Genomic DNA, 48,373 nt, shown 5'->3' on the forward strand with positions numbered 1-48,373 from the left:
GATGCAGGAATGGTCCTGGATCTGACAGACCTGATCGAGGAACATGCGCCGAACATGAAGAAGCTGTTCAGCGAAAACATGAACCGTCTGAAATACAGCAACGAAGACCAGGCTATCTACTCCATTCCAACCAATGCCGGTGTAAATCAACAGAGCTTTGACGCTACCGGTGGTTTTGAACTCCAGCACCGCGTATTGAAAGAGCTGGGCTATCCGGAAATCCGCACCACAGCTGATTTCGAAAAGGCGCTTAAGGATTATGTTGCTCTGCATCCTGAGACCGACGGTCAGCCGACCATTCCGCTGACGCTGAATGCAGATGACTGGAAGATTATGATTACGGTTACTAACCCAGCGTTTATTTCAACCGGCCTGCCGGACGACGGTGAATACTACATCAATCCGGAAAACTATGAAGCTCAGCTGCACTACAAACGTCCGGAAGAAAAAGAATATTTCCGTTGGCTGAACGGTCTGTATGCCCAAGGCCTCCTGGACAAAGACACCTTCGTACAGAAGGATGACCAATACAAAGCCAAGATTGCAAGCGGCCGCGTACTGGGCCTGATTTCTCAGGAATGGGAATACCAGGATGCTGAGAATGCTCTGAAATCCGCCGGCAAGCATGACTACACTTATGCTCATTTCCCGGTAACCATGTCTGAGGAATATCAAGATCATTCCTTCCAGCAAACAGGTATCGACGGCTATGGTCTGGCTATCTCGGCTGAAGCCAAAGATCCGGTCCGCATCATCAAATTCCTGGACTGGATGGCTTCCGAAGAAGGTCAAGTGCTCAGAAACTGGGGTATTGAAGGCAAGCATTACACCGTAAACGCTGATGGCGTCCGTGAAGTGCCGGCCGAAATCAAAGACAGAAAAGTAAATGATGTCAACAACTTCACCAAAGAATCCGGTATCGGCCTGTACGGCGTATTCGGCGCTAAATATGGCGACGGCGTGAAGGATTCCACCGGCAACTACTATACTACAAGCTTCCCGGAAGAAATCGTAGCTTCCTACTCTGATGTTGAGAAAGAGTCGCTTGCTGCTTATAAAGCAACTACCTGGAAGGATCTGTTCCCGGCTGAAGATGCGTTCCCAACCAAGGAATGGGGCGCTCTGTACAACATGCCGACTCCTACTGACGGCCAATATCAAGTAATCTACCAGAAGACACAGGATATTATCCGCAAACGTATTCCAGAAGCAATCCTGTCTGCACCGGCAGATTTCGACAAAGTGTATGATGCGTTCCTGGCTGAGCTGGACAAAGCCGGCGCTAAGGACATGGAAGCCGAGTACACTGGACTCGTGAAGCAGAGAGTTGAACTCTGGACTGGAAAAGACCTGTAAGGGTTGATTCGGAGCGGTTCTAATGAATGAAAGAAATGCAAAGGCCCGACCTCGGTCAGGGCCTTTGCTGTATTCACAAGACACTCTTCAGGGAGGACAGAAAGATGAGCGGAGAGACTTCAGGCTACAGCTGGAAATTAAAATACAATCAGCCGGCGGTGGAATGGGAAGAGGCACTGCCCCTGGGCAACGGGCATATGGGAGCCATGGTGTTTGGCGGAGTGGAGCGGGAACGGCTGCAGCTCAATGAAGACACACTGTGGTCCGGATTTCCGCGCGACACCAATAATTATGAAGCGCTGCGCTATCTGGGCAGAGTGCGCTCCATGCTGGCCGAGGGACGCTACGCGGAAGCTGAAGAATTAGTTAACGCCAAGATGCTTGGCGTCAATTGTCAGGCATACATGCCGCTGGGGGACCTGTTCATCGAGCATCTGGAGGCCACTGCCGTCAGCGGATATACGAGGGAGCTTGACCTCGACAGCGGAATCGCCAAAGTGGCATACCGGAGCGGGGCGGACGGGTTTACCCGCGAAGCTTTTATCAGCGTACCCGATGATGTTGCTGTAGTTAAGCTTGCCAGCGAGGTCAAAGGCGGTCTGCAGGCGGCACTGTCACTCAGCAGCGAATTGAAGGCTTCGGCTGAATTTGATGGAGAATATTTGGTGCTGAAAGGCTGCGCACCGACACATATCGCCGATAATTATCACCGGGACCATCCGGGGGCAATATTGTACGAAGATGGTTTGGGTATGCGTTTTGAGCTTCACTTGCAAGTGTTAGCCAACGGCGGAAGCGTTGAGTACGCTGACGGCAGGCTGGTAATCTCCGGTGCGGACGAAGCGCTGCTGCTGCTTGCCTCTGGAACCAATTACAAGGAAATGAAGCAGCGGGCAAGCCATCTGGCGGAGGTCCCGGCGGGCGGAACTGCTGACATTGCCGCTGACTGCCGGCAGCGGCTGGCAGCGGCTGCAGCCCGTCCTTACGCAGAGCTCCGCGAGCGGCATATGGCCGATCACCGGGAGCTGTTCCGCCGCGTTGCGCTTGATCTCGGCGGACAGGACAAGGCTGAGCTGCCGACGGACGAGCGGCTGACTGCTTACCAGGCTGGAGCGGAGGACCCGCAGCTGGAGGCGCTGCTGTTCCAGTATGGACGTTATCTGCTGATCGCCAGCTCCCGCCCGGGGACCCAGGCAGCCAATCTGCAGGGCATCTGGAATCAGCATGTCACCCCTCCATGGAACAGCAACTATACGACCAATATCAATACCCAAATGAACTATTGGCTGGCCGAGGTCGCCAATCTGCATGAATGCCACGAACCGCTCATGGATTTCATCCGCGAGGCCAGTGAGACGGGAGCCCGCACGGCCAGGGTGCATTACGGTGCCCGTGGCTGGGTAGCCCACCACAATGTGGACCTGTGGCGCAGCACGGTGCCGTCGGGCGGAGATGCCAGCTGGGCGTTCTGGCCGATGGGCGGCGTGTGGCTGAGCCGCCATCTCTGGGAGCATTATTTGTATGCGCCGGACCGGGCCTTCCTCGAAGAGAGGGCTTATCCGCTGATGAAAGGCGCGGCCTTGTTTGCCCTCGACTGGCTGGTAGAGGACGCAGACGGTCTGCTCGTAACCAGCCCGTCGACCTCGCCGGAGAACCGCTTCCTGGATGCGGAAGGCAGACCTTGCAGTGTATCCACGGGCACAGCGATGGATATGACCTTAATCCGCGAGCTGTTCGGTCATTGTATCGAAGCGGCTGCGCTGCTGGATGCCGATGCGGAGTTCCGGCAGCTGCTGGAGGAGGCGCTCCCGCGTCTGGCACCGCTGCAGGTCGGTGCAGACGGGCGTCTGCTGGAGTGGAGTGAGCCATTCGCAGAGTCCGAGCCCGGTCACCGCCATGTCTCCCATCTGTATGGCTTATACCCGGGGACACTGATCAATGAGCTGGAAACGCCGGAGCTGCTCGAAGCGAGCCGGCGTTCACTGGCGCACCGCATTGCTTCTGGAGGCGGGCATACCGGCTGGAGCTGCGCCTGGCTGATCAATCTCTATGCGCGGCTGAAGGACGGAGAAGCCGCCTACGGCTTTGTCCGTACGCTGCTTACCCGCTCGATCTACCCGAACCTGTTCGATGCCCATCCGCCGTTCCAGATCGACGGCAATTTCGGGGCAGCGGCGGGGATCGCCGAGATGCTGCTGCAGAGCCATCTGGACGTGCTTTGCTTACTTCCGGCGCTTCCTGCAGGCTGGAAGAACGGCAAGGTCACAGGGCTCAAGGCCCGCGGCGGCCTTACGGTCGATATCGAGTGGCAGGGAAGCCGGCTGGTCACCGCGCGGATTGCCGCCGCGCATGACGGAGTATGCCGCCTGAATTATGCCCTTGGACTGAAGGTGCTGCTGGCGGACGGCAGCGTAGTGCCAGGAGAACAACCGCTTGAGCTTCAGGCGGGAGAGGTGTACATCGTAACGGTAAACGCATAAAGCTGAAGATGCAGTACAGGCCAGCCGGGCATAACCGGCTGGCCTGTTTGCCGTGCTGATCCGCTGCAAGTGATCGGCAAGTAGAAAGAAATATCCTTATTACACGGGGGATTAAAGTGTAAGGAATCTTTTGCCGAGCCGATAATAAGGTATAGATGATTGCTTCGTTCTGCGCTGACGCCTGCATTGTTGCGGGATAAAGGTTGTACGGAGAGACTTAGCGGCATCTACTATAACAGGCACTATCTGCTTACGGGCGATTATTGATGCAGGGGGCACGAAGGAATTATGGGAAAAAGAAAGAGATCGCTGCTCAAGGCGGTTCTTGGAAGTATGCTGGTGTTCGGGGCGTTGCCGCCCGTGCTCTACTGGGGCTGGGATCAGGCCTATGCTGCCGATGCTGTAAAGCTTCGTTCGGTGAGTGAAATGGCCCAGAAGCTGACCGCTGCCATGGGGAACCGCCGGGAGACGATTGATTTTGTGTACGAAGGCAAGACGGCGGGCTTGAAGGCTCAGGTACAGAGCGCTATTGATAAAGCTATGGGAAGTGACCCTTACCTGTACTATACGGTAGACAATTATGCTTATTCATATCGGGGGAATTCCCGGTCGGCGAATGTAACGGTGAAGGTGAAGTACCGGGAAACGCAGCAGCAGACCGCTTACGTCAACCAGCGCGTAAAGCAGATTCTGCAGCAGATTATTACGCCCGGCATGAACAATCATCAGAAGATTAAGGCTATCCACGACTGGGTGGTGCTTCATTTGGAATATGACAATACGTACCGCAAGTATACGGCTTATGAAGGGCTTTCCAGCGGCAGCGCCGTATGCCAGGGCTATTCCTTGCTGACCTACAAGCTGTTGCTCGGCGCAGGCATTCCGAACAAGATTGTGGAAGGAACGGCCCGGGCGGAAGGGAAGGCCGCACAGACCCACGCGTGGAACCTGGTGCAGCTGGAAGGTGCATGGTACCATCTCGATACTACCTGGGATGATCCTGTTAACGGTGCTGAAGGAGAGATAAGCACAGCCTACTATATGCGGACAGATGCCCAGATGCGCCGCGACCACAGCTGGAGCAAGCCTTATCCGGCGGCCGGTACGCTGTACGCCAAGACGCTGGCAGATCTGGTAAGCCGGGGCGGGGCGGGCGCCGCCGCATATCAGCAGCTTCAGACGGAGCTCGACTACAGGCTGTACGAAGAAGAGCAGGTCGTTACTTCCGCCGCCGGCCTCAAACAGCTGGTCCAGCAATCAATGTCCGCCGGTGAGCAATCGCTGCTCTTCCGCTACCGGGGCGGCGAGAGTACGCTGAAGAGCGCGCTGCAGGAGCTGTACAGCCTTGGGCTGGAGCAGCTTTCCTACAGCAGCAGCCCGTTTGACAATACCGGCGATCTGAAGGTTTATATTACTTGGCAATAGGAGAGAAGCCGAGGCCAGGTTCGTCTTGTGAATAGGACAATTAAGGGAATGAGTGATTCATCCTAGGACAACAACGGCTGATCAAGACTTGGGAATAAGTCTTAGACTGCCGCTGTTGTCCTTCAACTTATTATGAAGTATCTTGGCTCAGCCGCTTGGTAGCTCCGTTACAATAGTTGAGCTATTTGCTGAGCATGGTGCAGCAGGCTTTCGTCCTGTCCGAAATCGGCAATGCACTGGAAGCCAAGCGGCAATCCTTCTGCATGCCCTCCAGGGAGGCTGATTGTCGGCAATCCGGCGTATGTCCAGATCGCGGTCATGCCCGTAAAGCCGGTACGCCCGCCATGAAGCGGAGCCACATCTCCTTGGGCCGGAGAAATCCAGAGATCAATTCCTTGTGCGCGCCTTGCTTCAGACAGATCATCTCGCAAGCTGAGCTGTCCTCTGCGATAGCGATCCAGCTCTTCGGCAATGATGGTTCTTCCCTGCAGAATGGCTTGCCGGACCGCCTCGCCATAACGCTCCCTGTGTTCTGCGAACCATGGCTCATGTACCTGGGCCATCTCACCCTGAACGAAACACAGCATGGCATCCCCATAAATGAACTCGTCCTCCCATGGCATTTCGACTGTGCGAACCGTATACCCTGCTTGAATGAGCGCAGCTACCTGCTTCTCGAAGGCTAACCGAACCCCGTCACTCATAAGCTTCATATAGATACCGCTGGGGATACCGAGCACCGGCTTGCGACCCGGTTCAATCGGGTTTCTTCCTTGCCGGGGTGACACCCAGCCGGAAATGACATGAGGCGCAACCGAAGCCAATGAAGCGGCATCCGCAGTGAAGATTCCCACGGTATCGAACGACGGTGCCAGTAAAATCACGCCGTCCAGCGGGATACGGCCATAGCTGGGCTTGAAGCCTGTAACTCCGCAGAAGGAGGCAGGCGCTGTCACCGATCGCAGTGTTTGGGTACCGACCGCTATAGGGCACATGCCGGATGCGACGCATGCGGCCGAGCCCGCACTTGAACCGCCCGGCGTACGATCCGGTGCAGTGGGATTCCGGGTTGGAATCGGTCCCGCGTACGCGAACTCCTCTGTTACGGTCTTGCCGGCGATCCATGCCCCTTGTTCACGAAGTCTCTGAATCAAACTGCCTTCGCGGGCTGTCAATGCAGATGAAGGTAGTCCGGAGCCCGCACCTGTAGGTAAGCCATCGGTATGGAACAAATCCTTGATGCCAATCGGCAGGCCGTAAAGTGGCGGTTTCGCTGCGCTTATGAACCGGTTCCGGACCCTTTCCAGCTCTCGCCGGATGCGCTCTTCCCGGTCTCTTTCCTCGACAAATGCGCGGACGGTAGGCTCCGCTAGGCGATACCGCTCCGAGTATCTGTTGAAGGCTGCGTCAAGAATGGTCTCCGGAGCCTGACTGAAATCCTCTGTCAGCTTCCAGTCTGCAGCAAGGACATCCATTATAATCCGTCTCCTTGTCCTCTGTTAGATACAGTTCCGCTGATTGTACCCGTATAGAGCAGCTTACCGGGCTCCGTGTGATCGAGGTCCCCGGCCAAAATGGACCGGACATCCGCGAGCAGTGATTCTAGCGGAACAATCAAGCCGGGTCTGCCCGTATAAGAGGCGGCAACGAAGAAAGGCTGCGTCAAGTACGCCTCGAGCCGCTCCCCCCTGCGATACAGCAGGAGCTCTGATTCCGGCAATCTTTCCGCACCTTGCGCCGCCGCTATCGGACGCAGCTCCCGATAGCGGCGCAGCAATCGCTTCGCGGCCTGCTGCAGCTGGATGTGCAGGGGCTCAAGCTGGGCTCCTTCAAGCAATACGGACGTCGAACTGACCGGATCAATAGCGGGATACATGTCGCGGGACGACAGCTCGGTATCAAACTTCAGATAGGTATCCAGCGGACCATACGGAATATCCTCGTCAGCGGCATTTCCTCTGGCATCGACCAGTAATATTGTGACAGACTTTGCTCCAGTCGACTTTACACGTTCTTGAAGCTCGAATAACTCGCCCGAAATCGACGTTTCACGGTCCGCACCAAGGACAACGTCTTGCTTGGGAGCCAGCCTTTCAAGGCACCGGATTACGTCATCACTGCTCCCGCAAACATCCATAGCCGCTTGCTCAACGTCGGTGATCCCGGGAACGTCCATCGCAGGCTTCCAGAACACCGTATGCGCACCATTCCGGCGAAGCCGGATCATCAGCTCCGCCAGCATAACCATTTGTCCCGTCATCGGTCTGGCCACAACGCCGGCGATGCCCCCGCGAACAATTGGTGCGAGCAAATCCAATACTTTGATGCCGGTCTCCAGCAGCTCCAGCCTGGGGCCGCGAATGACCAGCTCGTCCATGGTGCAGCCGGCCAGCATGGCCAGGGCAGCCAGCGTCCGGACTTCAGCACGGCCCAGCGGAATCTTGCCTGTACAAAGGTTAGATACGGTCGCCGGACGCAGCCCGACGGCTTTCGCCGCAGCTGTTAGATTCGGCACGCGGCTGCGCAGCAGCTTGGCGTTAAGATGAAGCTCCTCCATGGCAATACACCACCTAATGTTTTCTTTTAATAGTAAAATAATTACTCTGAAAAGTAAATGATATTATGGACTAAGACTTGTAAACCCTATGCAATGTGGATTTATTCAAGTTTGTGAGCTTGACTCTCCGGAATTGATTGTGCAACAGACCGTACAAGACGGAAGTATGGACAAGGAATGAACAAGGGCAAAGGGGCAAGGACGGAGGCAGAAGTAAGGCAAGGCTGGACCCAGGCGAAAACAGAACGGAAGTAAGGACAAGACAGGGAAGGTATGCCCCGTATTTCACCGTCCGCAACGACAAAAAAGGAGCTGTCCCATAGCCACTTTCATGGCTTTGGGGGCAGCCCCTTATTGTCTCTAAATACGGTTGCCTGTGGACAATGGTTAACCTTCCGTCGTGCTCAGATCGCACTGATCGAGAGGCACCACCTTGGTCTTCTTAACCCAGCGGTAGCCGAACCAGATCAGCAGGAACAGCGGCAGACTAACGTAGGATACGAGTACGCCATACCAGTCGATGGAACCGCCGCTGAACGCGCCCATGTTCTGGCCGAGGACGGCAATCAGGCACAGCACAAAGGCGAAGATAGGCCCAAACGGGAACCATCTGGCCCGGTAAGGCAGCTCATCCAGTGAATGGCCCTGCTTCAGGAACGCGCGGCGGAACCGGTAATGGCAGACGGCGATGCCGAGCCAATTAATGAAGCCGCACATGCCGGAGGCGTTGAGCAGCCAGTTGTAGACGGCGCCGTCGCCGAAGAAGGAGGCCAGGAAGGCGAGCATGCCGACGGCAGTAGTGACCAGCAGAGCCCCGACCGGGACGCCCCGGCTGTTCAGCTTGCCGAGCGCGCGCGGAGCCATGCCGTCCTTGGCCATCGCGTAGAGCACGCGGGTAGCGGCGTACATGCCCGAGTTGCCTGCAGACAGCACGGAGCTGAGGATGACGGCATTCATGACCGAGGCGGCGAAGGCAAGCCCGGCCTTATTAAAGATGATGGTGAACGGGCTAACTCCGATATCGTCGATGCCGCCCCGCAGCAGGTCCGGGTTGGTATACGGAATCAGCATGCCAATGACAATGATCGCGAAAATGTAGAAGATCAGGATGCGCCAGAACACCTGGCGGATCGCCCGCGGTACGTTGCGGCGCGGATTCTCGCTCTCGCCCGCCGCTACGCCGACCAGCTCGGTGCCCTGGAAGGAGAAGCCGGCAGCCATAAATACGCCGACGAAGGCGAAGAAGCCGCCATGGAAGGAGCTTCCGCCAAGCTGGAAGTTGCTGAGACCGACAGCCTCGCCGCCCATAATGCCGAAGATCATCAGCACGCCGACCACGAGAAAAATAATCACCGTGACGATCTTGATGATCGCGAACCAGTATTCCGACTCCCCGTAACCGCGGGAAGACAGGACGTTCAGTCCGAACATCAGCAGCAGGAAGAGGAGACTCCAGAGCGCGGAATTGCTGTCCGGGAACCAGTATTTAATGATTACGGTAGCAGCGGCCAGCTCGGCGGCAATCGTTACCGCCCAGTTGTACCAGAAGTTCCAGCCGATGGCGAAGCCAAAGGCCGGGCTGACAAAGCGGGTACCGTAGGTGCTGAAAGAACCGGAATCAGGCATATAGGTCGCCATTTCACCCAGGCTGGTCATGAGGAAATACACCATAATTCCGACGGCCAGATAGGCCAGCAGCGCGCCGCCCGGACCGGAAGAGGCAATGGCCCCGCCGCTGGCGAGGAACAGCCCGGTGCCGATGGAGCCGCCTAGGGCGATCATCGTCAGATGGCGGGCCTTAAAGGTTTTGCGCAGCGTGGGTCCGCCGCCGTTGCCGCCGGAGCTTAGCGCACCGTTGTCTTGCTGTGCTTGCATGATTAAAGACACTCCTTTGTGTAGGTTGTCATGGATTTGTTCATGAGCGGGAGTGCCTGCGCGTAGAAAGCCGGTGAACGCAAAAAAACCGCAGACGGCTGCTGCGGTTCCTGAATATACGGCTGCCGCATCATACTCCCTGTCAAGATAGCGCAACACGGTGGCGGGTCCCTGGCAGCCTTACGGCCTCCGGACTTCGCTCCCGTGACAGTTCCGTCCCTTTCGGCAACGGCCCCAGTCCGTGCGGCTTGAGTAGGAGCAGCGGCACGGGCTTCGGCGAATATGCCTTTCCACACGGATCATCGACGGCTCTTTGACGTCTCCCCGCGCGTACTTATCATATTCGCGACCTCTACCTCATCTTTGGTATGATGAGGCTATCTTTATACAATTATGAACATAGACAGGGATTAGTATAATGCATACGCACCGGGCCAAGCAATAACAAAATACGGCAGATCGGTGTCAGGTCCGCCGGCGTTCGGACATTTGCTGCCAGACGGTTCCGGCCGCTTCTTCGCCGGCGGCGATCCGCTCCAAGGCCATGCGGGCCTGCAGGCCGACCTCGAATTCCGGATCGTCGGCGGCAGCTCGGAGCGCCTCTTCGGCTTCGGCGGTTCCGACCTCGTACAGGAAGCGGGCCGCCCGCCAGCGGACGAGCTTGCTGGCATCGCCCAGCGCGCGCGTCATCACCGGCGTTGCTGCCGGATCGCCGATGTCTGACAGCGTATCCCCGGCCGTGCGCCGCACGGCCGGAGCGCTGTCAGACATCGCCTCATAGAGCAGCTCCATCGCTTCCGGCGTGCGCAGGTCGCCCAGGTACACGACCGCAAGCCTGCGGATCTGCAGCTTGGGGTCGTGCAGCGCCGCCCGCAGCTGCGGCAGCAGCTCCGGCTCGGCGCCAAGGTTCTCCAGCGCGGCGTAGCGCACGCGCCAATCCTCGCTGCTCAGGTCCTGCAGCAGCTCGGAGCGCTCCTTCTTGTGGCGCTGCTCGACGAACTCGCCGCTGGTGCCGTGCGCGATGGCCTGCTGCACGAGGGAGTCGAGGCGCTCCTGCGGATACGCCGCTTCCAGCTCCTGCTCGACCTCGCGCGCGATCTCGGCCGGCTCGCCATAGCGCACGCCGTAATCGGTGAGTTTGCGCTCCTTGATCAGCACGGCGCTGGCCACATCCGTCACCGCCTGCGTGAAGCGGGCGGCGAGGGCAATGCGCTCTTCGGCGCCCCCGGTCTTCACGCGGATCTGCATCGGGATGCCGCGGAACATCTGCACGAAGACCTGGGATTCGCCGAAGTGGGCGTAGGTCTCGTCTCCGCCAGCCTGTACTTCGGCGCTCAGGCCTTCCGCACCGAACCGGGCCTGCACCTCGCGGAGAATGGCTGCCCAGTCCGCGCTGCCCTTGCGCTCCAGAGCGGCAAAGTCCGCCGCATGGTAGATGCTGGTCACGCCGGGAATGCCCAGCATATCCCGCGCCCAGGCCGGTGCGCTGCGCAGGCTTTCCGGTGTGTAGGTCCGGCGGATGCCGGGCTCCAGGCTTTCGTCCAGATGAAGCTTCATCGTATTTGGACTTGGCGTCGGTTCAATAAAAGTAATCTTCATACGTTTCGCTTCCCCCTTTGTCAACGACTCTTATCACAATGATTGTATATCCGCATTTTACATCATTTACGGCAGAGAACACAAAGCGGCGGTAGCGTCGGTCCGCTTAAGGCTGAAGAGAATAGGGTAAAATTTGTATTATATAAATGGAGCTTGTGATTGTTCGGCAGTTTTTGTTCCAGTTTATATAGCATATTCAAGGAGAGGTGCCGGAAATGGCCAGATTACGTTACAACAATATCGACAACGTCAGCACCGACAAGACGCTCAAGGACCTTCGCCAGTGGCGCGAGGAACGCCGCCGCAAGAAGAAGGATTATACCTATAGAGTGCCGAACCATCCGCCGCAGCTGGAATACTTGGGCGGGAACCGGCTGGAGACGACGATTACCTGGATCGGCCACTCCACCTTTTTCATACAATATGAAGGGCTCAACATTATAACGGACCCGATCTGGGCGCGGCGGCTAGGCTTCGAGAAGCGCATCAGCGAGCCGGGCATTCCGATCCGCGAGGTGCCGCCGATTGACCTGATCCTCATCTCCCATTCCCACTATGACCATCTGCATCTGAATTCGGTCCGCAAGCTGTACCGGACAGGAACGACTCTTGTTGTTCCGGCCGGACTGAAGCGGAAGATGCAGCGCAAGGGCTTCGGCAACTGCCTGGAGATGAAGTGGTGGGAGGAGCTGACGGTCGGACCGGTGAAGCTGTCCTTTGTGCCGACCCAGCATTGGACGCGGCGGACACCGTTCGATACGAACACCTCCCATTGGGGCGGCTTTGTGCTGGAGCCCGCTGATCCGGACAAGCATCCGCCCGGAGAAGACGGCAGGCGGAAGCTGCCGCCGAATCTTTATTTTGCCGGGGACAGCGGATTCTTTCCGGGCTTTAAGGAAATCGGCAGCCGCTATAAGGTCCACATCGCGCTGATGCCGATCGGAGCCTATGAACCCGAATGGTTCATGAGCTCACAGCATGTCAATCCCGAAGAGGCGGTGCAGGCGTTCGTGGATGTCGGCGCCGAGCTGATGATACCGATGCATTTCGGCACCTTCCGGCTGGCCGATGATACAGCGCGGGAGGCGCTGGACCGGATGGAGCTGGCCCGTGTGGCGGCGGGAATCGCCGAAGAGCGGATACGGGCGCTGGGCTACGGGGAGACGCTGATTGTCCACCCTGAAGAGCGTTATGCGGAGAAGTGAGTGCAATTTAATGAAAGCTTCGCGTAAGCAGGCGGTAATGAATGGTTTTAGCAGCCAAATGTCGCCCGATTTATGCTATAATGAGCCGGAACCCTATGTGAAAAGGATGGTAATGCTTAATGATTAGTACAAGCGGCGTAACACTCCGCTACGGAAAGCGCGCACTTTTTGAGGACGTAAACATAAAATTCACACCCGGCAACTGCTATGGACTGATCGGAGCCAACGGCGCCGGCAAGTCGACCTTCCTGAAGATCCTGTCCGGAGAGATTGAAGCCAACACGGGCGACGTGCATATGACCCCGGGCGAACGTATGGCGGTCCTGAAGCAGAACCATTTCGAATACGATGAGCATCAGGTGCTGGAGACTGTAATCATGGGTCACACCCGGCTCTATGAAATTATGAAAGAGAAGGACGCCCTGTATGCCAAGAGCGACTTCTCCGAAGCAGACGGCCTGCGTGCCGGCGAGCTGGAAGGCGAATTCGCCGAGCTGAACGGCTGGGACGCGGAGCCGGATGCAGCTGCACTCTTGATCGGCCTTGGAATTATGCGTGAACTGCATGACAAGAAGATGGCTGAGCTGAGCGGCAATGAGAAGGTACGTGTGCTCCTGGCTCAGGCGCTGTTCGGCCGCCCGAACAACCTGCTGCTTGACGAACCTACCAACCACTTGGATCTGGAATCCATCGGCTGGCTGGAGAACTTCCTGATGGATTATGAAGGTACTGTTATTGTGGTATCCCATGACCGTCACTTCCTGAACAAAGTATGTACCCATATCGCAGACATCGACTTCGGCAAAATCCAGATGTACGTCGGCAACTACGACTTCTGGTATGAGTCCAGCCAGCTCGCGCAGGCACTGCAGCGCGATGCCAACAAGAAGAAGGAAGACAAGATCAAGGAGCTGCAAGCATTCATTCAGCGTTTCTCGGCGAATGCTTCCAAGTCGAAGCAGGCTACCTCGCGTAAGAAGCAACTGGACAAAATTACGCTGGATGACATCCGTCCTTCCAACCGTAAATATCCGTTCCTGAACTTCAAGCCGGAGCGTGAAGCCGGCAAACAGCTCTTGACCATTTCGGGCCTGAGCAAGTCGGTAGACGGGGATAAGCTGCTGGACGAATTCAGCCTGGTCGTGAACAAGGGAGACAAGATTGCTTTCGTAGGACCTTATTCCCAGCCGAAATCGATGCTCTTTGAGATCATTATGGGCGAACAGGAAGCCGATGCCGGTGAATATACATGGGGCGTTACAACGACCCAGGCCTATTTCCCTAAGGATAACTCCAGTTATTTCGACGGGGTGGATATGAATCTGGTGGAATGGCTGCGCCAATACTCCAAGGATCAGGACGAAACGTTCCTGCGCGGCTTCCTGGGCCGTATGCTGTTCTCCGGGGAAGAAGCGCTCAAGAAGGCAAGCGTGCTGTCCGGGGGCGAGAAGGTCCGCTGTATGCTGGCCAAAATGATGCTCAACGGCGCCAACGTGCTGGTCTTCGATGAGCCGACAAACCATCTGGATCTGGAGTCCATTACCGCGCTGAACAACGGGCTGATTGATTTCGACGGCACGATCCTGTTCACCTCGCATGACCATCAGTTCATCCAGACCATTGCCAACCGCATTGTGGAGATTACTCCGGCAGGTGTCATTGACCGCAGCATGAGCTACGACGAATACCTGGATAATCCGGAGATTAAAGAAATGCGCCAGCGCATGTATCCTGTGGAAGCGTAAAACAACCCCACAAAGTGGGGCCTTGACCTGGAGTAGACTCAGGTACTTTGCGGGGACCCCTAAGATATTACCCCCCCCACAAAGTGGGGCACTTTACCTGGAGTAGACTCAGGTACTTTGCGGGGACCCCTAAGATATTTTCACCCCCCACAAAGTGGGGCCTTGGTCTGGAGCGATTCCCCCGAAAATATATAAAAACGGCTGCATCATCCCATGGGAATGATGCAGCCGTTTATCGTTCCAGGCCGGGCAGCAGTGCCCTGCCGCAGGTCCTAAGACCCGCCGGTACGGCGGCGCTGATTATTGGGCTTCTTGTTGTTTTGGCTCTTCAGCGGCTTGGCGGAGCCTGCCTGGAAATTCGCACCCGGCTTCGCCGAGGAGTTCTGCTTTTTCTGCTCCAGCTTCTGGCGGATAGCGTCTGCCAGGTTGACCTTTGGCCGTTCATTGTTTTCGCTCATTGTGTTAACCTCCTTAAGAAGCAAGTCCTATAGAATTCATTCTAATGGTTTTTAAATGCCGCTACAAGGGCAAGAATAGTTCAAGGAATGGTTGCCCATGCCGGGAACATAAACATAGGGATCATTAAGGGAGGCTGGTGCCAATGGGCGATATTTATGAGGATATACGCAAGGGAGAGCGGGGAGCCGTTATCAGCATCGCCGCTTATCTGGTGCTCTCTGCCTTTAAGCTGATTAGCGGTACGCTGTTTGCCTCCAGTGCGCTGATTGCCGACGGCTTCAATAATCTGACCGACATTGTCGCCTCAACCGCAGTGCTGATCGGGCTGCGGATTTCGCGCAAGCCGCCTGATGCCGATCATCCGTACGGGCATTTCCGGGCCGAGACGGTGGCGGCGCTGCTGGCCTCATTCATTATGGCGACGGTTGGCATCCAGGTGATTGTGGAGGCGGTGCGCTCCTTATTCGAGGGAGGCAAGGCGGTGCCGGATATCCGGTCTGCCGCTGTAGCGCTGGTATGTGCGGTTGCCATGCTCGGCGTTTATGTATATAACAAAAGGCTGGCCCAGCGGATTAATAACGCAGCGTTAATGGCGGCTGCCAAGGATAACTTCTCGGATGCGCTCGTCAGCATTGGAGCCACAGTCGGCATTGTCGGCGCGCAGTTCGGCCTGCCCTGGATTGACTCGGCGGCGGCAGTCGTTGTCGGGCTGCTGATCATGAAGACAGCCTGGGATATATTCCGTGATTCAACCTACCGCCTGACCGACGGCTTTGAGGAGAACCGGCTGCTGGACCTGCGCAGCACCATCGCACGCACGCCGGGGGTGGAGGCGATCAAGGATTTGAAGGCCCGGGTGCACGGCAATCACGTCCTGGTGGATGTCGTTGTGGAGGTGGATGCCGGAATTACTGTCATGGAGGGTCATCGAATCAGTGATTCAATTGAGGAGCGGATGGGTAAGCTTCATAATATAATGAATGTGCAGGTACATGTGGAGCCATCGGCCAAGGAGGCCCGGGAAAATCCTAGTTAGCTGTAATTTCCACCAAATCCAAGGAGAATTCAAGACTATAGACCCGGGGCTTGCCATAACTTGGCAAGCTTTTTTGTGAGATTTGGAGCATGCTCCAAAGTCATGCCTACCCCTATAATGAGGGCAGAAAGCAACAATCGTAGCGCGCGCCGTTGTTGGATTTCTCACTATAGTAAGCGGGGGAACGCTATGATCACAACTTACAAGCAAGTGGCTGCAACGTTACTGGTCTCGGCAACGCTTGCAGTATCATTGGGAGTGTCCGCACCGGAGCGGGCGTTCGCGGCTACAGCCGGGTCGTCGGTTACGGCAACAGCTTCACAAACCGGAATCATTCAATCTTCGGTTCGTCTGCGCACGAGTCCTTCAACAAGCGGCAGTGTAATCAAATACCTGAAGCAAGGCGACCAAGTGGTTATATTGGAACAAACGAACAGTTATTGGTACAAGGTGAGAACAGCGTCGGGCGAAGTGGGTTATACCAGCACGGATGACCAGTACATCAGCGTTGCTGCGGCACCTGCCGCTACACCGACTGCAGTGATCGAGTCTTCGGTCCGCCTGCGCGAGACACCTTCGACCAGCGGAAAAGTTCTGGGGTATTTAAACAAAGGGGATCAAGTGGTAATATTGGAAGAGACCAATAGCTATTGGTATAAGGTGCAGACCTCACAAGGGACAGTCGGCTACACCAGTTCTTCCGATCAGTACATTTCGGTTGGAGGTGCAGCACCTGCGCCGACACCGACACCTACGCCGGCACCAACACCGACTCCGGCGCCAACGCCGCCGGCTTCATCTGCAGTCCTTGAGAGAGTCATTGCCGCAGGCATGGGTTATCTGGGAACTCCTTATGAGTTCGGTTCCAGCCGCAGCAATACCAGCACGTTCGACTGCTCGGACTTTATCCGGCAGATTTTCATGGATGCGGCTAATCTGAAGCTGCCTGCCGATTCCCGGCAGCAAGGCACCTGGGTTAAGGAAAACAGCAGGGCGGTAACCGATATCTCGGCTCTCAAACGCGGAGATCTGATGTTCTTTATGGATTATAAAGGGAGCTCGGCTTCGGCTTATGCCGGAATCAACAAGTCCACGGCCAGAATCACACATGTCGCCATGTATTTGGGAGACGGACAGATTCTGCATACGTATTCCGTATCTTCGGGCGGAGTAAGAGTAGATAAATTAAGCGCTTCTTGGATGAACCGTTTCCTTTACGGAGGTTCGGTCATCCGCTAATATAGAAGTAGTGAAACAAAGAAGCGATTGTTTCGCGAGGGTTTGTGACGGGTGAACTAAGGCGGATGTTAGTTGGGGCTATCCCTTCAGTGGACGAATCTACTGCAGGGATAGCCTTTCCTGTTGTTTGGCGCTTCAAAGGCTACATACTTTGAGGGGCTTTTTTTATGGAGTGATTACATAGGCAGACATAGGAACCTTGATCCAGGCTTTGCCCAGCCATGTATAAATTTCTCGCCATTCATTTCCGAACACATCGGTTACCACAGCACCTGTGGTATCAATGGTTTGGGCGCCCAGCCAGCCTACCGGCGTCATGCTGTTGGTGGATAAGTGGAACGGTGTGGCCTGGGTCAGAATAATTTGCGGAGTCGCAGGCTTGATATCGGCAGGAGTGATTACAGGATCAGCCGGGTCGACATAAGTGGTTCCAGTTACGGTTGTGGTGGTGTCGACAGTGGTCACTTCGGCTGCCGAGGCGGTCGCGGCGATCGAAGCCATAAGTCCTAATGCAACGGTGAGGCTGGCTAATTTCTTCATCGAATAATTCCTCCTAATAGTGGTTTGGGTGTGTGGATTTTTCCATAAAGCGCTGCGCTAATAAGCATGTAAACCAAAAGTGCATAGGGTGAAACCGGGTGTAACGCCTAATAGTCAAAAAAAATTTGCATCCGTTTACTTTGCTGTGACATTAAGCATGGAAAGGCCTACACTTTCTGCAGGATGAATATATATATAGTAGGCTTTGCCGGCCGCCTTCATAGAACAGGCCCGCGTAACTCTGAACCAGAGTCACCGGGCCTGAAATCCTTTTTTGCTTAAGCTGATCTGCTTATCCGGTCCCTACATCGATCTTCCCCGGCGTCCTGTAAAGAGGGAAATGACGAAGAGAACCAGGAAGACAAAGAATAATACTTTGGCAATTCCCACTGCCGCAGATACGATATTAAAGAAACCGAATATGCCGGCGATCAGTGCAATAACCAGCAGGAGTACGGACCATCTTAACATGTTATGTCATCCTTTCCGTGTGTGGTGTAGTCAATGTTTAAACGGCCTGATGACTGATGAAACAGGAGGGATAGAGATAGGCTTACAGACGCTTGACAGATTGTTTCGGCCCGGGAGCCTCCGGGTAACTATGCATTATCAAGGCAGAGCACGCCGACATTTATGAAGTGGAAGGGGTTATCCGAATGATTATTGAACTTAGCGTAGCACTCGTAGCCATTGCATTTGCCGTCCTTGTATTTTTCCTTATTAAGACCTTACAGTCCGCGAAAGTGTCCCTCGATAAAGTCAGCCAGACTCTGCAGGAAGTTCAGAAGACTGTCGACGAGCTTACCTATGAAGTAAAGACAACCGTTAGGCATGCCAATGATATTACCGCTGACGTTCAGGGCAAAATACAAAAAATCGATCCGATTGTTGACTCGGTCAAGAATCTGGGTGATGTTATGAACGAATTGACGCTGACCGTGAAGCAAGTATCCGTAACGGTGATTGAGAAATTCCGCAAATCACGTGAATTGAAGGAGAAGGCTGATACGGTTTCGATTAATAATAACGAACTGACGCCTGCGGAAGAGCGCACGCTGAGTTCTTACAAGGCTGTGAACGAGAATAAATCTTCCAGCAAGGTGGCCACTGTTCTTAAGACCGTAGATACCGCAGCAGCCATCTGGCAGAAATTCCGCCGATAAGTACACGGCAGGCGGGCAACTCCACTGAAAGGCGGGACGACCTGCGATGAATATCATCTGGTTACTACTTGGCTTATTATCGTCATTCAATACCCCGTCTGCCGGGCCGGAGTATTCCCCGGCTGCCCTGCTGCCCCTGCAGTCTGAGGTGATTCTGGCCTTGAATCAGGGGCAAGATCAGGAGCAGGCTTACCTCAGCCGTTTCGATTCACTGGCCGGAGTGCCTTTGTATGCAACCGAAGCTGAACTGCTGCAGCGGAAGGGGATGCCACTGCATGTCGCCCCCGATCCCTGGCAGGAATGCCTCGAATATCAATATGCCGACATGTCAGCCGGTGTATGCGGCGGTGCGGTGCTGTATGTTCATGTGACTCCTGCCCAGGCAGAACAATACGGGCTTGTGCTAAGCGGTGTCCGCCTGAACCCTGCGCAGGGCAATGTCCGTGAACTGCTCGGTGCTCCGGATTTTGTCGCCGAGGACGGAGATGTCTATATAAGAGGAAGCGCTGCGCTGAAGATTTACCGCAGCCCTGTGACCGGAACATGGGAGGGCATCGATTTATTTGATGCCAATTCTTCATAATCTGTTTCAACACGGTATGTTCGGGTTAATAAACAGTCAGCCGCTTTTTTAGGGCGTCTTCTTATTTATGACAAGGAGCGTGATTTCATGGAATCAGTCGGTACAATGGCTCATGCCAAGTTGGTGGATAACGGCATTCAGGCGATCGAGGAAGTGAACCGACTGCGCGACGGCGGCATTAACAAAGAGGATATTTATGTTCTCAGTCACGATTCCGGTCGTGAAAGCCGCATCGCCGATACGGCGGACGTGAATGAAGTCAATCTCAGTGAAGAGGGGCTGTTTGGCGCCATTGCCAACTTGTTCCGTTCACGCGGCAATGCGCTCCGCTTCAAGATTACCTCTCTCGGGTTCAGTCCTGCTGAAGCGAACTTTTATGAGAAGGAACTGGATACCGGTAAAGTGCTGGTTATTACGCGTAGACTGGCAAGATAATGACTCCTAGAGCATGATGAAGCTATACACAATAGCGTAACCTCCAGCCCCACTGTGTCCAGTGGGGCTGGAGGTTGCTTTGTTGAATAATTATTTCATGAAATACAATAAGTGGGATATTTTGTCGTGGGGGTAAAACTTTCATGTTATGTTACTTTTTTAGAGTTGGAAACAGGCTCTTTAAATAGCGTATGATAGAGATAGTGCTTTGCGGAATTTTACGGAATGATACTATATGTGCGAGGTGAAGATGTTTGAGAATTTTAATCGTAGATGATAATCCTACCAATGTAATCATCATCCGTGAGATTTTGAAGAAGGAGAATTACCGTAACTTTGTGACGGCCTCGTCCGCCAAAGAAATGCTTAAATTGCTCGGGATAGGCACGGAGGAACAAGGAAAGCGCCCGTCCCATATTGATATTGATCTGATTCTGCTGGATATGATGATGCCCGAAATGGACGGGATTGAGGCCTGCCGGATCGTTCAGCAGCATGAACATCTGCGCGATATTCCCATTATTATGGTTACCGCTGTCGGAGACTCCAAGAAGCTGGCTGAAGCTTTGGATGCCGGCGCGTCGGATTATGTGACGAAACCAATTAATAAGGTGGAGCTGATGGCCCGTATAAGGCTGGCCCTCCGTCTGAAGCGTGAGAAGGATTGGCACAATGAACGCGATCAGCGGATTAAGGACGAGCTGCGTCTGGCCGCGCTGGTTCAGAACGCCGTACTCAGTCTGCCGATTACCGATCAGAACTTTGAAGTGCATGCGATTTACCAGCCCTCGTTTGAGTTGGCCGGTGACCTGTACGCCTGGTATCCGCTCGGTGACGGAAGGTATGCCGTTATTTTGCTGGATATGATGGGTCATGGCATTTCCTCCTCATTGTTCTGCATGTTCCTCGCTTCTGTGCTCAAGGATACCGTAACCACTTATGTAGAGCCGGAGAAAGTTATTCAGGAGCTGAACCGGCGGTTTAACCAGCTTTATATTGAGAAGCAGCTGGTCCAATATTATTTCACAGCGATTTATATGGTGATCGACACTCGGTTAAGCCGGATTGATTACGTGAATGCGGGACATCCGCCGGGACTCTTCTTCCAGGGTGAAGCCAAGGAGCCAGTCCTGCTGGAGAGCAATTGTCATCCTGTCGGGCTGTTTGACCGGATTGACATTCAGCCGCAGAGCCTTTCCTTTAGCGAAGACGGCCATCTGGTGCTCTATACCGATGGTTTGATGGAAATGGCAGAAGGCGGGCAGGAAGAACAGCTGAAATTTATGGTCTCCCATCTGAACGGAAGCCATGAATGGCAGGAAGAGCCGATGCGCGAGGCCTTCTTCCAGGAGCAGCCTGCGATGGAGCGCGATGACGACAAGTGCCTGGTGTGGATTTCGCTGAAGAAGGGAACGGTATAAGAAATGAAGATCAAAGCCAAGCTGCTGATCGGCTTTAGTGCGCTGCTGGCGATTATGCTGGCGCTCACTCTGATTGGTTACGATCGGCTTAATTATATGAACGACCAGCTTGACAGCTATCAGGAGCGGTACAACAAGGGCCGGGCTTCGTCGGGATTGCGCGGCGAGGTTAATGATATGGCACGCATTCTGACGACGCTGATGCTCAATGCAGACACACTCTCCGTTGATGCGGAGAAGGGTGAGCTCGACTCCAAAGTATTGAAGGCGGAGGGACATCTCAAGACGATTGAAACCTCGTTGACCACCGCCGAAGAGATGCAAATGCTCAACCGGATCGAGAAGGCTTATACCGCTTATATGAAATATCAGGACAAGGCAGTCAGCATGCTGATGGCAGGTTATTTTCAGAACGCCAATGCCTACCGCAATACGGAAGGCCAGGCCATCCAGAATGAAATGCTGGACAGTCTGAACGCTCTGTCCGATTATAACGCCTTCCGGATGACTGACGAGACCGCCAAAGCCCAGGCCGCAGCAGACCGTTCTATTCAGATGGTAACTTTAATTATGATTGTCGGGCTGCTGATGGGTCTTGGCGTGATCCTGTGGGTAATCCCGAGCATAACCCGCGGCCTGAATGTGGTGTCGATGATGATTTCCAGCTTCGGTAACGGTAAAATGCGGGCCATCCGCAGAATCAAGGTGACGTCGAAGGATGAGATCGGCGATGTCGCCCGCGTCTTTAAAGAAATGGCCGAGGATATCGAGCAGAAGCAGGAAATGGAAAAGGCCTATGCCCAGGCGCAAAGCGATCAGGCTTGGCTGAATGCAAATGTCGCCCGCGTCACTGAGCTGTTGCGCGGGATGAATTCGCTGGATCAAGTAACGCATACGTTTATCAGCGAGTTCGCTCCTGTGCTTGAGGCGCAATATGGCGCCATTTATTTGAAGGACAGCAGCAACCCTAACCTGCTGACGGCAAGTGCCTTCTATGCCGGCGAAGAGGGCGAGCATCAACCGAAGCCGAGCTTCAGTCTCGGTCAAGGCCTTATCGGCCAAAGTGCCATCGATATGAAGCCTATTCATCTGGTCGATGCTCCCGAGGATTATATTTCGGTTGCCTCGGGACTTGGGAATTCCCGTCCGGGCAATATTTCCATTCATCCGCTGATGTTTGAAGACGAACTGCTGGGTGTAGTGGAGTTCGCTTCCTTCAAGCCGTTCACCTCGCTGCAGAGTGAGCTGTTCCATCAACTGGCTGTTAATCTAGGGGTGATTCTGAACAATATCAGCCGCAGATTGGCCGTTGAGGAGCTCCTGCGCGAATCGCAGGCCCTCACCGAAGAATTGCAGGTACAGTCGGAAGAGCTGCAGACGCAGCAGGAAGAGCTGCGCCGCTCCAACGAGAATCTGGAAGAACAGACGGATGCACTGAAGCGCTCCGAAGAGCTGCTGCAGCGGCAGCAGGGTGAATTGGAGCACTTTAATGTTGAACTGATGGCCAAGACCCAGGCCCTGCAAGAACAGGTGCAGGAGGTTGAGGAGAAACGGGATGAGATCGAAGAGGCCCGGAGGCAGCTTGAAAAGCAAGCCCACCAGCTTGCAGTAACAAGCAAATACAAATCGGAGTTCCTGGCGAATATGTCCCATGAGCTGCGGACGCCGCTGAACAGTCTGCTGATTCTGTCCCAGCTGCTGACGGAGAACAAAGAGGGTAACCTGACCGATAAACAGGTAGAGTTCGCCCATACGATCTATATGTCGGGTTCGGATCTACTGAAGATGATCGATGAAATCCTCGATCTGTCCAAGGTGGAATCCGGCAAGATGGAGCTGACCTATGAGGAAATTCCGCTGACCGAGCTGAAGACATTCGTCAAACAGAACTTTGCGCCGCAGGCCCAGAAGAAGGGGCTGGCGCTGCGTCTTACCTTTGATGAACCGCTGCCGAATCAGGTCTATGCCGACAGCCACCGCCTGAAGCAGATTTTGCGCAACCTGCTCTCCAATGCGTTCAAGTTCACAAGCTCTGGCTTTATAGAGTTTAACATCAGCAACGCAGAGCCGGAGAAGATGCCGGCTTATCTGCCCCGGGAGTATGAATATATCGCTATAGCAGTGAAGGATACCGGAATCGGTATTCCGAGAGACAAGCGGGAAATAATCTTTGAAGCCTTCCAGCAGGTGGACGGCACGACCAGCCGCAAATATGGCGGCACCGGCCTTGGCTTGTCCATCAGCCGTGAACTGGCCCGGCTGCTGGGGGGTGCTATTACACTGGAGTCCAGCGAAGGACAAGGAAGCACCTTTACGCTGTATTTGCCGGTGAACGGCTATTACAGCTTGCTTCCGGGTGTAGTTGAGGCTGCAGCCGCTCAGCAAGCAGCTGCGATTGCCGAACAGGTGGAGGAGCTGCTGCCTTCTCCGGTGAAGAATGCGGAGGCGGCGCCGCTGATGCCGCCGATTGACGATGACCGCGAGGAGCTGGGACCTAACGACAAGGTGCTGCTTATCGTCGAGGACGATGAGAGCTTTGCGAAGATTCTGCTCAGCATGGCCCGGGGGCGCGGATTTAAAGGACTGGTGGCGCTTCAGGGAGATATTGGCCTGCAGATGGCCAAGACCTATCTTCCGGATGCCATCATTCTCGATATTCAGCTGCCGGTGATGGACGGCTGGGCTATTCTCCGGGAGCTGAAGGGAGAATCCGAGACCCGGCATATTCCGGTGCATGTGATCTCCGTCAACGATGAAGTGAAGCAGGGGCTGATGATGGGGGCGATGGCTTATCTGCGGAAGCCTTCCACCAAAGAAGCACTGGAGCGGGCATTCTCGCAGATCGAGGGCTACACGGACAGCACGCTCAAACACCTGCTTATTGTTGAGGATGATGATATTCAGCGCCGTTCCATTATGGAGCTGATCGGCCATGATGATGTGATCATTACGGCGGTATCCGGAGGCGTTGAGGCGCTTGCGGAGCTCCGTAAGCAAAGATACGATTGTATGGTGCTGGACCTGATGCTGGGTGATATGGACGGCTTCGAGCTCCTGGATCAGATCCGGGACGATGAGGAGCTGAATGATCTGCCGATCATCATTTATACCGGCAAGGATCTCGACAGCAAGGAAGAGACGAGACTGCGGAAATATGCAGAGTCCATTATTATTAAAGATGTCCGCTCGCCGGAGCGCCTGCTGGATGAAACGACGTTGTTCCTGCACCGGGTGGAAGCCAATTTGCCGGAGGACAAGCGTAAAATTCTGCAGAAGCTGCACAATAAGGAAGAGCTGTTCGACGGCAAAAAGATACTGCTGGTCGATGACGATATCCGCAATGTATTTGCCCTTTCCAGTGTGCTTGAAGGCTACCATATGGAAGTGAAGTTCGCCGAGAACGGCCGTGAAGCGCTGGAGATGCTGAAGACAGTCAAGGATTTCGATCTCATCCTAATGGATATGATGATGCCGGAAATGGACGGCTACGAGGCCATGCGGCTGATCCGGCAGATGCCGGAATACCAGAAGCTGCCGATTATTGCGCTGACGGCGAAGGCAATGAAGGAAGATCGTTCCAAGTGTATTGAGGCCGGGGCCTCCGATTATATGAAGAAGCCGATCAGTACAGACCAGCTTCTTTCTCTGATGCGGGTTTGGTTGTATTCGTAACCGTCATTTTGGGGTAATAGCTATACAGCGGTACATCTTGTGTACGGAATAACGACTTGGATTAAGGAGTAGAAGACAATGACTGCAATAGAACGGGGAAATCAGGGGCAGCCCATTCAATCAGGGGATAAGCAGGAACTGGAGCAGATCGAGATCGAGCTGCTGCTGAACGGCGTTCATCGTCTGTACGGGTATGATTTTCGAAATTATGCCTTGCCTTCCCTGAAGCGGCGGATCTGGCATCATGTTCATGCCGAGAATGTACCGACCATTTCTGCACTGCAGGAAAAGGTGCTGCACGACCGCGATTGCTTCGAACGTTTCGTCTACAGCCTGTCCATTCCGGTTACGGAAATGTTCCGTGATCCGGGACTCTTCCTGACCTTCCGTCAGAAGGTCATTCCAATTCTGCGGACGTACCCTTATATCCGCATCTGGCATGCGGGCTGCTCCACCGGCGAAGAGGTGTATTCCATGGCCATCATGCTGTATGAAGAGGGGCTATACGATAAAGCCCGTATTTACGCCACGGATATGAATGAACGTTCGCTGCAGCAGGCCAAGGAAGGTGTGTACGAGCTCGGTAAGATGAAGCAGTACACCAAGAATTATATCGAGGCCGGCGGCACAGGGGCATTCTCGGAATATTACACAGCGAAATACAATTCGGTGATACTGCAGCCGTATCTGCGTAAAAATATTATTTTCGCCGAGCACAATCTGGCGACGGATACTTCGTTTAATGAGTTCAATGTTATTTTCTGCCGCAATGTGATGATCTATTTCAATGACGAGCTGCGCGACCATGTGCATGGATTGTTTTATGAGAGTCTCAGCCGGTTTGGCGTACTCGTTCTTGGCTCCAAGGAGTCGATTCATTTCACCAGGTACAGCGACAGCTACGAACCCCTGGACAGGGTGGAGAAAATCTACCGAAAAAATAAGTAATGGGATTTAGCGGGATAGGAGGGAGCCTATGGGGGTTCAAGAACCGATTCATATACTGCTGGTTGACGACCGTCCTGAAAATTTGCTGGCGCTCGAAGCTGTCTTGGAAAGCCAGCATTACAAGCTGGTGAAAGCCAATTCCGGTGAAGAAGCATTACGCTGCTTGCTGAAATATGATTTTGCTGTGATCGTACTGGACGTTCAGATGCCCGGTATGGACGGGATTGAGACCGCCAAGCTGATCAAGGCCAGGGAGAAGACGAAGGATATCCCCATTATCTTCATTTCCGCCAACAGCAAAGAGGCTGAGCACCTGTTCGCCGGCTATTCCGCCGGAGCAATTGATTATATGGTGAAGCCTTTCATTCCGCAAATTCTGAAGTCCAAGATTGAAGGCTTCGTCCACATGCATCTTACGAACAAGAAGCATCAGATGCAGTCCATGCTTTTGCAGCAAAAAACACAGGAGCTGGAGCGGATTAACGGTGAGCTTGTCAAGGCCAAGGAAGAGGCCGAGATCGCTGCCAAAGCCAAAACCGAATTCTTGGCGATGATGAGCCATGAGATCCGCACGCCGATGAACGGCGTGGTCGGGATGATTGACCTGCTGATGGAAACGGAGCTGGCGCCCGAACAGAAGGAATATACGGAAATTATCCGCAAGAGCGCCGATACGCTTATTGCTGTCATCAATGATATTCTGGATTTCACCAAGATGGAATCCGGCAAAATGGAAATGGAAGAGCAGCTGTTTGAGCTGCAGACGACGATCCAGGAGGTGTTCAGCCTCTTCTCAGTGGAAGCGGCCAAGAAGAACCTGGAGCTGGCTTATTTCATTGACCACAAGCTCCCCAGACTGATCTACGGGGATATGGCCCGGCTGCGCCAGGTGCTGATCAATCTGGTGGCCAACGCCGTCAAGTTTACCAACCAGGGCGGTGTCTATCTTGTCGCTTCCGGTGTAGGATATGCCGGTAATAAGCTGGAAATAGAGTTTACGGTGAAGGATACAGGGATCGGAATATCTCCGGAGAAATGCGACAGGCTGTTCAAGCCGTTCTCTCAGCTTGATTCCTCGATGAACCGCAAATATGGCGGGACAGGTCTGGGTCTGGCTATCTGCAAGTCGCTGGTCGGTATGATGGGCGGCGAAATCCGTGTGGAAGCCATGGCAGAGAAGGGGGCGACCTTTGTCTTTACGATTCAGGCGGCTTTGCCGGAAGATGAACTGGGAAGAAGCTGCTGCGATGAGGAGCATACAGGTAAGGAGGCAGCCCAGCCGGCTTCAAGACGTGTGCTAATTGTCGATGACCACCCGGTCAATCAGCGGCTGATGGTCAGCATGCTGGACAAGCTCGGGTACAGCTCGGATGTTGCAGACGACGGCAGCCAGGCTGTCGAAATGGCTGCGCAGTCACCGTATGATTTCATCTTCATGGATCTTCAGATGCCGGTCATGGATGGACTTGCCGCGACCGCCCGCATCCGGGCCGGAAGCCCGGCCGGCGAGAAGGCAGTAATTATCGCGATGACGGCCAATGTGATGGAGGGTATCCAGAACCGCTGTATGGCAGCAGGGATGGATGGATATATCAGCAAACCGCTGAAGCTGGGGAGTATTAAGCAAATTCTTTCCAGGTATTCACGCCATGATATTCCCGCTGATGAACGGACGACTACCGCATTTGAAGCGTAATCCAGGAATTACCTTTAGTTTTCCATGCGATTTTTGTTTCAACGTGGAGCATTTGAGGGTATTTGTAAAGAAAACATATAATCAGGAGAGATTGTCTATGAACACTCATAAAAGCGAAAAGTTCCACGCAAAAACCGAAACAGAAGGCAATGTATGCACCGTTTACCTGATTGGGGAGCTCGATTTGTCGGTTGCCCCCGATTTTCGTCTGGTGATGGAACCGCTCGTGGGAGATACAGGGCTTGATTTGGTGATTAACCTTAAGGATTTGAAATATATCGACAGCACCGGTATTGGCATACTGCTCTCGATACTTAAAGCCAGACACGGTATGGATGTCAAATTCACCGTCACGGAAGTTCCGGGGCATATCCAGAAGCTGTTTGATATGACCGGTATCTCCAAGTTTTTTGCCCCCCAAGAGAATTCCCACTAGGAAAGGATCGAAATAGGATGAGTGATGACGTGCAAAAAGTAATACTACAATTACCCGCCAATGCAGAATATGTCGATATTGTAAGACTTAATTTATATGGTATTGCCTCGAAAATGGGTTTCACCTATGAAGATATTGAGGACATGAAAGTTGCTGTATCCGAAGCTTGTAACAACTCTGTTCTTTATGCTTACGGGCAGGAAGACGGTTTGGTGGATGTAATATTTGAGGTCGGTCCGGGTGCCTTGTCCATTACGGTCAAAGACGAGGGGGAGAGCTTTGACGGATTGGATACGCCTGATAATCGGCTGACGCTCCATGACAAAGAGCTGAATGATGTTCAGGTAGGAGGTCTGGGATTTTACCTGATGCAGGCGCTCATGGATGACGTCAGCGTAGTGAGCGAAGCAGGCAAGGGGACGGTCGTTACATTGACGAAACGTCTGAATTTCAGCGAGGAGAAAGTATGAACGACAAAGTGACTCCCCCAGAGTCCATGAATGAAGCAGTAAGCCTAATATGGGAATATCAACAAACGAAAGATAACGACATCGCTACAGAGCTGATTCACCGCTATGAGCCGATGGTCAAGATGGCTGCCGGCAAGATTGCCCGTAACCGTCCGGATCTCTACGAAGACCTGTATCAGGTCGGCCAGATGGCGCTAATCCGGCTGCTGCAGCAGTATGACATCAGCCTGGGCATTCCGTTTGAGCCTTATGCGATGAAGAGCATGATCGGACATATGAAGAATTTCCTGCGCGATAAATCCTGGTATATCCAGGTGCCCAGAAGGATCAAGGAGAAGGGCGCGCTCGTTCAGCAAGCCATCGATGAGCTTACGATCCGGCTGGAGCGCTCACCGGCGGTGGACGAAATCGCCGAATACCTGGATCTGTCCGTTGAAGAAACGGTGGAGGTATTGGCTGGCAGGGAATGCTATCACTATGTATCGCTTGATTCGCCGCTTTCCCAGGAGGAGACCGGCGCTACGCTCGGCGAGCTGATCAGCTCGGATGCCAATGACTATGAGACAGTGGAGAAACGGATGGACCTTCAGCAGGCGCTGGGCCAGTTGAAGGAGCAGGAACAGCAGGTGCTGCTGCTGGCGTTCCAGGACGGCCAGTCGCAGCGTGCCATCGCCCAGAAGCTCGGTGTCTCGCAAATGAGCGTCTCCCGTATTCAGAAGCGGGCGACAGAGAAGCTCAAACAGATTATGGCGAACTCTTCCTACTAATGTTGAATTATTCCCGTATATAAAAGGACATGCCCTGAACTGACGTAAGGGTATGTCCTTTTATTGTGCGCGCAGCAACATACAAAATTGCGGTGTATATTAAACCATACACCGCTTTGAATGAGCATTATTTAACTGTTGGCATCTATATACTTCTTGATCTCCCCGAGATATTCCCCGATGACCGGCACATCCAGGAAGAGGCTGAGAATGTAGCCCAGAAGACCGAGAATGACGAAGGTGCCCAGTGAAAGGCCGAGGCCCCGTGATATACCGGCTATCAGATTCGTCACAATCCGCTTCTTCGGATTCGTATAATTCTCCAAAATGTCTTTAAATTCGGACTTTTCCAAAGAATCGGCTATTTTGTCGAGCCGTTCATTTAAACGTTTGACTTCATGGCGCAGCTCGAAGGGATGCTCATCCACTTCATAAGCCTTGCCTTTCGTTCCGCCGGCTTCTCCCATAAGATGTCCCCGCTTTCCGCAGCCCCTTATACGGGCCTTAATGGAGGAGGGGGCCGCTTGCTGCGGCGCTCCTCATAGCGACAGCCAGCTGCAGCGAGCTGGCTGTCCGGTTCTGATTTGTACTTAAGCCGCTGTCAGCGCTTAGTAGGAGCTTTTGTAGGAGGAAGCTACTTCGTCCTTGGCGTCCTTGGCTTCGTCGGCTACCTTTTTGGAAGCATCCTTGGCTTCGTCAGCCACCTCTTGGGATGCATCCTTGACGTCGCTTGCTACTTCGCCGGAGGTTTCGCTCACGGTGTCGCCGATTTTTTTGCCGGTCTCCTGCAAGGTAGCAGCGATTTGCTGTTTGCTGTCGCTGACCGTGCTGAAGATATCGGAGGCCTTGGCCGAGACGGTGCTGGCCAGATCGGTAGCCTTTTCGCTGACCGTAGTAGCCAATGTCTTGGTCTTATCGGTTACGACACCGGCGACTTCCTTCGTCTTGTCCGTAGCCAGTGAGAGCTTGTCGGACAGGTCGCTGCGCATTTCACTGCCGGGCTTAGGTGCGAACAACAGAGCGGCAGCCGCGCCAAGCAAGCCTCCGATAAAAATACCCTTTAGAAAAGTGTTGCTGCTTTCAACCGGATGTTCCGTTTCTGCTTTATTCATCACCAATCACTCCTTATGGAATATTATAGTCCCGGACTGGCGGCGGCCCCCCGGGAATGGGCTAATGGTTAGGTGTATTCCCCGTGGTCGCCGCCTTGTCAGGTTTCAGGAAAGCCTGAAGTATCTTACTTCGTATATAAACTTCGGCGTATGGCCTGAAACAGTAAAAGAGTATGGGAAAGAATGGCGGAGGCAGAAGCAGAGAACAAGATTATATATGCTGAAAGTATGCGTAAATAATGAATTGCGGGACTTTACAAACATCTGTAAATGGGATTGATCGAGCATGGATGAGCTATTCGCGCCGCAGTACCATAAATCCGAATGCCGGAAGGCTGAAGGAGAGCTTTCCTCCGCTTACGCTGCAACGTTCCCCTGACTGCACATCCACCCAGTCGCTTGCGTCTTCCGCTGCCGGAAGAGCACCTTTCACCGGAGCAGCGGAGCTGTTCATCACAATAAGCAGATGCTCCTGTTCGTCCCAGCGGTCATAGGCCAGAAGAGCGGGCTCGCCGGGAAGCTCGCGGAATCGGATCCGGCTGCCGCGCAGGGCGGGATAAGCCTTACGCAAGGAGATGGCCCAGCGGTAGAAGGCCAGCAGCTCCTGGTCCTGCCGGTCTGGATTCCATTCCATGCACCGCCGGTTATCCGGATCGTAGGCGCCTTCCATTCCGATTTCGTCCCCGTAATAAATACAAGGCGTGCCCTGGAAAGTCATGAGGTACAGCAGGGCAAGCCGGAGGCGCCGGACATCTCCGCCGCAGTGGGTCAGGAAGCGCTCGGTGTCGTGGCTATCGAGCAGATTGAAGGCGGATTCTGTAATTTGCTGCGGATAACGGGCCAGCATGCCCGAAATGGCTTCGGAGAATTGCTTAGAATCCGTAGTTCCGCGGGCAAAGAAATTCAGCGCCAGATTGAGCAGCGGATAATTCATCACCGCATCAAACTGGTCCCCGGTCAGCCAAGGCAACGCATCATGCATGATTTCGCCGACGATAAAAGCATCAGGATTGCTCTCCTTAACCGCTTTGCGGAATTCTCTCCAGAACGAATGCGAGACCTCATTGGCCACATCCAGCCGCCAGCCATCAATGCCGACTTCCTGAATCCAGTAGCGGCCGACGCTGAGCAGGTACTCGCGTACTTCCGGATTCTCCGTATTGAATTTAGGCATAATCGGTTCGAAGGCGAAGGTATCATAGGTTGGGATACCGTCCTCGACGCGAGGCGGCCAATCCCGGACATGGAACCAGTTCGCATACTTCGAAGCCTGGCCGTTCTCCATCACATCCACATAGGGAGGGAAGGTATAGCCGCAGTGATTGAATACACCGTCCAGCAGCACACGGATTCCCCGCTCATGGCAGGCATCCACCAGCTTTTTCAGCGAAGCATTCGTTCCGAAATGGGGGTCAACCTTGAAATAATCGCGCGTATCGTACTTATGGTTGGTTGTCGCTTCGAATACCGGCGTGAAATAAATTGCATTGATGCCAAGCGCGTTCAGGTAATCCAGGTGCTCCAGCACACCCTGCAGATCGCCTCCGAAGAAATTACGGGGAGTAGGAACCCCGCCCCAAGGTTCGGCATTCTCCGGACTGAGCGAAGGATCGCCATTCGCGAACCGCTCCGGGAAGATTTGATAGAACACCGCATCCTTCACCCATTCCGGCATCAGATGCACGTCCTCGCGGTTCAGGAAGGGAAAGTCGAACAATCCCTCGTAAATAATAGCCGGAGGAGCATCGAAGAAGCCTTTTTCAAGATAATAGAGAGCCTCATCTTCATTATGCAGCGCAAAATAGTACGCCAGCCTGCGGTACTTAGGCTGCACCGCAGCCTGCCAGTAATCATACTGGGCGTCGGAAGCCAGCAGCTCCATCGGCTGTACGCCATGCGTGTGGTCCCAGCCGTATTTGTCGCCGTGGACCAGATCCACCCGGGCGACATTGCCGCGCCCCGTTCTCAGCCTGATGTGGAGCGTGGCCTCGTCATAAGCGTAGGACCAGTTCTGGCCCATGCGGTGATACACACTATCCTTCTGAATCATGATTGTACTCCATCCTTTCACGGCAACGGGAACGCAAAAAAGGCCCAACCCCATTGTGACGAGGTTGAACCTTGACGGTTACATTGCCTTTGAATTTGATTGCATCATATCATGCGGATGCCGGAAGAAGCAAGCGGCAAATGCGGCTCCGGCATGCTCCTGCCCACGGATTGCCAGGCGCCTGGAGGCTGATTGACAGCAAAAGGAAGAGGGTAAGAAATACATAATTCAAGCGCCATCCCATCACGAATGGATGAGCAAGGTTCCCGTAATCACGGGGAAAGGCCCAAACATCTTTGGAGGTGCAATAACTATGATTAAAATCGTTACGTCAGCGGAACGTCATACATCGAATAGAGATTGGATCCACAGTGAGTTCAGCTTTTCCTTTGCCGATTACGACGATCCCAGCAATGCGCACTTCGGGGCGCTGCTCGCCCACAATGACAATGAACTGAAGCCGGAGCAGGGGATGCATGAGCATCCGCATCATGATCTGGAGATTATCACTTATGTGATCTCAGGCGTGCTGAAGCATCAGGATGACCTGGGCAACCATGCCGATCTGCAGGCAGGCAGTGTGCAGGTGATGACGGCCGGTACGGGCATCAACCATTCCGAGACCAATCCTTCACCCGGCGAGCAGGCCCGGTTCCTGCAGATGTGGCTGCTGCCCGACAGGCCGGGACTTGCGCCCAAGTGGGACGCGAAGTATTACCCCCGCGATTTCAAAATCAATACGCTGCTTCCGGTAGCTTCCGGCAGCGATATCGAAGGGGCGCTTGCGCTGCATGAAGATGTTACGGTCTACCTTTCCGCGCTGGAGTCGAACCGTGAGCTGCAGTACCAGCAGCGCGAGGACCGGCGTACGCATCTGTACCTGATCTCCGGCAACCTGGAGCTCTCTTGTGAGGATGGCGTATTTCATTTGCAGCCCGGCGATGCAGCACGAATTCGCGGATGCAGCGGAATGAAGCTTAAAGGGACCGGCAGCGAGGGCGAAGCTGAGCTGGTACTGATTGATCTGCCGTGATTACGGCACCCGTTACCATAGCAGGAGCCCGGAACCTGCGGACATCGTGGCGATGAACCGCAGGCTGCCGGGCTCCTCCTGTCTTTCTGAAGGAAAACTATGATTTACGCAGCCGGCCCAGCTCGGACACAAGCGCCTCCACCTGCGAGATGCTGAGCTTATCGCTTCCCATGGCTACCTCATAGATATCGAGCAGATCCTCATAATTATCCACCGAGAAAGCGGAGGCTTGCATGGCCGCTGCGCTTGCCATCTTGAGCTTGCTCTTGATGCCTTCGATCATATACTCTACATTGGCTTGACTGGGCTGTGACAAATCCATGGATCGAACCCGTCCTCTCTGTCTTTTGATTCACACATTTTATCACGTACTGGCCGGTAAAAGAAATAAGCTTCGAACCCGCCGGCACTTTACAGGACAAATTTGTAGGGATAGGGCATGGCATGGTAAATTAAAGGCAATCAGCGGACAGCTGTGACGACAGGCAAAGGAGCGGGGGAATTTGGCGATCAGGGAACAGGAGAGCAGAAAACGGATCAAAATGAATGCCGACGGACTGACCGCTTTCTTTGCAGAGATTGCGGCCAGTCACCCGGCAGGTGAGATTACCTTTCTGTGTATCGGAACAGACCGTTCCACCGGCGATGCACTGGGTCCGCTAACCGGAACCAGGCTGATCGAGCTGGGCTTTGCGAATGTGGTAGGCACCCTGCCGGAACCGTGCGACGCCAATAATCTTGCAGAGCGGATTGCCGGAATTCCGGCGGAGCAGATTATTATCGCTATCGATGCGTGCTTGGGACCGCCCGCCGCATTAGGCTGCTATTTCGCCGCGAAGGAGCCGCTGCATCCGGCGCAATCGGTCGGTCTGGCCCTGCCGGCAGTGGGCAACTACAGCCTGGCGGCGATTGTGGACGTGCATGGGCCGCGTCCCTACCGGACCCTGCAGACCACGCCGCTCCACCGCGTTATGGTGATGGCCCAGGAGATCGCGCAGGCCGCGGCCAGCGGCTTTGGCATGGCGTTGTAAATGGTTTCAACCAGACGGCGTTTGGCTTAATAATACACATATAAGCACTACATAGAAGGAAGGTAACCGCTATGGAAAGTATCCGCTGTGAAGGAAGCAATATTTGTTACAACGATCAGGGCCAGGGGGAAGTGATCCTGCTGCTCCACGGCTTCTGCGGAAGCTCGGATTATTGGGAGCGGGTTGTCCCTTACTTGAGCAGGGGCTGCCGTGTCATTACTCCGGATTTGCGCGGGCATGGAGCATCGGATGCTCCACTCGGGCCATATAGCATCGATCAGATGGCCGATGATGTACTTTCCTTGCTGGAGCACCTTGAAATCCCGCAGTGTTATCTGCTCGGCCACTCGCTGGGAGGCTATATTGCGTTGTCGTTCGCCCAGCGGCATCCTTCCCGGCTGAAAGGCTTCGGGCTTATCCATTCCACCGGCTATCCGGACAGCGAGGAAGCGAGGGAGAAGCGCTTAAAGAGTGTGACTACCATTCAAAATGAAGGTATCACAGCTTTCGTGGATGGCCTGATTCCTGCGCTGTTCGCTCCGGGAGCCGCACCGCAGCACTTGGTGCGGGCCAAGGAGATCGGCTACCGTACGCCGCCGCAGGGCGCAATCGGCGCAGCGCTGGCCATGCGGGAACGCCCGGACCGCCGCGATGTCATCTCGGCAACGGCGCTGCCGGTGCTGCTCGTGGCCGGTACAGAGGATAGCGTGGTGTCTGCCGAGCGGACCTTTACCTCCGATAAAGCCAACGTAACAAAGGCAACCATAGCCGGAGCGGGGCACATGAGTATGTTTGAAGCGCCTGAACGGCTATCCGAGATCATTAAGGATTTTGTGGCTGAATCCAGCAGGAAATGATTTCCTGACGGGGGTATTCAGAGCAAGCAAGAGGCAGCATTCCGCCAACCGGCGGATGCTGCCTCTTTGCTGTGTTTACGGCTGCTTCGGGCTACTGAAACTTGCGGATCGCCGGAACGCACAGTACCAGTGCGATGCAAGCCATGCCGAGGCCGGAGAAAATAGCGATGGTCGGGATGCCCCCGATCCAGTCGGCGAGCCAGCCCACCAGTATATATCCGACCGGCAGCAGGGCGAAGGACCCGAACAGGTCCAGACTCGCTACGCGCCCGAAGGCTTCCTTCGGCACAAGATCCTGGAGGCTGATCTCCCAGATCAGCCCAAAGATCATCAGGCCGAATCCCTCCAGCGCGAACAGCGCCACAGCGCTGGCCGGGCCGGGGGCGAACGGCAGCAGAAGCAAAGCAGCCCCGCTTACAAGGGCTCCGCCGTAAGCCATAATTCCGCGGTGCCGCCATTTCTTCCTCATGCCATAGATTAATCCGGCCAGGATCGCCCCGACGCCGGAGAAAGTCACGGCCAGCCCATAGACATATGGCTCCCAGCCGTGATGGACCTTGAACAGCCACGGGAGCAGGATGCTGCTGATCCCCGAGTAGCAGATGTTGACAAAGCAGAAGGCGAGAATGGTGATCCAGAGCCAGGGGTTGCTGCGCAATATGGAAATGCCTTCCTTAAAGTCGGCTTTCCAGTCCGAATGAGCGGTGACCGGGACCGCCTGAGACGATGTTTCGGTCCTGACGGCGGATAACAGCACCTTGCGCAGATAGATCAGGCATATCAGCGACAGAAGATATGTAAGGGCATCAAGGCCAAAGCCGAAGCCGGCCGAGAGATGGGTGATGAGCAGGCCGCCGAGTGAGGGGCCGACCAGACGGATGGTCTGCAGACTCATCTGCGAAAGCGAGTTGGCGGCTACCCGGATTTCAGGTGTGAATACGGAGGCCTGAACTGCCGAATAGGCTGGGCGGAATAACCCGTCGAAGAGGCCGTACATAGCGATCAGAATGTACAGCATGGGAATGGTCAGTATATCCGACAGAGCAAGCGCTGCAATGGTCGCCATCACCGCGAAGCGGGCGATATCGGCGGTCATCATAATCTTGACCCGGTCATAGCGGTCAACGATATGGCCTGATATGGGCAGCATGATGACATTGGGCAGCATATAGACCGCCATAACCATACCCATGATAGCGGTGGAGCCGGTAAGAGTGTACACCAGCACCGGAAGAATAACCATAGTCACCGAGCTGCCGAGGAAGGAGATGATGTGGCCCAGCCACAAATAAGGGAAGGCCTTGGACTTGGCGAACGGCTCGGCGAATTCCCGCAGGGGACTTCTCCTCTCCGGTTTGGAGGAAGCGGCAGGAATCATTTAAGGGCTCACCTCCGGATCTATGGACGGATCAGCGGGGAAGAGACGGCCGATGACCAGTTCCAGGCCATATTCTGCGCCGTCGGTGGCCTTCGATTCCCAGGAGACGATCAATTCTAGCATTTCCCGGCGAAAATCAGCCAATTCTTCGGGTGCCAGCATCAATCTGGTCGTAAAGTGCTCAACCTTATGCTCTGGCGCAAAATGAAAGCCGGTTAATTGTTCCGAGCGGAACTGCGTCGCCACGGAGCGGTAGAACTTCTGGACAATGCCGCCGCTCGTATCGGTACGGACCAGTTCTAGAAGCCCGCCTTCGAGCAGCTTCATCATGTGGTAATGCACATTACCCGGGGTTTTGCCCAGCTTCCCGGCTACTTGCTTGGAGGTCAGCGGCTCAGCCGATAGCGTATGCATAATCTTGATTCGCAGCGCGCTCTCCAGCAGCTTGCCCTGTTCCGGAGTAATCTGAAGAGCTTCTGGAAATCTGTCGGGCGGTGTAGGGGAAACCGTGGGAACCGATGGTACCGGATATTCTGGCGGGTTGGTCATTTCGGGAACCTCCTTTTTTGGACAGCATTAACGATTTGTATTTCAGATCAATCTGTATTCCAGATCGGATGTACAGAGTATAGAACAATGCCTGCTTTGGGTCAAGGAGAAAAATAGTACCTTGACCGCATCAAATTGTTGCTTTGCACCATCTATTTGCGAGTAAGGCTGGAGACGTCCGCACCTACATCCCTTTTCCGTGAACAGGCCGACCAACAGTGCAGTCCGGCTAATCAATCCTATTGTAGGGGAAAAATCGACCATAATGGGCCACCGTGAAGGTAAATAGGGCAAACGTAGGCGAAAAATCGACCATAATGTCTTGCCATGGAGGAAAACAGACCCATTGTAGTCGAAAAACCGACCACAATGGGCTGCAGTTAAGGAAAATTGGGCAAACGTAGGCGAAAAATCGACCATAATTCACAAACCAAGCTCACCTAACGAACAGCAGGACAGTACCTTAAAGTTCTCATGTTGCTCTTGTTCAGGGTTAGTGGAAAATCGCCACCAAACTTCACCTGTGCGTTAGTGTTTGCATCGCCGAATTGGCTGCTTAGTACGGCTCCAGCAAGAAGTGACTGCGTGGGATGTGTAACGAAACCAGGCTCAGAAATCGGTGCAAAGGCACTTTATAACCGAGCAAGCTAGAGGGGAATTAAAGCACTTATACCCTGGAATTTGAATGGGTCAAGGTACTAGGACCAACCAAGGACCGTCCAAGGACCGATCAAGGACCAACCAAGGACCGTCCAAGGACCGATCAAGGACCAACCAAGGATCAGCCAAGGACCGATCAAGGACCGACCAAGGACCGACCAAGGACCGACCAAGGACCGACCAAGGACCGACCAAGGACCAACCAAGGACCAACCAAGGACCGATCAAGGACCAACCAAGGACCGATCAAGGACCGACGAAGGACTTCCCCGGGCTATCGCGTATCCCCCTCAAGTGGCGCCGGACCGGGGAATCGTATAAGATGGTTAGACAAGCTGATTTATAGCCACTGCTTACTTCATTGCAACTGCTGATCCGGCTCGAATGAGAAAGGGGAGTTTGGCAATGTTCCGAAGGGATTATATCGTACGGATGATTGAGGATATGACGGCAATGATCGCCAAGGTGCTGACGCTGAAGCAGGAACGGAAGACGACAGAAGCCTTGTGGGAAGTGGATGAACTCCTGGGCCGGCACTTCCGGCTGAATTCGCGTCTGTTAAATTCACTGTCCGTAGAGGACATTATCGATATGTTTCGTCTGGGCAACGTTCTTGAATCGGACAAGCTGCAGGGCGTGGCCCGGCTGCTGAAGGAAGAGGCCGATATTTACCGGGCAGCGGGTAACGCTGATGAAGCCCTGTTCCGGTCGATGCGGTCACTGCATCTATTTCTGTATGCCGATCTGCATGGCGCTGACCGGGAAATGCTGGATATGACAGCGGAGATAGACGGCCTTCTCGGCGAGGTGGAGGGCTACAGTCTTCCGGTTAAGACCGAGCGGCTGCTGCTGCCTTATATGGAGTCGCTGGGCCGTTATGCCAAAGCGGAAGACAGTCTCTACAGGCTCCGGGAGCAGGGTGAGAATGTGGCGGATGAAGGACGTAAGCTGTACGGGCGGCTGCTGCAGCAGCCGCCGGAGCTGCTGGAGCTTGGCGGTCTTCCGCTGGAAGAGGTCCGGCAGGGCCAGGAAGAATGGGACCGGCTGAATTTCGCCCAGGAGAAGCAGCCGGTGCAGGACGGGGAGCTGAAGCCGTGATGAATACGCCTATTTATATAGTGGATGCCTTTGCCTCCCGGCCCTACTCAGGCAATCCTGCGGCCGTGTGCCTGCTGCAGCAGCCTGCCGATGAAGAGTTTATGGCCCGGACGGCTGCGGAGATGAATCTGTCGGAGACCGCTTATGTATGGCCGGAGCAGGATGGCTACCGGCTGCGCTGGTTCACGCCGGCGGTCGAGGTTAATCTGTGCGGCCATGCCACGCTCGCAAGCGCCCATGTGCTATGGGAATCCGGGCAGCTTGACCCGCAGGCGGAAGCCAGATTCCACACGCGAAGCGGCCTCTTGCGGGCCAGGAAGACGACGGAGGGAATCACGCTTTATTTTCCGCCTTATGAGCTTGCAGCCTCTCCGCCGATTGCGGGACTTGCCGCAGCACTGGGGATCGAAGAGGCCCAGGTTCTGGATACTGTACGTTATGCCGATAACGTGTTTGTGCGGCTGGAGGATGAGGCCCTGCTGCGCGGCCTCCTTCCGGATGTTGCCCGGCTTGCCGAGCTTGCGCCGAGGGCGGTTGGGGTCACGGCGGAGAGTGCGGCAACGGGAATCGACTTCGTATCGCGCTTCTTCGCCCCGGGAATCGGAGTGAACGAAGACCCGGTGACCGGCTCTCTACATGCCGCCCTTGCCCCATATTGGTCGGCGCGTCTGGGACGGAGTGAATTGACCGCTTACCAGGCCTCGCCGCGTGGAGGAATGCTGCGTCTGCAAGTAAGCCCGGAGGAGGTTATCCTGACCGGCGGTGCCGTTACCGTAGTCAGCGGCTTGCTTCATGTTGACCCGAATCTGCGCTAACCCGGCATGACTGTTTATTTTGCGATATAATAAAATTTAGATACTGAACTGAAAGCGAGATGTACCCTGTGGAATCCCTGAATGCGTTAATCGAACAAATTATAGCAGACCGTACACTGATTACGGCAACCCTGAGCCAGCTGCGCAGCAAGGGCGGCGCGGCGTTTACGAAGGTGCAGATCAAGCCCGTAGAGCTGAGAGGACGGCTTCATTACCAGCTTGCCTACACCGTAGGGCCGAAAGTCGAGCACCGCAATGTGGTGGCGGAAGAAGCTGCCGGAGAAATCATGTCGCTGCTCAGGGAGAACTTCCGTCAGGCCTTGCTGTGTACGGTGGATGCCGATTATCAGGTGCTGATCAGCAAGAAATATAAAGTGTCCATTCTGACCAAGTCAGCAACCAAGCAGCAAGCAGCCAATCTGGCGCATAACCGGCGTAAACAGTACGTACTGGATGAGGGGGAGCCGGTTCCTTTCCTCGTTGAGCTTGGAATTATGAATGCCGATGGCAAGGTGCTGACCAGGAAATACGACAAGTTCCGCCAGATCAACCGCTTCCTGGAGATGGTGGAGGATGTGCTCGGTGACCTGCCGTCCGGCAGGCCGCTCACCATTGTCGACTTTGGCTGCGGCAAATCCTATCTGACCTTTGCGCTTTATCATTATCTGGCCGTCCGTGAAGCCAGAGAGCTGAACATTGTCGGACTTGATCTAAAGGCCGATGTCATTGCGCACTGCAGTGAGCTGGCCGCAAGGCTGGGCTATGACAAGCTGCGTTTTCTGGTCGGTGATATCGCGGACTACAACGAGCTTGACCAGGTCGATATGGTGGTTACGCTGCATGCTTGCGATACAGCGACGGATGCAGCGCTGGAAAAAGCGGTCCGCTGGGGCGCCTCCGTCATTCTTTCCGTTCCGTGCTGCCAGCATGAGCTATTCGGGCAAATCGAGAATGAGCTGCTGAGCCCGCTGCTGTCGCACGGTATTTTGAAGGAGCGATTCTCGGCGCTGGCCACCGATGCGATCCGCGCCAAGCTGCTCGACCTGATGGGTTACCGCAGCCAGCTGCTTGAATTTATCGATATGGAGCATACGCCCAAGAATATTCTGATCCGCGCCGTGCGCAGCTCAGGCGGCGACATGACGGCCAAATGGCGGGAATACAGTGCATTCCGTGATTTCCTGGGTGCGAAGCCGTATCTGGAGCGGGTATGCGCCGATCTTTTGCCATCCGGCGACCCGGAGTGAATAATAAACATGATAAGCACCGCCATCTGCAGTGCGTTTCCACCAGGAGGCGTACTGCTTTTTTTAAATTTGAAAGTATACCTTCATGCTATCCTTTATCCTTATCTTTCCCTCAGAAACGGTTACCGTCCTAAACACGACGGTAACCGTTTCTGCTTATATGGAGCCGATCGTTGTTTCAGGACATATCTGGAAATGCTATGAATAACGGAGTGGATGAGGCAGAGAGTTATGAAAGAAGGCTGTAAATCTATGAGGCAGCCGGTTTGGCATTGTAACGCAGGCAGATAAATGAAGGTGAGGTCGAAGGAGATTGGGAAAGGAGCATATGCATACGGATGTGTGAGCTGGCAGGGTCTGCGAGACGGCAACGGATGATAGAGTCGGGAGGGGGCGGACTGCTGTTCGGGGCCATGCTTACGGCCTGTTTACAGCGCGGCTTGTTTTTTAGCGGAGAAATGTACCCGCTGCTCACCGTGTGGTTCGCGCTGTGCGCTATAGGGTGCGGAGGCTGGGCGTGTGCAATGTTAAAAGCACCTGAACGGTTATGTATCCGGATGGCGGAGCGGAATTTCTTGAGGATGGCAACGCTCTTTCTGCTCGGCTGTCCGTTCCTGTTCCAGCTGATGTATGCGCTGCAGCTGTTCCGCAGTCCGGTGTCACTGCTAGGTACCTGGCATGAACTGCTGCGCTGGGGGCTGTACGGCAGCTTTGCCGTCATTGCATACTGTTGTGCGCAGACAAGACGGGGAGGACGCCTGCTTGTGCTTCTCTGGAATCTGACCGGCATGCTGCTTGGCGTCAGTGCCTTGCTGGCTGTATGCGGGGGGCTGAATCTGCCATATGCCGTTGCTTACAGCGCCTCCCCGGCAGTCAGCGCCACAGGCGCCAGACTGGCGGGCGTGCTGGAATACCCGAATGCCTTCGGCGCAGTCATGGCCGTCTTTCTGCTGGAGAGCCTGTTCGCCGCCGCAGCCGCGGTGGATGCAGGCGGTGAGGCAGCGAAGAGAGGCCGGACAAGGGTGGCTGGAGGAAGTAGAGCTGCTGAGGCGCGGGGATTGGCCGGAATAGGACAAAGCAAGGAAGCGGGGACGGATGCAGGCGGAGCGGCAGCGAAGAGCGGCCGGACAAGGATGGATGGAGGAAGTGGGGCTGCTGAGGCGCCCGGATTGGCCGGAATAGGGCAAAGCAGGGGAGCGGAGACGGATGCAGGCGGAGCGGCAGCAGGGAGCGGCATGGCCAGAGCGGAAGACGGGCAAGCCGTCTCGATAAAATCGCGATGCGCAGCAGTGAGGGGCTGGGCTGCCCGGTGCGGAGCCGGGCCGGCCTGGAAACGCCGGAGCCGCTCCACGCTACCGGGAGCAGCCCCGGCAGAGGCGGCACTGCGGCTGCGCCTGCTGCCGCTGTTCCCGTATGCCGCCGCGCTGCTCCTCAGCGAGTCGCGCGGCGCGTGGCTGGCCGCGGCCGCCGCCTGCGCGGCCGCCCTGCTGCGGCAGCCGCGGCTGCTCGCGCCGCTGCTGGCCGCAGGTGCAGCGCCGCTCCTGGCCGCGGCGCTGCTGTACCGCCAGCTGGCCGCGGCCCTGCTGGCGGCGGAGCCTTGGCCCGGCCTCGCGCTGCTGGCCGGGCTGTGGGCCGCCGCGTGGCTGGCCGGCCTGTGGCTGTGCCGCCGCCGGCAGCGTGCGGCGGGCAGGGCCGGGGCCGCCGTGCTGGCAGCGGCGGTGGCAGGCTGGGCGGCTGCGGGCGCCGCCGCCCTGTGGCAGGTGCGCGAGCGGATCAGCGGGCCGTCTCCGACGGCCGGCGCTCGCGGGCTGCTGTACCGCGACGCCTGGCGCCTCGCGGGGGAAGCACCCTGGCTGGGGCGCGGGGGCGAGAGCTGGCGCAGCCTGTACCTGGCTGCGCAATCCCGTCCCTATGTGGGCAGCCAGGTGCACAGCGGTTACCTGGACACCCTGCTGAACCTGGGGGTCACAGGGCTGTCGCTGACCCTGCTCATGCTGCTGGCCGCAGGGTGGCTGTGCGCGCAGGCCGGGCCGCGGCTCCTGGCCCCGCTGCTCGTCATTGCGCTCCATGCGGCAGTCGATTTCGACTGGAGCTATGGGCTGATCTGGCTGCTGCTGTTTATGCTGCCCGCAATGGCCCGCGCCGGGCGGATCGGAACTGGCGACCAGCGGGACAGCGCCGGCAGGCCGCCCGCTCAAACCGTTCCTCCAGAACAACACCTCCCGGCAGCGCCGGGCAGACCAAGCGTTGTCATGGCTCAGGCAGACTTGCCGGTGGTACCTCCTGCTGCACCGGGCTATCAGGCATCGCCTGACATACTGGACATCCCGGCTCCCAAGGCGGGTCAGCCGCCCGGGTTCCGGGGGATCGTCCCCATCCGGGCTGAGCGCAGCTTGCGTAAGGAATACGGCTCATTCATTGCTGCCCTGAGTGCCTGCAGTTTATGTCTGCTGCTTGCGCTGTGTTCCCTGCGGGCGCTGCTGGCCGCCGGAGACTACCGGGAGGCACTGCGGACGACAGAGCCGGAGCACCGGCAGGCGCTGCTGCTGCAGGCCAGGGAGCGCAATCCGCTGGACCCGATGATCGTCCTGACCTTGTCCAGGACGCTTCCGGCAAGTGAGGGGGTGCCCATGCTTCAGGCTGCACTGGCGGCTTCGCCGGTGAACGCCGCCTTGCAATGGGAGGTGGCCGGAAGATACCTGCAGGGGAATACCCCGGGGAGGGGGCTGCAAGAGATCCGGCAGGCGCTGGCGCTGGACCGGTACAATGCCGCCAAATGGCAGGAGGTTATCGCAGCCCTTTTGACCCGGAGCGAACGTAAGCTGGCGGCGGAGGATTTCGCCGAGGCAGCGGCCGACGCTTCTGCCGGCCGGGAATTGCTGCGGCAGTACCGGCTGCTGGCGGGAGCCGTAGCCCGTCAGGGGCAGCGGCATAACGACCGCCGCTTTGCCGCCGGCGGCCCGGCCGAGGCGCTTCAGCTGCGTCTGGACAAGCTCCCGGGTGTATATGTATATAAACCTGAAGAATAACGGGGCGGACAGCTGTGCCGGTCCGGTCAGGACAAGAGATGTGGTCTTCGGTTTACATCCGGCCGCTCCCGGATATATCTGCCTGCGGTAGGTCACCCAGCGGCATAAGGATTCTCTCCTGCGCATAAATCCGTCAAGTAGATGTATTACGGCCGCGTATGCTAGAATAGTCTAGGATAAGCTGGTACATAGAGCGTAGGGCAGCGCCGGCGCAAACACCTGAGCATAGATTTGCTGCACGGCGCATTAAACGGGAGGAGGAGCTGCAGGTGCATTTTTTTTCTGATCTGGTCTCGCAGCTGTTTGAATGGATTCAGAGCCTGGGCTATTTCGGGATTATGATCGGACTGATGATTGAGGTAATACCGAGTGAAATTGTGCTGGCATACGGCGGTTTTCTGGTCTCGCACGGCGATATCAATTTCTTCGGAGCGGTCCTCTTTGGTACAATCGGCGGAGTGATCGCCCAGATTTTCGTTTACTGGATTGGTCGATATGGCGGCAGGCCGGTGCTGGAGAGATACGGAAAATATATTTTTATCAAGAAGCATCATATTGATCATGCGGAAGACTGGTTTAATAAATACGGCACCGGTGTTATATTTACCGCCCGTTTCATTCCGGTGGTCCGCCATGCCATTTCCGTACCGGCGGGAATCTCGCGTATGCCGCTGGGCAAATTTACAATGCTGACCACGTTGGCTGTTATTCCGTGGAGCGCACTTTTTGTATACCTTGGATATACCCTTGGCGACCGATGGGAGACCATTGATGAAGTTGCCGCCAAATACACCAATGAACTCATCCTTGGCGCCATTGGCCTTATTGTGGTCTATTTTGTATTCAAATGGTACAAATCCAAAAAGAAAGGTAGTGCAGCATAATGCAGAATGTAGCCGCCAAATTTGGCCAAGGCCTGACTCCGCGCCAATTCGTGGAGAGCATGACCAAGAACCAGCAGGCTTTTGAGGGCTGGTACGAGAAGTTTGCCTGGGAGAACGACAGTGACCGCGAATTTTTTGAAAGTCTGAATCACCGGGACGATCTGCGTGTGCTGATTCTGGCTGCCGACTGGTGCGGCGATGTGGTCCGCAATGTGCCGGTGGTCTTCCGTATTCTGGAGACAGCCGGCATTAAGACCGAAGTGCTGATTCTGGAAGAGCATCAGGACCTGATGGATCACTTCCTGACAGGCGGCGGCCGTTCGGTTCCGGTCGTCATCTTCGCCGATACCGGCGGTTATGTGCTTGGACGCTGGGGCCCAAGACCGGCGCATGTACAGACGCTGATGACTGCCTTCAAACAGGAAAATCCGGACCGGGAAGCCGCCGATTACGATAGCAAGATTGCCGAAGTGCGCAAGGCGATGGGACAAGCCTATGGGGAAGGAACGGAATCACATGCTGTAATTGCAGCCGAGCTGCGCAGCCTGATTTCCGGATTCTAAGCGTATGCTGAATGTACGTTCCTATAACCTTGGTCCGCTCCAGACCAACGCTTATTTACTGACCGGCGCCGATCCGAAGCGCGGGGTTGTCATCGATCCCGGCATGAATCCCGCAGCGCTGCTGCGCGCGGTGCAGGATATAGAGATTGAGGCAATTCTGCTGACTCACGCCCATTTCGACCATATCGGCGGAGTGGAGGAGCTGCGCAAGCTCAAGCAATGTCCCGTATATATTCATACTCTGGAGAGCGACTGGCTGGGCAGCCCCAAGCTGAACGGCTCCCTGATGTGGCCGGATGCCTCGCCTCCGATCAGTACAGCCCCGGCGGAGTATGATTTGGCTGAGGGTCAAGTGCTGCAGCTGCTGGGACTCAGCTTCAAGGTGCTGCATACGCCCGGCCATTCCCCTGGCAGCGTAAGCTTTCTGTGCGGCAACGACCTGTTCTCCGGTGACGTCCTGTTCAAGTTGGGCGTGGGGCGGACCGATCTGCCCGGCGGGCGGGAGCGTGACCTGATTGATTCCATCCGCGGCAAGCTGTACCGGCTGGATGAGGAAGTAAAGGTCTATCCGGGCCATGGACCGCGGACAACCATCGGTTTTGAGAAGCGTAATAATCCGTATGTCCCGGCGCAATGACATTATCGGACAGAAACCGCTAAATTAAGGTGGACAAGAGACTACAAAGTTGATAGAATAGCGTTAATTAAATGTAACATTTACCTCGCGAAGCACGCAGACTGCGGATTAATCCCGGTTTGCGTTCTTTTTTTTGTCTGAATACAGATTGCCGCTGGAGGAATGATGAATGGAAAGCGACCTGAAGTTCCGGCTGGATTACGGCCATAAGCATGTCCGAGGATCAAGTGCAGGCCATTTACAGAGTAATGCTAATGTGCGGGCTGAGTCTGCTCCGAGACGTACGCTGTTCTGGAACGACCCGGAAGGCAGACGGTCGGTTCAGCCATGGAGACGCAAGCTTTGGAATTTGAAAAATAATACCGGACGCGACTGAACGATTCCATATACATAACCGTATTACAAATGTATTTACCAATGACCGGAGGGAGGGGCATGATGAGCGAGCTTGCGCTGGGAAGGATTAGACAGGCGCAGCAGGGGGACACTGCGGCGCTGGCCGCGCTGCTGCGGGAGCATTATCCTTTTCTGTACAAATATTTGGTCAAGGCGACGATGAACCCGGCGCTGGCAGAGGAGCTGGCCCAGGACACGATGGTCAGATGCATGGAAAGGATCGGCACCTATAATGGCTCGTCTGCCTTTTCCTCCTGGCTGATTACGATTGCAACCCGGCTATATATTGACCGGAAACGGCGCTGGAAGCTGGAGGCGCAGTGGCAGGAACAAGAGCAGGGCCGGCAGGCGATCCGCTGGCAGTTCGAGAGCCGCAACCTGGAGTGGAGTGAAGTGCTTGACGCGCTGTCCCGGCTGTCAACGCCGCAGCGGATGGCAGTGCTGCTTAAACATTATTACGGCTACAGCTATGATGAAGCGGGAGCTATGCTGCAGGTTCCGGCCGGCACCGTCAAATCGCGGGTAGCCGCCGGACTGGACCAACTGAGGAAGGAGCTGAGGGATGATGACGAAGCCCGGTGATGATAATCTGCTGCACAAGCTGCAGATGGAGCTTGAACGTATGGATGAGCTGTACGATGAGATTTCCCACCCGCCAGTGGCTGACATGGAACGCTTTGTAGCAGATGAGCTTCTTCGCAGACAGAGACGCCAGCGCAGGGAACTGCTGCTCTTCATTATGGCGGCTCTGGTGCTGCTCAGTATTTTCTTGGCGGTATTGGGCTACGCGCCGGTGGTCTTCTTGCTGCTGCAGGTTGCTTTTCCCTCTGCCGTGCTGCTCGGACTAGGGGCAAGACGCCTGGCCAGAAGAAAAGAAGGTGCGGAAGAATGAACGAGCTGCGGGAGGTCCCTCTCTGGTTGTGGGTCGTTGTAGCGATCATTTTGGCGGTACAGGGTTTCTGTCTGTTCCGGGATGCCCAGAAGAGAAATAAGGGAAGGGCAGCCTGGTTCTGGGGAATATGGGGTCTTACCGGTGCGCCAAGCCCTACCATTTGTTATTTGCTGTTTGTTGTGCTTCCGGATCACAAGAAGCGGGGGGAACATTATAAGTGAGGGGTTCCCGCGACCCCCTTTTTTTAAGAACAGCGCCATTCATCAGTGAAGCTTTTCGTTTCCGTTCACTTGCTGTAAATCTCTTTTCTATGAACGCTTTCGGCATTTTCAGAAATTTCCTGCGAAATTTCAATGAACGTTCCTCCTGCTGCTGGACAGGTCTAGTTTTTTCTAGTAGACTGTTGAATCAAGCAGAACGATGATAGATTTGGTCAGGAGGTAGGACGATGCTGCGTTTAGGTGAGAAGATTGTCATTGTCGCGGATGCTTTTGAACAGAGTCTTCCCATCGGAGACTACGGCTACCTGATTGCTTACGACCGCAATCCTGACAATGCGTTTGATTATGTCATTCGTGTACCTCAGGCCAACCGGAACTTCTATGTCACGGCAGAGGACATTGAAGCGGAGGAGCAATTGCTGGTAGCTGAAGCCGAGAAGGCGACGCAAGCTGCGTTGATCGATTTTGCGTTGTCGACGCATAACGAGAAGCTGTTCCATCAGCTGATGAACGGCGAGGAAGAGCCCGCAGAGAATGAGGCCTTATCCAAAGAGAATATGTCCCAGGCGGAATTCATCAAGCAAGTTAATCTCCGTGCCTGGATTTAAAATAACCTTACAAAGTGGAGCCTTTGCATACCTGCCGTTCAGGTACATCTGCGGGGACCCCGGTATATTCTCTAATAGATTGAAGCAAGCCGGCGGATGCCGGCTTTTTTGTTATGGCTTTAGCCAGTTGAGTGCGTGAAACGCGCGAAACAAAAAACCACCCGCTATGCGGGTGGAGGGACTGAGGGTTTGACCACTAAGACCAT

Annotated in this window: 44 protein-coding genes and 1 riboswitch (1 of these 45 running past the window's edge); of the genes, 31 read left to right on the top strand and 13 right to left on the bottom strand. The window is 55.1% G+C overall.

Features of this window, described 5'->3' with window-relative positions:
• The 3 genes from F1379_RS20710 to F1379_RS20720 form a co-directional block, all read left to right on the top strand.
• On the top strand, positions 1–1,356 hold the 3' portion of the coding sequence (locus F1379_RS20710; RefSeq protein WP_150273460.1) for an ABC transporter substrate-binding protein. It extends 393 nt beyond the left edge of the window; 1,356 of the gene's 1,749 nt are visible here — the last part of the coding sequence; the start codon falls outside the window, past its left edge; its stop codon occupies positions 1,354–1,356.
• A gap of 104 nt (positions 1,357–1,460) precedes the next feature.
• On the top strand, positions 1,461–3,836 hold the full coding sequence (locus F1379_RS20715) for a glycoside hydrolase family 95 protein (protein WP_150273462.1): 2,376 nt from the start codon (positions 1,461–1,463) through the stop codon (positions 3,834–3,836).
• A gap of 288 nt (positions 3,837–4,124) precedes the next feature.
• Positions 4,125–5,261, top strand: a complete 1,137-nt coding sequence (locus F1379_RS20720) for a transglutaminase domain-containing protein (protein ID WP_150273464.1) — start codon at positions 4,125–4,127, stop codon at positions 5,259–5,261.
• A gap of 167 nt (positions 5,262–5,428) precedes the next feature.
• On the opposite strand, the gene F1379_RS20725 is transcribed toward F1379_RS20720, so the two are convergent.
• The 4 genes from F1379_RS20725 to F1379_RS20740 form a co-directional block, all read right to left on the bottom strand.
• Positions 5,429–6,736 (bottom strand): amidase, encoded by a 1,308-nt coding sequence (locus tag F1379_RS20725; RefSeq protein WP_150273466.1) that lies wholly within the window; start codon positions 6,734–6,736, stop codon positions 5,429–5,431.
• On the bottom strand, positions 6,736–7,818 hold the full coding sequence (locus F1379_RS20730) for a P-loop NTPase family protein (RefSeq protein WP_150273468.1): 1,083 nt from the start codon (positions 7,816–7,818) through the stop codon (positions 6,736–6,738). Before F1379_RS20730 ends, F1379_RS20725 begins: the two co-directional genes overlap by 1 nt.
• Before the next feature lie 387 nt (positions 7,819–8,205).
• Entirely contained in the window at positions 8,206–9,693 is a 1,488-nt protein-coding gene (locus F1379_RS20735; RefSeq protein ID WP_150273470.1) for an amino acid permease, read from the bottom strand.
• 140 nt (positions 9,694–9,833) lie between these two features.
• Positions 9,834–10,056, bottom strand: a riboswitch (Lysine riboswitch).
• 102 nt (positions 10,057–10,158) lie between these two features.
• A complete protein-coding gene (locus F1379_RS20740; protein WP_150273472.1) occupies positions 10,159–11,292 on the bottom strand; it encodes a conserved virulence factor C family protein in 1,134 nt (377 codons plus the stop codon).
• 215 nt (positions 11,293–11,507) lie between these two features.
• On the opposite strand from F1379_RS20740, the gene F1379_RS20745 reads away from it, so the two are divergent.
• Together F1379_RS20745 and F1379_RS20750 are read left to right on the top strand one after the other, a co-directional pair.
• Positions 11,508–12,497, top strand: coding sequence for an MBL fold metallo-hydrolase (locus tag F1379_RS20745; RefSeq protein ID WP_150273474.1), 990 nt, complete (start codon positions 11,508–11,510; stop codon positions 12,495–12,497).
• 119 nt (positions 12,498–12,616) lie between these two features.
• Positions 12,617–14,242, top strand: a complete 1,626-nt coding sequence (locus tag F1379_RS20750) for an ABC-F family ATP-binding cassette domain-containing protein (RefSeq protein WP_150273476.1) — start codon at positions 12,617–12,619, stop codon at positions 14,240–14,242.
• A gap of 272 nt (positions 14,243–14,514) precedes the next feature.
• Here the strand turns inward: F1379_RS20750 and F1379_RS20755 are convergent, their stop codons facing one another.
• Entirely contained in the window at positions 14,515–14,700 is a 186-nt protein-coding gene (locus F1379_RS20755; protein ID WP_150273478.1) for a hypothetical protein, read from the bottom strand.
• Positions 14,701–14,843: 143 nt separating this feature from the next.
• On the opposite strand from F1379_RS20755, the gene F1379_RS20760 reads away from it, so the two are divergent.
• Both F1379_RS20760 and F1379_RS20765 read left to right on the top strand, forming a co-directional pair.
• Entirely contained in the window at positions 14,844–15,737 is an 894-nt protein-coding gene (locus tag F1379_RS20760) for a cation diffusion facilitator family transporter (RefSeq protein WP_150273480.1), read from the top strand.
• A 189-nt stretch (positions 15,738–15,926) separates the two neighbouring features.
• A complete protein-coding gene (locus F1379_RS20765) occupies positions 15,927–16,976 on the top strand; it encodes a C40 family peptidase (RefSeq protein ID WP_150273482.1) in 1,050 nt (349 codons plus the stop codon).
• 165 nt (positions 16,977–17,141) lie between these two features.
• On the opposite strand, the gene F1379_RS20770 is transcribed toward F1379_RS20765, so the two are convergent.
• The gene (locus tag F1379_RS20770) at positions 17,142–17,516 is read right to left on the bottom strand and encodes a hypothetical protein (protein ID WP_150273484.1); all 375 of its coding nucleotides are present in this window, start codon (positions 17,514–17,516) and stop codon (positions 17,142–17,144) included.
• Between the two features lie 303 nt (positions 17,517–17,819).
• Positions 17,820–17,987 carry a DUF1328 domain-containing protein gene (locus F1379_RS20775; protein ID WP_150273486.1) on the bottom strand — a complete coding sequence of 56 codons (168 nt, stop codon included), beginning with the start codon at positions 17,985–17,987 and terminating at the stop codon, positions 17,820–17,822.
• A gap of 185 nt (positions 17,988–18,172) precedes the next feature.
• Here F1379_RS20775 and F1379_RS20780 point away from each other — a divergent pair, with 185 nt between their 5' ends.
• The 10 genes from F1379_RS20780 (at position 18,173) to F1379_RS20825 (ending at position 29,107) form a co-directional block, all read left to right on the top strand.
• Positions 18,173–18,679 carry a DUF948 domain-containing protein gene (locus F1379_RS20780; RefSeq protein WP_150273488.1) on the top strand — a complete coding sequence of 169 codons (507 nt, stop codon included), beginning with the start codon at positions 18,173–18,175 and terminating at the stop codon, positions 18,677–18,679.
• 46 nt (positions 18,680–18,725) lie between these two features.
• On the top strand, positions 18,726–19,262 hold the full coding sequence (locus tag F1379_RS20785) for a hypothetical protein (protein ID WP_150273491.1): 537 nt from the start codon (positions 18,726–18,728) through the stop codon (positions 19,260–19,262).
• Positions 19,263–19,349: 87 nt separating this feature from the next.
• Positions 19,350–19,697: a YflT domain-containing protein gene (locus F1379_RS20790; RefSeq protein WP_150273493.1), complete on the top strand. Its 348-nt coding sequence runs from the start codon at positions 19,350–19,352 to the stop codon at positions 19,695–19,697.
• 254 nt (positions 19,698–19,951) lie between these two features.
• Complete coding sequence (locus F1379_RS20795) at positions 19,952–21,118, top strand: SpoIIE family protein phosphatase (RefSeq protein ID WP_150273495.1); 1,167 nt, start codon at positions 19,952–19,954, stop codon at positions 21,116–21,118.
• 3 nt (positions 21,119–21,121) lie between these two features.
• Complete coding sequence (locus F1379_RS20800) at positions 21,122–24,790, top strand: response regulator (RefSeq protein WP_150273497.1); 3,669 nt, start codon at positions 21,122–21,124, stop codon at positions 24,788–24,790.
• A 78-nt stretch (positions 24,791–24,868) separates the two neighbouring features.
• Positions 24,869–25,738 (top strand): CheR family methyltransferase, encoded by an 870-nt coding sequence (locus tag F1379_RS20805; protein WP_150273499.1) that lies wholly within the window; start codon positions 24,869–24,871, stop codon positions 25,736–25,738.
• A gap of 28 nt (positions 25,739–25,766) precedes the next feature.
• The gene (locus F1379_RS20810; RefSeq protein WP_150273501.1) at positions 25,767–27,434 is read left to right on the top strand and encodes a response regulator; all 1,668 of its coding nucleotides are present in this window, start codon (positions 25,767–25,769) and stop codon (positions 27,432–27,434) included.
• A gap of 97 nt (positions 27,435–27,531) precedes the next feature.
• The gene (locus F1379_RS20815) at positions 27,532–27,870 is read left to right on the top strand and encodes an STAS domain-containing protein (protein ID WP_150273503.1); all 339 of its coding nucleotides are present in this window, start codon (positions 27,532–27,534) and stop codon (positions 27,868–27,870) included.
• A gap of 17 nt (positions 27,871–27,887) precedes the next feature.
• On the top strand, positions 27,888–28,340 hold the full coding sequence (gene rsbW / locus F1379_RS20820; RefSeq protein ID WP_150273505.1) for an anti-sigma B factor RsbW: 453 nt from the start codon (positions 27,888–27,890) through the stop codon (positions 28,338–28,340).
• Positions 28,337–29,107: a sigma-70 family RNA polymerase sigma factor gene (locus F1379_RS20825; protein WP_150273508.1), complete on the top strand. Its 771-nt coding sequence runs from the start codon at positions 28,337–28,339 to the stop codon at positions 29,105–29,107. Before rsbW ends, F1379_RS20825 begins: the two co-directional genes overlap by 4 nt.
• Positions 29,108–29,238: 131 nt before the next feature.
• On the opposite strand, the gene F1379_RS20830 is transcribed toward F1379_RS20825, so the two are convergent.
• The 3 genes from F1379_RS20830 to F1379_RS20840 all read right to left on the bottom strand — a co-directional run bounded on the left by F1379_RS20830 (position 29,239) and on the right by F1379_RS20840 (position 32,269).
• Positions 29,239–29,574, bottom strand: a complete 336-nt coding sequence (locus F1379_RS20830) for a DUF5665 domain-containing protein (RefSeq protein ID WP_150273510.1) — start codon at positions 29,572–29,574, stop codon at positions 29,239–29,241.
• A 141-nt stretch (positions 29,575–29,715) separates the two neighbouring features.
• A complete protein-coding gene (locus tag F1379_RS20835; protein ID WP_150273512.1) occupies positions 29,716–30,219 on the bottom strand; it encodes a YtxH domain-containing protein in 504 nt (167 codons plus the stop codon).
• A gap of 295 nt (positions 30,220–30,514) precedes the next feature.
• The gene (locus F1379_RS20840) at positions 30,515–32,269 is read right to left on the bottom strand and encodes an alpha-glycosidase (RefSeq protein ID WP_150273514.1); all 1,755 of its coding nucleotides are present in this window, start codon (positions 32,267–32,269) and stop codon (positions 30,515–30,517) included.
• Positions 32,270–32,582: 313 nt separating this feature from the next.
• Here F1379_RS20840 and F1379_RS20845 point away from each other — a divergent pair, with 313 nt between their 5' ends.
• On the top strand, positions 32,583–33,302 hold the full coding sequence (locus tag F1379_RS20845; protein WP_150273516.1) for a pirin family protein: 720 nt from the start codon (positions 32,583–32,585) through the stop codon (positions 33,300–33,302).
• Positions 33,303–33,399: 97 nt separating this feature from the next.
• Here the strand turns inward: F1379_RS20845 and F1379_RS20850 are convergent, their stop codons facing one another.
• Entirely contained in the window at positions 33,400–33,624 is a 225-nt protein-coding gene (locus F1379_RS20850; RefSeq protein WP_150273518.1) for a DUF1128 domain-containing protein, read from the bottom strand.
• Between the two features lie 181 nt (positions 33,625–33,805).
• Here F1379_RS20850 and yyaC point away from each other — a divergent pair, with 181 nt between their 5' ends.
• Together yyaC and F1379_RS20860 are read left to right on the top strand one after the other, a co-directional pair.
• A complete protein-coding gene (gene yyaC, locus F1379_RS20855; protein ID WP_239004750.1) occupies positions 33,806–34,333 on the top strand; it encodes a spore protease YyaC in 528 nt (175 codons plus the stop codon).
• 71 nt (positions 34,334–34,404) lie between these two features.
• Complete coding sequence (locus F1379_RS20860; RefSeq protein ID WP_150273520.1) at positions 34,405–35,190, top strand: alpha/beta fold hydrolase; 786 nt, start codon at positions 34,405–34,407, stop codon at positions 35,188–35,190.
• 91 nt (positions 35,191–35,281) lie between these two features.
• Here the strand turns inward: F1379_RS20860 and F1379_RS20865 are convergent, their stop codons facing one another.
• Both F1379_RS20865 and F1379_RS20870 read right to left on the bottom strand, forming a co-directional pair.
• Positions 35,282–36,568, bottom strand: a complete 1,287-nt coding sequence (locus tag F1379_RS20865) for an MFS transporter (RefSeq protein ID WP_150273523.1) — start codon at positions 36,566–36,568, stop codon at positions 35,282–35,284.
• Complete coding sequence (locus F1379_RS20870; protein WP_150273525.1) at positions 36,569–37,117, bottom strand: winged helix-turn-helix domain-containing protein; 549 nt, start codon at positions 37,115–37,117, stop codon at positions 36,569–36,571. It abuts the gene before it with no gap.
• Between the two features lie 1,065 nt (positions 37,118–38,182).
• Between F1379_RS20870 and F1379_RS20875 the strand changes: the two genes are divergently transcribed.
• From F1379_RS20875 to F1379_RS20930, 11 genes are all read left to right on the top strand, one after another.
• The gene (locus F1379_RS20875) at positions 38,183–38,875 is read left to right on the top strand and encodes a DUF6483 family protein (RefSeq protein WP_150273527.1); all 693 of its coding nucleotides are present in this window, start codon (positions 38,183–38,185) and stop codon (positions 38,873–38,875) included.
• Positions 38,875–39,690, top strand: a complete 816-nt coding sequence (locus F1379_RS20880) for a PhzF family phenazine biosynthesis protein (protein WP_150273529.1) — start codon at positions 38,875–38,877, stop codon at positions 39,688–39,690. Before F1379_RS20875 ends, F1379_RS20880 begins: the two co-directional genes overlap by 1 nt.
• 59 nt (positions 39,691–39,749) lie before the next feature.
• Positions 39,750–40,937 carry a class I SAM-dependent methyltransferase gene (locus tag F1379_RS20885; protein WP_150273532.1) on the top strand — a complete coding sequence of 396 codons (1,188 nt, stop codon included), beginning with the start codon at positions 39,750–39,752 and terminating at the stop codon, positions 40,935–40,937.
• A 524-nt stretch (positions 40,938–41,461) separates the two neighbouring features.
• Entirely contained in the window at positions 41,462–43,966 is a 2,505-nt protein-coding gene (locus tag F1379_RS20890) for an O-antigen ligase family protein (protein WP_162551229.1), read from the top strand.
• Between the two features lie 269 nt (positions 43,967–44,235).
• On the top strand, positions 44,236–44,850 hold the full coding sequence (gene uptA, locus F1379_RS20895) for an undecaprenyl phosphate transporter UptA (RefSeq protein WP_150273536.1): 615 nt from the start codon (positions 44,236–44,238) through the stop codon (positions 44,848–44,850).
• Complete coding sequence (locus F1379_RS20900) at positions 44,850–45,413, top strand: thioredoxin family protein (RefSeq protein ID WP_150273538.1); 564 nt, start codon at positions 44,850–44,852, stop codon at positions 45,411–45,413. Before uptA ends, F1379_RS20900 begins: the two co-directional genes overlap by 1 nt.
• Positions 45,414–45,417: 4 nt before the next feature.
• Positions 45,418–46,050: an MBL fold metallo-hydrolase gene (locus F1379_RS20905; RefSeq protein WP_150273540.1), complete on the top strand. Its 633-nt coding sequence runs from the start codon at positions 45,418–45,420 to the stop codon at positions 46,048–46,050.
• A 169-nt stretch (positions 46,051–46,219) separates the two neighbouring features.
• The gene (locus tag F1379_RS20910) at positions 46,220–46,426 is read left to right on the top strand and encodes a hypothetical protein (protein ID WP_150273542.1); all 207 of its coding nucleotides are present in this window, start codon (positions 46,220–46,222) and stop codon (positions 46,424–46,426) included.
• A 59-nt stretch (positions 46,427–46,485) separates the two neighbouring features.
• Positions 46,486–47,028 (top strand): RNA polymerase sigma factor SigY, encoded by a 543-nt coding sequence (sigY, locus tag F1379_RS20915; RefSeq protein ID WP_420850519.1) that lies wholly within the window; start codon positions 46,486–46,488, stop codon positions 47,026–47,028.
• Positions 47,012–47,338, top strand: coding sequence for a DUF5345 family protein (locus F1379_RS20920; protein ID WP_150273545.1), 327 nt, complete (start codon positions 47,012–47,014; stop codon positions 47,336–47,338). Before sigY ends, F1379_RS20920 begins: the two co-directional genes overlap by 17 nt.
• 448 nt (positions 47,339–47,786) lie before the next feature.
• Positions 47,787–48,167, top strand: coding sequence for an ATPase (locus tag F1379_RS20930; RefSeq protein ID WP_150273549.1), 381 nt, complete (start codon positions 47,787–47,789; stop codon positions 48,165–48,167).
• The last annotated feature ends 206 nt before the right edge of the window (positions 48,168–48,373 follow it).

It is taken from the genome of Paenibacillus tepidiphilus (assembly GCF_008635795.1).
Lineage (GTDB): Bacteria > Bacillota > Bacilli > Paenibacillales > Paenibacillaceae > Paenibacillus_AQ > Paenibacillus_AQ tepidiphilus.

Coding starts and splice junctions, on each gene's coding strand:
- F1379_RS20875 (WP_150273527.1), top strand. CDS start 38,183: ATGTTCCGAAGGGATTATATCGTACGGATGATTGAGGATATGACGGCA.
- F1379_RS20715 (WP_150273462.1), top strand. CDS start 1,461: ATGAGCGGAGAGACTTCAGGCTACAGCTGGAAATTAAAATACAATCAG.
- F1379_RS20815 (WP_150273503.1), top strand. CDS start 27,532: ATGAACACTCATAAAAGCGAAAAGTTCCACGCAAAAACCGAAACAGAA.
- F1379_RS20790 (WP_150273493.1), top strand. CDS start 19,350: ATGGAATCAGTCGGTACAATGGCTCATGCCAAGTTGGTGGATAACGGC.
- F1379_RS20730 (WP_150273468.1), bottom strand. CDS start 7,818: ATGGAGGAGCTTCATCTTAACGCCAAGCTGCTGCGCAGCCGCGTGCCG.
- F1379_RS20930 (WP_150273549.1), top strand. CDS start 47,787: ATGCTGCGTTTAGGTGAGAAGATTGTCATTGTCGCGGATGCTTTTGAA.
- sigY (WP_420850519.1), top strand. CDS start 46,486: ATGATGAGCGAGCTTGCGCTGGGAAGGATTAGACAGGCGCAGCAGGGG.
- F1379_RS20755 (WP_150273478.1), bottom strand. CDS start 14,700: ATGAGCGAAAACAATGAACGGCCAAAGGTCAACCTGGCAGACGCTATC.
- F1379_RS20750 (WP_150273476.1), top strand. CDS start 12,617: ATGATTAGTACAAGCGGCGTAACACTCCGCTACGGAAAGCGCGCACTT.
- F1379_RS20735 (WP_150273470.1), bottom strand. CDS start 9,693: ATGCAAGCACAGCAAGACAACGGTGCGCTAAGCTCCGGCGGCAACGGC.
- F1379_RS20850 (WP_150273518.1), bottom strand. CDS start 33,624: ATGGATTTGTCACAGCCCAGTCAAGCCAATGTAGAGTATATGATCGAA.
- F1379_RS20840 (WP_150273514.1), bottom strand. CDS start 32,269: ATGATTCAGAAGGATAGTGTGTATCACCGCATGGGCCAGAACTGGTCC.
- F1379_RS20720 (WP_150273464.1), top strand. CDS start 4,125: ATGGGAAAAAGAAAGAGATCGCTGCTCAAGGCGGTTCTTGGAAGTATG.
- F1379_RS20725 (WP_150273466.1), bottom strand. CDS start 6,736: ATGGATGTCCTTGCTGCAGACTGGAAGCTGACAGAGGATTTCAGTCAG.
- F1379_RS20910 (WP_150273542.1), top strand. CDS start 46,220: ATGGAAAGCGACCTGAAGTTCCGGCTGGATTACGGCCATAAGCATGTC.
- F1379_RS20900 (WP_150273538.1), top strand. CDS start 44,850: ATGCAGAATGTAGCCGCCAAATTTGGCCAAGGCCTGACTCCGCGCCAA.
- F1379_RS20775 (WP_150273486.1), bottom strand. CDS start 17,987: ATGTTAAGATGGTCCGTACTCCTGCTGGTTATTGCACTGATCGCCGGC.
- F1379_RS20800 (WP_150273497.1), top strand. CDS start 21,122: ATGAAGATCAAAGCCAAGCTGCTGATCGGCTTTAGTGCGCTGCTGGCG.
- F1379_RS20870 (WP_150273525.1), bottom strand. CDS start 37,117: ATGACCAACCCGCCAGAATATCCGGTACCATCGGTTCCCACGGTTTCC.
- F1379_RS20860 (WP_150273520.1), top strand. CDS start 34,405: ATGGAAAGTATCCGCTGTGAAGGAAGCAATATTTGTTACAACGATCAG.
- rsbW (WP_150273505.1), top strand. CDS start 27,888: ATGAGTGATGACGTGCAAAAAGTAATACTACAATTACCCGCCAATGCA.
- F1379_RS20825 (WP_150273508.1), top strand. CDS start 28,337: ATGAACGACAAAGTGACTCCCCCAGAGTCCATGAATGAAGCAGTAAGC.
- F1379_RS20785 (WP_150273491.1), top strand. CDS start 18,726: ATGAATATCATCTGGTTACTACTTGGCTTATTATCGTCATTCAATACC.
- F1379_RS20865 (WP_150273523.1), bottom strand. CDS start 36,568: ATGATTCCTGCCGCTTCCTCCAAACCGGAGAGGAGAAGTCCCCTGCGG.
- F1379_RS20880 (WP_150273529.1), top strand. CDS start 38,875: ATGAATACGCCTATTTATATAGTGGATGCCTTTGCCTCCCGGCCCTAC.
- F1379_RS20805 (WP_150273499.1), top strand. CDS start 24,869: ATGACTGCAATAGAACGGGGAAATCAGGGGCAGCCCATTCAATCAGGG.
- F1379_RS20905 (WP_150273540.1), top strand. CDS start 45,418: ATGCTGAATGTACGTTCCTATAACCTTGGTCCGCTCCAGACCAACGCT.
- F1379_RS20740 (WP_150273472.1), bottom strand. CDS start 11,292: ATGAAGATTACTTTTATTGAACCGACGCCAAGTCCAAATACGATGAAG.
- F1379_RS20885 (WP_150273532.1), top strand. CDS start 39,750: ATGTACCCTGTGGAATCCCTGAATGCGTTAATCGAACAAATTATAGCA.
- F1379_RS20835 (WP_150273512.1), bottom strand. CDS start 30,219: ATGAATAAAGCAGAAACGGAACATCCGGTTGAAAGCAGCAACACTTTT.
- F1379_RS20845 (WP_150273516.1), top strand. CDS start 32,583: ATGATTAAAATCGTTACGTCAGCGGAACGTCATACATCGAATAGAGAT.
- F1379_RS20745 (WP_150273474.1), top strand. CDS start 11,508: ATGGCCAGATTACGTTACAACAATATCGACAACGTCAGCACCGACAAG.
- F1379_RS20780 (WP_150273488.1), top strand. CDS start 18,173: ATGATTATTGAACTTAGCGTAGCACTCGTAGCCATTGCATTTGCCGTC.
- F1379_RS20770 (WP_150273484.1), bottom strand. CDS start 17,516: ATGAAGAAATTAGCCAGCCTCACCGTTGCATTAGGACTTATGGCTTCG.
- F1379_RS20830 (WP_150273510.1), bottom strand. CDS start 29,574: ATGGGAGAAGCCGGCGGAACGAAAGGCAAGGCTTATGAAGTGGATGAG.
- F1379_RS20920 (WP_150273545.1), top strand. CDS start 47,012: ATGACGAAGCCCGGTGATGATAATCTGCTGCACAAGCTGCAGATGGAG.
- F1379_RS20810 (WP_150273501.1), top strand. CDS start 25,767: ATGGGGGTTCAAGAACCGATTCATATACTGCTGGTTGACGACCGTCCT.
- F1379_RS20760 (WP_150273480.1), top strand. CDS start 14,844: ATGGGCGATATTTATGAGGATATACGCAAGGGAGAGCGGGGAGCCGTT.
- F1379_RS20765 (WP_150273482.1), top strand. CDS start 15,927: ATGATCACAACTTACAAGCAAGTGGCTGCAACGTTACTGGTCTCGGCA.
- F1379_RS20890 (WP_162551229.1), top strand. CDS start 41,462: ATGTTAAAAGCACCTGAACGGTTATGTATCCGGATGGCGGAGCGGAAT.